This is a genomic window from Shimia thalassica (assembly GCF_001458215.1).
Classification (GTDB): domain Bacteria; phylum Pseudomonadota; class Alphaproteobacteria; order Rhodobacterales; family Rhodobacteraceae; genus Shimia; species Shimia thalassica.
Window position 1 is genome coordinate 625,737 of the sequence record NZ_CYTW01000002.1, and the last position, 43,647, is coordinate 669,383.

The 43,647-nt window shown below is 55.6% G+C and carries 43 protein-coding genes (1 of these 43 cut by a window edge); 14 read left to right on the forward strand and 29 right to left on the reverse strand.

All coding sequences use genetic code 11. The annotated features are described in order from the left end of the window. The 5 genes from PH7735_RS12935 to PH7735_RS12955 all read right to left on the reverse strand — a co-directional run. Positions 1 to 253, reverse strand: the start of a protein-coding gene (locus PH7735_RS12935; RefSeq protein ID WP_058311778.1) for an amidohydrolase. The gene continues 899 nt to the left of window position 1, outside the view; only the first 253 of its 1,152 coding nucleotides appear in the window; its start codon is at positions 251 to 253; its stop codon lies off the left edge, out of view. Positions 254 to 411: 158 nt separating this feature from the next. Then, entirely contained in the window at positions 412 to 1,050 is a 639-nt protein-coding gene (locus PH7735_RS12940) for a MarC family protein (RefSeq protein ID WP_058311779.1), read from the reverse strand. Positions 1,051 to 1,155: 105 nt separating this feature from the next. Beyond that, complete coding sequence (locus PH7735_RS12945) at positions 1,156 to 1,821, reverse strand: nucleoside triphosphate hydrolase (RefSeq protein ID WP_058311780.1); 666 nt, start codon at positions 1,819 to 1,821, stop codon at positions 1,156 to 1,158. A gap of 225 nt (positions 1,822 to 2,046) precedes the next feature. Then, a complete protein-coding gene (locus tag PH7735_RS12950) occupies positions 2,047 to 3,549 on the reverse strand; it encodes a DUF1254 domain-containing protein (RefSeq protein WP_058311870.1) in 1,503 nt (500 codons plus the stop codon). 27 nt (positions 3,550 to 3,576) lie between these two features. Then, entirely contained in the window at positions 3,577 to 5,103 is a 1,527-nt protein-coding gene (locus PH7735_RS12955) for a DUF1214 domain-containing protein (protein ID WP_145865327.1), read from the reverse strand. A 186-nt stretch (positions 5,104 to 5,289) separates the two neighbouring features. On the opposite strand from PH7735_RS12955, the gene PH7735_RS12960 reads away from it, so the two are divergent. Beyond that, the gene (locus PH7735_RS12960; RefSeq protein ID WP_145865328.1) at positions 5,290 to 6,297 is read left to right on the forward strand and encodes an AraC family transcriptional regulator; all 1,008 of its coding nucleotides are present in this window, start codon (positions 5,290 to 5,292) and stop codon (positions 6,295 to 6,297) included. 72 nt (positions 6,298 to 6,369) lie between these two features. On the opposite strand, the gene PH7735_RS12965 is transcribed toward PH7735_RS12960, so the two are convergent. After that, positions 6,370 to 7,515: an acyl-CoA dehydrogenase family protein gene (locus tag PH7735_RS12965; protein WP_058311782.1), complete on the reverse strand. Its 1,146-nt coding sequence runs from the start codon at positions 7,513 to 7,515 to the stop codon at positions 6,370 to 6,372. A gap of 86 nt (positions 7,516 to 7,601) precedes the next feature. On the opposite strand from PH7735_RS12965, the gene PH7735_RS12970 reads away from it, so the two are divergent. Then, complete coding sequence (locus tag PH7735_RS12970; RefSeq protein WP_058311783.1) at positions 7,602 to 8,645, forward strand: AraC family transcriptional regulator; 1,044 nt, start codon at positions 7,602 to 7,604, stop codon at positions 8,643 to 8,645. 335 nt (positions 8,646 to 8,980) lie between these two features. Here PH7735_RS12970 and PH7735_RS12975 read toward each other — a convergent pair whose 3' ends face one another. Together PH7735_RS12975 and PH7735_RS12980 are read right to left on the reverse strand one after the other, a co-directional pair. Further along, positions 8,981 to 9,232: a DUF6552 family protein gene (locus PH7735_RS12975; protein WP_058311784.1), complete on the reverse strand. Its 252-nt coding sequence runs from the start codon at positions 9,230 to 9,232 to the stop codon at positions 8,981 to 8,983. Then, complete coding sequence (locus tag PH7735_RS12980; RefSeq protein WP_058311785.1) at positions 9,222 to 9,926, reverse strand: SDR family oxidoreductase; 705 nt, start codon at positions 9,924 to 9,926, stop codon at positions 9,222 to 9,224. The genes PH7735_RS12975 and PH7735_RS12980 overlap by 11 nt, the downstream gene beginning before the upstream one ends. 97 nt (positions 9,927 to 10,023) lie before the next feature. Between PH7735_RS12980 and PH7735_RS12985 the strand changes: the two genes are divergently transcribed. Continuing rightward, positions 10,024 to 10,896 (forward strand): LysR substrate-binding domain-containing protein, encoded by an 873-nt coding sequence (locus PH7735_RS12985; RefSeq protein ID WP_058311786.1) that lies wholly within the window; start codon positions 10,024 to 10,026, stop codon positions 10,894 to 10,896. 51 nt (positions 10,897 to 10,947) lie between these two features. Here the strand turns inward: PH7735_RS12985 and PH7735_RS12990 are convergent, their stop codons facing one another. Continuing rightward, positions 10,948 to 11,394 (reverse strand): helix-turn-helix domain-containing protein, encoded by a 447-nt coding sequence (locus PH7735_RS12990; RefSeq protein ID WP_058311787.1) that lies wholly within the window; start codon positions 11,392 to 11,394, stop codon positions 10,948 to 10,950. A gap of 153 nt (positions 11,395 to 11,547) precedes the next feature. Between PH7735_RS12990 and PH7735_RS12995 the strand changes: the two genes are divergently transcribed. Both PH7735_RS12995 and PH7735_RS13000 read left to right on the forward strand, forming a co-directional pair. After that, positions 11,548 to 12,228, forward strand: a complete 681-nt coding sequence (locus tag PH7735_RS12995) for a YqiJ family protein (RefSeq protein WP_058311788.1) — start codon at positions 11,548 to 11,550, stop codon at positions 12,226 to 12,228. Between the two features lie 49 nt (positions 12,229 to 12,277). After that, positions 12,278 to 13,954 carry a flotillin domain-containing protein gene (locus PH7735_RS13000; protein WP_058311789.1) on the forward strand — a complete coding sequence of 559 codons (1,677 nt, stop codon included), beginning with the start codon at positions 12,278 to 12,280 and terminating at the stop codon, positions 13,952 to 13,954. 159 nt (positions 13,955 to 14,113) lie between these two features. Here the strand turns inward: PH7735_RS13000 and PH7735_RS13005 are convergent, their stop codons facing one another. Continuing rightward, complete coding sequence (locus tag PH7735_RS13005; protein WP_058311790.1) at positions 14,114 to 15,097, reverse strand: AraC family transcriptional regulator; 984 nt, start codon at positions 15,095 to 15,097, stop codon at positions 14,114 to 14,116. Positions 15,098 to 15,246: 149 nt separating this feature from the next. Between PH7735_RS13005 and PH7735_RS13010 the strand changes: the two genes are divergently transcribed. Together PH7735_RS13010 and PH7735_RS13015 are read left to right on the forward strand one after the other, a co-directional pair. Further along, positions 15,247 to 16,074: an NAD(P)H-binding protein gene (locus tag PH7735_RS13010; RefSeq protein WP_058311791.1), complete on the forward strand. Its 828-nt coding sequence runs from the start codon at positions 15,247 to 15,249 to the stop codon at positions 16,072 to 16,074. Positions 16,075 to 16,102: 28 nt separating this feature from the next. Then, a complete protein-coding gene (locus PH7735_RS13015) occupies positions 16,103 to 16,516 on the forward strand; it encodes a DUF4345 domain-containing protein (protein ID WP_058311792.1) in 414 nt (137 codons plus the stop codon). 89 nt (positions 16,517 to 16,605) lie between these two features. On the opposite strand, the gene PH7735_RS13020 is transcribed toward PH7735_RS13015, so the two are convergent. Then, entirely contained in the window at positions 16,606 to 18,639 is a 2,034-nt protein-coding gene (locus PH7735_RS13020) for an NADH:flavin oxidoreductase (RefSeq protein WP_058311793.1), read from the reverse strand. Between the two features lie 272 nt (positions 18,640 to 18,911). Here PH7735_RS13020 and PH7735_RS13025 point away from each other — a divergent pair, with 272 nt between their 5' ends. Next, positions 18,912 to 19,847, forward strand: a complete 936-nt coding sequence (locus PH7735_RS13025) for a homocysteine S-methyltransferase family protein (protein ID WP_058311794.1) — start codon at positions 18,912 to 18,914, stop codon at positions 19,845 to 19,847. A gap of 124 nt (positions 19,848 to 19,971) precedes the next feature. On the opposite strand, the gene PH7735_RS21235 is transcribed toward PH7735_RS13025, so the two are convergent. From PH7735_RS21235 to PH7735_RS13050, 5 genes are all read right to left on the reverse strand, one after another. Beyond that, positions 19,972 to 20,175 (reverse strand): hypothetical protein, encoded by a 204-nt coding sequence (locus PH7735_RS21235; RefSeq protein WP_058311795.1) that lies wholly within the window; start codon positions 20,173 to 20,175, stop codon positions 19,972 to 19,974. A 148-nt stretch (positions 20,176 to 20,323) separates the two neighbouring features. Continuing rightward, the gene (locus PH7735_RS13035) at positions 20,324 to 21,838 is read right to left on the reverse strand and encodes a sulfatase-like hydrolase/transferase (RefSeq protein WP_058311796.1); all 1,515 of its coding nucleotides are present in this window, start codon (positions 21,836 to 21,838) and stop codon (positions 20,324 to 20,326) included. Then, entirely contained in the window at positions 21,835 to 23,433 is a 1,599-nt protein-coding gene (locus PH7735_RS13040) for a tripartite tricarboxylate transporter permease (protein ID WP_058311797.1), read from the reverse strand. The genes PH7735_RS13035 and PH7735_RS13040 overlap by 4 nt, the downstream gene beginning before the upstream one ends. Continuing rightward, positions 23,433 to 23,975, reverse strand: coding sequence for a hypothetical protein (locus tag PH7735_RS13045; RefSeq protein WP_058311798.1), 543 nt, complete (start codon positions 23,973 to 23,975; stop codon positions 23,433 to 23,435). The genes PH7735_RS13040 and PH7735_RS13045 overlap by 1 nt, the downstream gene beginning before the upstream one ends. A gap of 69 nt (positions 23,976 to 24,044) precedes the next feature. Continuing rightward, positions 24,045 to 24,992 carry a Bug family tripartite tricarboxylate transporter substrate binding protein gene (locus PH7735_RS13050; protein ID WP_158503225.1) on the reverse strand — a complete coding sequence of 316 codons (948 nt, stop codon included), beginning with the start codon at positions 24,990 to 24,992 and terminating at the stop codon, positions 24,045 to 24,047. Positions 24,993 to 25,117: 125 nt separating this feature from the next. Between PH7735_RS13050 and PH7735_RS13055 the strand changes: the two genes are divergently transcribed. The 5 genes from PH7735_RS13055 to PH7735_RS13075 all read left to right on the forward strand — a co-directional run bounded on the left by PH7735_RS13055 (position 25,118) and on the right by PH7735_RS13075 (position 30,570). Continuing rightward, entirely contained in the window at positions 25,118 to 25,606 is a 489-nt protein-coding gene (locus PH7735_RS13055) for a MarR family winged helix-turn-helix transcriptional regulator (RefSeq protein WP_058311800.1), read from the forward strand. Positions 25,607 to 25,609: 3 nt separating this feature from the next. Continuing rightward, a complete protein-coding gene (locus PH7735_RS13060; RefSeq protein WP_058311801.1) occupies positions 25,610 to 27,055 on the forward strand; it encodes a sulfatase family protein in 1,446 nt (481 codons plus the stop codon). Between the two features lie 35 nt (positions 27,056 to 27,090). Further along, entirely contained in the window at positions 27,091 to 28,476 is a 1,386-nt protein-coding gene (locus PH7735_RS13065; protein WP_058311802.1) for an FAD-binding oxidoreductase, read from the forward strand. 63 nt (positions 28,477 to 28,539) lie between these two features. Further along, positions 28,540 to 29,613, forward strand: a complete 1,074-nt coding sequence (locus PH7735_RS13070) for an AbrB family transcriptional regulator (RefSeq protein WP_058311803.1) — start codon at positions 28,540 to 28,542, stop codon at positions 29,611 to 29,613. Positions 29,614 to 29,622: 9 nt separating this feature from the next. Continuing rightward, positions 29,623 to 30,570: a formylglycine-generating enzyme family protein gene (locus PH7735_RS13075; RefSeq protein WP_058311804.1), complete on the forward strand. Its 948-nt coding sequence runs from the start codon at positions 29,623 to 29,625 to the stop codon at positions 30,568 to 30,570. Positions 30,571 to 30,600: 30 nt separating this feature from the next. Here PH7735_RS13075 and PH7735_RS13080 read toward each other — a convergent pair whose 3' ends face one another. The 13 genes from PH7735_RS13080 to PH7735_RS13135 form a co-directional block, all read right to left on the reverse strand. Further along, positions 30,601 to 31,266, reverse strand: coding sequence for a GntR family transcriptional regulator (locus PH7735_RS13080; RefSeq protein ID WP_158503227.1), 666 nt, complete (start codon positions 31,264 to 31,266; stop codon positions 30,601 to 30,603). 22 nt (positions 31,267 to 31,288) lie between these two features. Continuing rightward, the gene (locus PH7735_RS13085) at positions 31,289 to 32,392 is read right to left on the reverse strand and encodes a glycine cleavage T C-terminal barrel domain-containing protein (RefSeq protein ID WP_058311806.1); all 1,104 of its coding nucleotides are present in this window, start codon (positions 32,390 to 32,392) and stop codon (positions 31,289 to 31,291) included. An 85-nt stretch (positions 32,393 to 32,477) separates the two neighbouring features. Next, a complete protein-coding gene (locus PH7735_RS13090) occupies positions 32,478 to 33,551 on the reverse strand; it encodes a Rieske 2Fe-2S domain-containing protein (protein ID WP_058311807.1) in 1,074 nt (357 codons plus the stop codon). Beyond that, the gene (gene panB, locus PH7735_RS13095; protein ID WP_058311808.1) at positions 33,548 to 34,402 is read right to left on the reverse strand and encodes a 3-methyl-2-oxobutanoate hydroxymethyltransferase; all 855 of its coding nucleotides are present in this window, start codon (positions 34,400 to 34,402) and stop codon (positions 33,548 to 33,550) included. The genes PH7735_RS13090 and panB overlap by 4 nt, the downstream gene beginning before the upstream one ends. A 473-nt stretch (positions 34,403 to 34,875) precedes the next feature. Next, entirely contained in the window at positions 34,876 to 36,408 is a 1,533-nt protein-coding gene (locus PH7735_RS13100; protein WP_058311809.1) for an FAD-binding domain-containing protein, read from the reverse strand. A gap of 10 nt (positions 36,409 to 36,418) precedes the next feature. Then, positions 36,419 to 36,643, reverse strand: a complete 225-nt coding sequence (locus PH7735_RS13105; protein WP_058311810.1) for a DUF2805 domain-containing protein — start codon at positions 36,641 to 36,643, stop codon at positions 36,419 to 36,421. Then, the gene (locus PH7735_RS13110; protein ID WP_058311811.1) at positions 36,627 to 37,880 is read right to left on the reverse strand and encodes an FAD-binding domain-containing protein; all 1,254 of its coding nucleotides are present in this window, start codon (positions 37,878 to 37,880) and stop codon (positions 36,627 to 36,629) included. The genes PH7735_RS13105 and PH7735_RS13110 overlap by 17 nt, the downstream gene beginning before the upstream one ends. Then, positions 37,877 to 38,080, reverse strand: coding sequence for a DUF2256 domain-containing protein (locus PH7735_RS20335; protein WP_370737387.1), 204 nt, complete (start codon positions 38,078 to 38,080; stop codon positions 37,877 to 37,879). Before PH7735_RS20335 ends, PH7735_RS13110 begins: the two co-directional genes overlap by 4 nt. After that, complete coding sequence (locus PH7735_RS13115) at positions 38,031 to 39,563, reverse strand: cryptochrome/photolyase family protein (protein ID WP_058311812.1); 1,533 nt, start codon at positions 39,561 to 39,563, stop codon at positions 38,031 to 38,033. Before PH7735_RS13115 ends, PH7735_RS20335 begins: the two co-directional genes overlap by 50 nt. 14 nt (positions 39,564 to 39,577) lie before the next feature. After that, the gene (locus PH7735_RS13120) at positions 39,578 to 40,090 is read right to left on the reverse strand and encodes an aggregation factor core (protein ID WP_145865329.1); all 513 of its coding nucleotides are present in this window, start codon (positions 40,088 to 40,090) and stop codon (positions 39,578 to 39,580) included. Between the two features lie 287 nt (positions 40,091 to 40,377). After that, on the reverse strand, positions 40,378 to 41,049 hold the full coding sequence (locus PH7735_RS13125) for a hypothetical protein (RefSeq protein WP_058311813.1): 672 nt from the start codon (positions 41,047 to 41,049) through the stop codon (positions 40,378 to 40,380). Then, positions 41,050 to 42,450, reverse strand: coding sequence for a selenium-binding protein SBP56-related protein (locus PH7735_RS13130; protein ID WP_058311814.1), 1,401 nt, complete (start codon positions 42,448 to 42,450; stop codon positions 41,050 to 41,052). A gap of 80 nt (positions 42,451 to 42,530) precedes the next feature. Continuing rightward, entirely contained in the window at positions 42,531 to 43,289 is a 759-nt protein-coding gene (locus tag PH7735_RS13135) for an IclR family transcriptional regulator (RefSeq protein WP_082645236.1), read from the reverse strand. Between the two features lie 90 nt (positions 43,290 to 43,379). On the opposite strand from PH7735_RS13135, the gene PH7735_RS13140 reads away from it, so the two are divergent. Further along, positions 43,380 to 43,647: alcohol dehydrogenase catalytic domain-containing protein (locus tag PH7735_RS13140; protein ID WP_158503229.1), on the forward strand; the 268-nt coding region annotated here is incomplete at its 3' end.

Sequence of the window (43,647 nt, forward strand, 5' to 3'; positions counted from 1 at the left end):
TGTCATTGAGTTCCTCAATCGGAAGCGCATCAAGCTCGGCCCGAAAAAGAACCGTCGGGCCGTCAAAGCCGCTCTCAAAAACAGCGGCTACACCATGCCCCCCGAGGCCCGTCACAATACGGGTTGGTGATAGTGCCGTTAGGGCAGACGCAATTTTTCTGGCAGTTTCAACTTCTTCGCCGGACACTTCCGGATACTGGTGAAGTTCGCGGCGAAACTCGGTTAATTCTTTTAGGTCAGAGTTCGTTAGCATTGCACACCTGTTTAAAAGCCGTTTCCACTAGGGCCGCATTCTGCATCAGTTCATAGATTACTCACTGAGCACCGTGGAGCGCGGTAGTGGTCGTTTCATCGTCACTTGAGCCGCGATTTAGCGCGGGAGCAAGGGGCAAACTGCATCTTTTGGTGTTGCTAAAGCGATCCGGTGCCTATGATTTCCAGCATGGCAGACAGCACAGCGTCTGCTGCCACGGATGCAAGAACCATCCCCATAACACGGCTGATGATCGCCGCGCCCGAATTGCCAATCACACGGATGATCGGGCCTGCCGACAACATGCACACATAGGCCACAAGCAAAACACCGATCATGACGGCGCCTGTAATGGCCTGATCTGCGATGGCGGTGCTGTTGTTGTCTGTCAGCATGACAATCGCGAGCATTGCGCCCGGAGACGCAAGGGATGGCACCGCAAGCGGGAAAATCGCGGGCGAGGGGCGTTCTGTCTCTTTCAGATTTTCATCAGGTGCCACAGACCGCTGATCCGTTTCCTGTTTGGGCTCTCCGAAAATCATGGTGAGCGCAAAAAGGAACAGGACAATTCCGCCTGCCACCTGAAAGGACAAAAGGCTGATGCCAAGCGCGTCGATCAGAAGTTGCCCCAAGACGAGGAAGAAAAACAAAACGCCTGCGCTGACCACGGTTGCAAGCAAAGCCGCAGAACGCCGCGCTCTGGCCTCCATGCCTGCGGTGACCGCAATAAACACAGGAATTGTTCCTATCGGGTCGATGACAACCCAAAGCGTGACAAAGCGTTCTAAAAGATCCATCTGCAATCTTGATCACGCCACAGGGTGATTTGCACCCACTTCTTTTGTTCAGATCGCCACGAGAACGGTTTTTTTCGGTTTTGTCGCCTTCGTAACCAGCGGACCCTAGAGTGGCTTATCAAGATCTGCCTGCTGTAAAACCAGATCAGCTTTTATACTAGTGCCCAGTATGAGTTCTGCATTAGGTAAATCGTTGCCGTTTGCGCGTGCTAAGGCATCGGTTGCACTTAGACCGTGATCGATCCAGCGTTGCAACAGTCTGGCGCGCAGCACGTCAGATGAAGGGGACACAAAGACACTGGCACAGAAGACCTTGTTCAGCGATGCCCAGGGGCGGGTGTTAAGCAAAAGATAGTTGCCCTCGACAACAACGATGGGCGTTTGGGGATGAACCGAAATTGCGCCTGCGACAGACAAATCCATCTTGCGGTCAAATCGTGGAAAGAACACTTCTCGGGACGTATCGTGAAGGCAGCGAACCGCATCGCAAAAGCCATAGGCATCAAAGGTTTCCGGTGCGCCTTTTCGCGACAAAAGCCCCCTTGATCTGAGCACCTCATTGTCGAGATGATAGCCGTCCATAGGAACCAGCGCCGCAGCGGGTATTGAACCCTGATGGTCGTTGTTCAGACTATCGACAACCGCCTCGGCCAAGGTGGATTTTCCCGACGCTGGCGGACCGGCAATACCGATCACCGTCCTGCCTTTTGCAGGGGCTTTTTCACGTGCAAGCGCGCAAACCTTTTGAACGTCATCGTGAAACGAAGTCATGGGGCAAAACCGCTACCATGCGGGTGTTTGACAGCTGCTTGATCCATGTGAATGCTCTTCCTTTCCGGTCCGTCCCGGTTGACATGGCAACGCGCTCCCCAACACCCTTTGCAGGGATGGCGTTACTGTGCGGAAAAATCAAACGGGTTCAAAGCAAATCTCGGATCACAAGGCAAAATCGGCTGTGGCGCCCTCGTTGGTCCGGACCATAGAGAGCGCCGGTTCTTATTCTACCAACTCAAAATCACCGGGTTTCCAGGTTTTGTCGAACCACGGCTCAAGAGGGCCATAAAGGCGCATCATCACATTGAAGCTTTTGCCCGGCATGGTTTGTGCCCAGTTGTTTTCCCAGCCTTCAGGCGCTTTGGGGCCGACATAGATGGTATAGCTGCCATCTTCGTTGGCCTTGATGCCGGGCCGGTTCGAGTCGATGCCACCAGACTTTTGATCGGTTTCCAGAATGGATCTTGTCTGGCCGCTATAAAGCATAAAGGACCAAAAGTTTTTGGCCGGAACCGGTGCGGGCAGTGTGACCTTGTAGGTTTTCGATCCGTCCAGATAAACGCCAGCCTTGTCTCGTGCGGTCATCGCATAGACCGAGCCTGATCCAACGGGGGGCGATGTCATGGCCGGTGTGATGCCTGTCGCCATGTAAAAGAAATAGGTTCTGTCATCCAGAATGCGGGCGCCGTCTTGGAGGAATTCATAGCTTTGACGCTGGAAGGGCGAGTTCCACTGGCGGTCGTCATAAAAATACACCCCTTTGTCACGCGCGGCATATGTAATGGCCCGCGCGGTTGCGTTTGCGATGGCGGCCGCTTCGACCATGATCCCTTGCATACGGGCATCAGGTTCAAACGGCGCACCCTTTTTCAAACCGATAGAGGCAAATGTGCCCAGTATTTCCGGCGCAAACGCGCCCTTGGGGTTGTTATCCAGAGCAACGTGAATCTCTTCAAAGAAGTCTTCGTTGTTGGCGTGGACGGTATTGTACTGTTTGCCCGAAACATTGACGAAGTTCTCGGCCGGTGGATTGTCCGATTGGGCAAGCGGATATACGTTCAGCCCTGATTTGATCTCGGAAACCGGACCGGATGTGTCCCCGTCTGGATCGGGTGATCTTCTGAGCAAAAGCCAATGCTCGTATGTTTTGGTGCGCAACTCGAAATACCCGTCAGGTACGGGCGTTTCATCGTCATTGTGCATCAAGAGATATTTGCCGCCTTTGCCTTTGTCGGCCCCCAAGGCACCGATATCGGCGACATAGTCAAAAGCCGCATCGTCAATGAGACCCAGAAGACCGGCAGGCACCTGAATGACAACGGGACCTTCGGAAATGTCCACGTTGGCGCCGATATATATCGTTGTTGTGTTGGGGGTCAGCCAGATAGAGCGCGCATCCATCAAGGTTTCGGTTATGACTATATCGTTCGGCTTTGCCCCTATATCTTCATAGCCCTGAAACATGCCGCGCAAGGAGGCTATTTTCATCCCGTCCAGAAACGCGGTGGTTGCCCGCATCAGGTCAAGATTGTCGAACACCTTGTCGACCGTTTCGGGGGACGGCATGCCATCAAAGAAGTCGAGCCGACCCAATGTGTCGGTTTCTACAACATCGGGCGTGATCACATTTGCGGGCACGTCGGCGGCATATTCCTGCGCCAGAGCCGCACCCGTCGCGAGTGTCAGTGCCAACGCTGTGCTGGCCAAAAATGTCGTGCGTTTCATGAGCTGAATTCCTGTGCTGCGTCGCATTCAATTGATTTTTTCCAAGTCACCCAACATCCAGCCGCTTTTCAGCCAGCCGTCTTTCGGGCCATACAGACGGAACAACAAGAAGTAGCTCTCTGTTGTCGGAATCCAGTTTTTCTCCATGCCTTCAGGGGCTTCAGGTCCAAAGTAGATGTCATAGGAGCCATCGTCATTGATGTGCATGGTGTCGGCGTCCCGAGAAGACAGGCCCACCCGTTCGACGTCTCGGATAAAGCTTTTGGTTTCCATCGAATAGACGATGACAGACCAGAAATCCTTGGCAGGCGTATCTGCCGGCACGTTCAGCTTGTAGGATGCGTTGTGGTCGAACATGTCACCGTTGCTGTCCCGCAGACCCGTCAAATAGAACGTCCCCCCGCCAAGGAATTTGGGCAGATAGGTGATCCAGAAATAGCTGCCGCCGGCGCGGTCATCCACCAGAACCTCGGTCTCAGTTTCATAAGGAAAACCAGCTTCTGGCTGGCCCTCGGCAAAGTCCCAGACAAGCCACTGGTTCTTGAGTTTTCCCGCGTCATCAACCCACAAGGGGACCGTCGCGAGGCCGGGTTCCACAAAATACCGCTGCATGGCTGCATAGGCCAGAACCAGCCCCTCGTTCATGGCCTTCAACTGGCGCTCGGTGGGTTCAAACGGTTTGCCCTTTTCAATCCCGAGGTCCTTGAGGAAATTGACCATCACCTTGTCCTGCGGGCGCACGGGATTGTTCTGAACGTAATCGTTCAAATCCTCAAAATAGGTGTGGTTGTAATAGGGAAGCGAATCATAGGGCACGTCTGATGCTTCGTGATAGGTGTTCGGCGGCGGATTTTCGGCCTCGGACAGATAGTAAATCTTGATCGTCTGGGCATAGTCCGCGGCATCTGCATCCGTCGCACCATTGTACAAGCGGGGCCGGAACGAGAACCCGTATTCGTAGGTGTCCGTTTCAAACGGGAAATATCCTGCGCTGGTCAAGTCCTCAAGTGAGAGGTCGCCATCATAGCCGGGCGGCAGCATCACGTATTTGCCGCCTTTGCCCTTGTCATGCCCATCGGGGCCGACATCGGCAATCGGCGCGTCCCATGCATTCACGATTGTTCCGAAATAGCTGACTTTGTCCGTTGCGGCCGGAACCTCGATCACAAGCGCGCCAGGTTTCGAGGTCATGGAGGCCCAGGAATAGGCCGTCACATCGTTGGCTGTCAGAAATCCGTGTTTAGAATCAAAGGGTTTGTTGAGATAGATAACGTCGTTGTAATCCCCGCCCAAATCCCGCCGGATCCCTTTGAGAAAGTCGACCATGCCTGCGGCCGGCATGCCCCAGATCGCCGTCTGCGTCGCACGTTGCACCATCATTTGGTATTCGATGTCTTCGACAGCGGCAGACCTTGCCAGAATGTCGCCTGTATCGTTGAAGGTCTGGGCCAGTGTCATAGGCGCAAAGACAGAAAGGGCCGTGGCCAGTGCCATCGCCGAAACGGATCGCATGCGAGGGGTGGGTTTCGATGTCTGTGTGAACGAACGTGTCATGTGCCTCTCCCTGAGCAGGTATTGGATCAGCCAAGCCCGTTAAAATGCGGAATGCACGCGAGAGCAAAACGGCATCTCGGGGAAACGAAACTCAAACTGACCAGATATTCAGCAGGGATAATGACACAAACATGATTGTCAGAAATATCATTACACGACACACTGAAAAAAAAGGGGAGCGTTCAGGTGTCCATTTCACCGGCAATGATAACCGCCAAAGCACTCGGGGCGATGCCCGGCTTTGCCCTTGAAGAGATGGGAGAGCGCAGGACGCTTCGGCTGTTGTCCGATGTGGGATTGGCCGAACAGTTTGTCGAAGATCGCCAAGGCTACATTCCAGAGCATGCTCTGTGCGAGTTTGTCAGCGGTATCAGCCAGGCGTTGGGAGAAGACAGGCTTGGCCTTTTATTCGCGCCATATCTGACGGTCGAAGACTATGGGGCGTGGGGGCAGTATGTTTTGTCGGCTCCCAATCTGGGGATTGCCCTCTTGCGCGCCCAACAGGAAATGAGTCTGCATTCAAATACGGATCGCGTTGAATTTGTGACCTGCAACAACATGGTGTCATACGCGTATAAATTCGGGCACAAGCATCACGCGTGCTATCCCGATTTGGCCTATAGTGCGGTTGCCGCGATGCTCAGCATTCCCAAGGCCTATCTGGGGCAGGGCTGGTCACCGACGAAAATCGAATTTGATTTCCCGTCCGACCATGACAGTTCGCTGGCCGAAGAAACCTTTGGCTGTCCGGTTCAGTTCAACAGGCCCGCATTGCGTCTGGTTTTCCCGAGCGCGGTTCTTGGGGTGCCGCGCGTGTCACCGTCGTTGACGCCAGAGACAACGCGGGGCGATATCGTGCGAGAAAGGGCGCCGCCGCCCAAGACGATGCTGCATTCCATTTGTGCGGTCGTTGATATGCAGGTTGCAGACCGCAATGTCTCGCTCGAGCGGTTGGCCCAAGCGATGAACATCGGTCCCCGCAGTATCCAGCGCAAGCTGTCGACAAGCGGGACCAGTTTTCGCGAGGTGTTGATGACGGCAAGGATGAAACGCGCCTGCGAGTTGCTGGCGTTGCAAGACAGCACGGTTGCAGGGGTTGCCGAAACTCTTGGATATAACGAGCCCGGAAACTTTACCCGCGCGTTCACCACGTATTTTGGCAAATCGCCAAGCCACTACCTTGGGCAGGTGTGAAGGGGCGCTGGATACACCACCAACGGAAGATGGCGATAGCTGTGACACTATCGCCAGTCTTGTCAGCTTGGATCAGCTCGCCGCGTCAGCGATGATATTACGCGCAATGACAAGCCGTTGGATTTCGCTTGTGCCTTCGTAGATCTGGCAAATGCGTGCATCACGATAGATCCGTTCTACGGGGTGGTCGTTCAAATAACCGTAACCACCCAAAATCTGGATCGCCTGAGAGCAAACTTTCTCGACCAACTCGGATGTGATCAGTTTGGCCATGGACGCTTCGCGCAAGCAGGGCTGGCCTGCGTCTTTCAGTGCGGCGGCGTGAAACACCATCTGGCGACCCGCTTCGATCTGGGTGTCCATATCGGCCAGTTTGAAAGAAATGCCCTGTTGTTCGACAATCGATTTGCCAAAGGCCTGACGGTCGACGGCATAATCACGGGCATATTCAAAGGCACTGCGCGCCATGCCAACGGCCTGAGCCGCGATACCGATACGGCCGCTTTCAAGATTGGCCAAGGCGATTTTATAGCCCTGACCTTCTTCGCCCAACAGGTTTTCCGCTGGAACACGCATGTTTTCAAACGCGATTTGGCACGTATCCGACGAGTGGATACCCAGCTTCTTTTCGACCCGCACGACTTCGTATCCTGGCGTGCTGGTTTCAACGATAAAGGCGCTGATGCCGCGTTTTCCGGCGTCTTTGTCCGTTACCGCAAAGATGATCAGAAGCTGACCGTTCTTGCCCGATGTGATGAACTGTTTTGCGCCGTTGATCACATAGTGATCGCCGTCCCGCACTGCGGTGGTCCGCAGGTTTGAAGCGTCGGAACCGGCTTGGGGTTCGGTCAGGGCAAAGCCGCCGATCCATTCGCCACTGGCCAGTTTGGGCAGGTATTTCTGTTTCTGTGCCTCGGTGCCATAGTCGCGGATCGGGCCACAGCCAACCGAACTGTGTACCGACATGATGGTCGAACACGCGCCGTCGCCTGCTGCGATCTCTTCAATCGCGCTGGCATAGCTGACGAAATCGGCGTCAAAGCCGCCATAGGCCTCGGGAACCTGCATGCCAAGAAATCCCAATTCGCCCATCTGGGCCAGTTCTTCTTTGGGGAAGCGGGCCTGTTGGTCACGCTTTTCGGCACCGGGCCAAAGTTCGGATTTGGCAAATTGACGGGCCATGTCGCGGATGGCGGATTGGGTTTCGTCCAGAATCATGGGGGTTCCTTCAATTCAAAGCAGGGATTGCAGATGCAAGTAGTTAGCAGTTGTCTTCATCTCTATCAGTGTCATATGGTTTTTGAATGCTGACACCAAAAGACAGTATTTACAGACGCCGCCCCGTCGCGCCAACCTTTGTGCAAGAGGCGCTGGATTGCTGCCGTGCGGCCGGTGTTGATCCTGCCGATGTCCTGCGCGCCGCACAAGTGGCACCGGATCGTCTTGATGACCTTGATACACACGAATTTGGCCGGGTGTGGCTTGAGCTTTCGTTCCACATGAGGGACGAGTTTTTTGGTCTGGGCGCGCGGCCCATGCGTCCGGGCAGCACTACGTTGTTGGGGCATGCGATACGGGGCGCCAAAACGCTTGATGTGGCCCTGAAGCGCAGTTTGCGGTTTCTCAACGTGGTGCTGGATGATCCTTATGGCACGGTAAGTGTTGAAGGGCGCAGCTGTATTATCACGCTGCATGAAACCGCCTCGTCGGGCAGCGCCTTTAAATACAGGGCGTTTTTCCTCATTCTGCATGGCTTTAACTGTTGGGCCGCGCGCGAGAGAATACCGATAAAGGCGGTGGATTTTCCTTGTAAGGAACCGCAGGCCCAAAGTGACTATGGCGATTTCTTTGGCGTGCCCGTGTCGTTTGATGCGCCAGCCGCGCGGCTGGTTTTTGATCGCAAATACCTCTCGCGGAAAACCCAGCGCAGCGAGAAAGACCTCAGGGACTTTCTGCGCAGCTTGCCAGAGGCATTTTTGCGGGGATATCGCGAAACAGACGGGTTGAAACACGAGATCATCACCAAATGTCTCAACGGTCCCCCGGAAGACTGGCCCGGTGCGACAGAGGTCGCGGAACGGTTGGGCATGTCAAGGTCGTCGCTGCATCGTTTGCTGAAAGAAGCAGGTCACAGCCTTACCGAACTCAAGGACGAACAAAGGCGCAATCGTGCAACGGCCTTGTTGTCGCGCACAGATATGACGATTTCAGATATTTCGGCAGAGGTCGGCTATGCCGAAGAGGGCGCCTTTTATCGCGCGTTCCATCGTTGGTATGCAACAACCCCCAACCGGTTGCGGGAGGCACCAGAAAGCTTCTCGGTGACTGCCCCCAAGTCGGGTGCGTGATATCTATCGGCCTTAAGGCGGGGCTGGCCACGGGAAAGGGCAGCCCGAGAGCGACGCAGTCCGAGTGGCAGCGCCGATGATGGCGTCAAAGGCCGAACAGGCTTTGGGCTTGCTGCGCGTTTGGAAAAGCATCCTAACGATCCCGACGTTTGGGGGATGTTGATACGGTCGTGTTCTACGTTGGGGGACCGTTAAGCGGTGCAGGTTGCCTTGGAACATGTGCAGAGACCTTAAAAGGGGACCAGCGACTCCTTGCAACGTTTCTTGCCAGTGGGGGTAATCAGCCTCTGACTGAGCATGGCGCCGCACCATGAAACAGGGTGAGGCGCCGTTTTTTAGGAACTGCTCATGCCGGCGATCATCGCGCCAAGCGCAACCAGATGAACCAGCATCAGGGCCTTGTCGTTCCATAACGCGCCCACGGCAAACCAGCCCAGAACACCGAACAGGAACAAATACAGGTTCCAGGGTGTCCAGCCGAAACCTGTCGCCGTGTAGCCCATTATCTGGATCGCGGACGCCCCCCATTTGATCGTAAAAACCAGCCGGTCGCGGGGGATGACTTGAAGCGTCGCGTCAGACGGCACGTGTCAGCCCGCCATCAATGCGAATGTTCTGGCCTGTCATGTATCCGCCGTTCTCTGATGCGAGTAGGGATATCAGGGACGACACTTCATCCGCACGCCCATAACGACCCATCGGAATGCGGGCTTTGCGGTCTTCGGTTTCTGGAAGGCTATCGATGAAACCCGGCAAAACATTGTTCATCCGGATGTTGTCTGCCGCGTATTTGTCTGAATACAGTTTTGTGAACGCCGCAAGACCCGCGCGAAACACGCCAGACGTCGGGAAAAGGGGATCGGGTTCAAACGCGGCAAACGTCGAGATGTTGATAATGGCACCGCCGCCTTGGGCCTGCATCAGCGGCGTCACAAGCCGCGTCGGGCGGATCACGTTCATGAGGTAAACTTCCATCCCTTGGTGCCAGTCATCATCATCGATATCCAGAACCGGTCCCTTTGGGCCATGCCCCGCGGAATTTATCAAAACATCCACGCGGCCCCAACGATCCTGTGCCCCTTGAACCAGTGCAGACAGGTCCGCGGCATTCAGGTTCGATCCGGTCACGCCAAATCCGCCCAGTTCCGCGCCAAGAGCCTCGCCCTTGCCAGAGGATGACAGGATACCAACCTTGAAGCCATCGGCCGCAAGACGGCGCGCGGCGTCCGCTCCCATGCCGCTTCCGCCTGCTGTAATGAGTGCTACTTTTTCTACTGACATCTGCGTCTCCAATTCTGATTGGGTTCAATGTATCAGCTATTAATTGATGCCGCGCTTGAGTATTGATGTTTTCTGACAGTAGAAATACTATCGACAAATGACTGATCTGCCTTCTCTGAATTCTCTGCGAGCGTTTGATGTTGCCGGACGGCGTCTCAGCTTTCGCGCGGCGGCAGACGAACTGGGCGTCACGCAAGGCGCCGTAGCCCAGCACGTGCGCCAGCTTGAAGCTGATCTTGGTATCGTCCTGTTTGACAGGGTGCCAAAGGGGCTTGCGCTGACCTCGATCGGTCGCAGTTATCATGACAGGGTCGCGCGCGCGTTTTCGGATTTGCGCAGTGCGACGGCCCAGATCAAACCAGAACCGGGGAAGGTCACCATCAGTGTCACACCGACATTTGCGTCGAAATGGCTGATCCCGAACCTGCCCGATTTTTCGGACAAACATCCGGACATTGATTTGCGCATTCTGGCCACCGAAAAGGTGTCGAGCTTCCACAGTGACGGGATCGATCTTGCCATTCGACAGGGCAACCCGCCGTTTGGTGCGGCATTGAACGCAACGCTTTTGTTTGCGCAGGATGTGATCGCTGTCTCGGCACCAACGTTGGTTGAACACGCGGCTGTGCCCGTCGATGCGACCACCCTTGCGCAACTGCCCAAGATACATGACACGCATGATCTGTGGCCAAGGGTGTTGGCCGATCTGGATGTGGTTGATCAAAGCAAACGGGGCTTGCGACTGAGCCAGACCGCTTTGGCGGTAGATGCGGCGGTCTCGGGGCAGGGCGTTGCCTTGGTCAGCCGCTTTCTCGTGTCGGCAGACATTGCGGCGGCCAACCTCTTGGATTTGGGGTTGGATTTCCAAGTGGACTCGCTGGATTTCTATCTTCTGACCCTACGCAAGAGGGCGCCCAATCCGGCAATTGGAACGGTTGTGGATTGGTTGACGTCACAAGCTTCCGAGTAAGGTCAGTATTGGTTTTGCATAGCTTTGGCCGGACTTGTTCAGGAGTATCCCCTAGGTGGGGTCCCAGAAATGTGGCGGCATATCTTGAAGTTGCTGAGCAACCATGTCGTCGATCCAGTCTTGCTGCTCATCCTGCGACCACCTGCTAAATTCGGGTTCTTCCAGCGAAAGGACTTTGGCGCGCCGCAAGGCCTGTTGGTACTTTAGTTGATCTATCGGAGCATCCGGGACGATCGCATAGACAAATTTCCCGCCCATCGCTGCGGCAATGCTCTCCATCTGTTTTAGCGAAACAGCGCCTTCTTTTTCACTGCGCTCTGCCTGATAGATTGCGTTCCGGCTGACCCCTTTGCGCAGCGCGACATCTTCTGCAGACATGCCCAAAGCCAAGCGCATTGTCGCAATCCATCCTTTTTCAGGAGAGGGGGTTTCGGTGAATTGTGCCGCCGCCCGATCCAAGATGCGCGCCAACCGTCTGCGTTGCAAAAAATCCGGCATGGCGTCCTCTGTTTAGATGTCACGGTTTGTATGGCCTTAACTTAGGGGCATCTTGTTAAAAAATCAATTTATTACGCATCTTTTACAAAGAATTGCATATATATACCTAACAATTTTCGGTATTGCGCCTATATGTAATTTGGAAGGAGTAACATGATTAGTATATTTTTGACACCTGAGGCATTGCCGTTTTCTGTTGCCCTTGCTGTGGTCGCTGGCCTGTTCATCCTGGAAATTATCGGTGCTCTTCTTGGCGCGACAATTCTGGGAATTGGCAGTGATGGCCCGGATATTGACGTCGATGCGGATTTTGATCTTTCTGCGGATCTCGATCTGGATGCCGTGGATCTTGACACGGATCTGGATACGGCGGAAATCGGTGCCGCGCCTTCGGGTCTGCTTGGCTGGCTTGGCGCACGAGATGTGCCGTTTCTGATCTGGCTGGTGTCATTCCTGACCATGTTCGGCCTTTCTGGCTTGGTGATCCAGTCAGTAGCAAACAGTGTTTTTGGCAGTTCTTTTGCCGTATGGATTGCTGTTGCAATCGCGATGGTTCCCGCCATTGCCTCCACGCGGTTCATTGCAAATCATGTTGCGCTGATCATGCCGAAAACCGAAACAAGCGCCATGCGCACACGCTTTCTGGCCGGACATCGTGGCACGATCACACAAGGCACAGCCACGCGCGGTAAGCCTGCCGAGGCCAAAATCAAAGACCGGCACGGCAACTTTCACTATTTGCGCGTTGAACCGCTGGAAGATGACGGCGTCTTTCCAAAAGGCAGTGATGTGACCGTTATTCGCAAACGTGGCGACAGGTTTTTTGTCATCTAAGGCACTGCATTCCTTCATTAAATCTCTGAAGTAAAAATAGGAGCCCCTCATGGAGCTAACTCTCATTCTTGTCATTGCGGCGACTATTGTCGGTCTGCTGATCTTTATCGGCCTGATTATGTCGCGCCTTTATAAACGTGCGACACGCGAAACCAGTCTGGTGAAAACCGGATCTGGCGGCAAAAAGGTCATCATGGACGGGGGGACAATTGTCGTGCCCTTCCTGCATGAAATTTCTAAGGTCAATATGAAGACCCTGCGTCTGGAAGTGTCCCGTGTGAACGATCAATCGCTGATCACGAAAGACCGTATGCGCGTCGATGTGGGTGTGGAATTCTATGTCTCGGTGAATGCGACTGAAGACGGCATTTCCCGCGCGGCTCAAACCCTTGGTGACCGGACATTCCACGTAGAACAGTTGCGTGAAATGATTGAAGGTAAGTTGATCGATGGTTTGCGTGCCGTTGCGGCCCAGATGACCATGGATGACCTGCATGAAAACCGCGCGAGCTTTGTTCAGGAAGTGCAGAACGCGATTTCCGAGGATCTCTTGAAAAACGGTCTGGAACTTGAGGCTGTGTCGCTAACCGCGCTGGACCAGACACCGTTCGAACAATTGGATGAAAACAACGCGTTCAACGCGGTGGGTATGCAAAAGCTTGCGGCCGTTATCGCCACGTCTCGCAAACAGCGTGCCGAAATCACAGCCGAGGCCGACGTGTCCGTCGCGCGATCTGAAATGGAAGCCGAAAAGCTTAAATACCAGATTGATCGCGAGCAAAAAGAAGCGTCGATCACACAGGTTCGCGAAATTCAAACCCTGCAAGCGACGCAGGAAGCCGAAATCGCCAGAAATCAGGAAGCCTCTGATCAGGCTAAAGAGCAGGCACGCATTGAACGTGAACGGGCCGTGCGCGCGTCCGAGATCGAGCGGGAGCGGGCCATTCGGGAAGCCGAGATCGCAAAAGAACGCGAGCTGGAAGTGGCAGACCAAGACCGCCAGATTATCGTGGCGCGAAAATCAGAAGAGGAAAGCCAGGCTCGCGCCTCTGCGGACAAAGCCCGCGCAGAAGCCAAGAAGGCGTCGGAAGCGATTGAAACAGCCCGCGCCGTGGCAGAGGCCGAGCGTCAAAAGCAGATTGCCCTGATTGAAGCCCAGAAAGAAGCCGAACGCATGGCAACGGGAGTACGATTGGCAGCAGAGGCCGAAAAAGACGCCGCAAGCGACCGGGCCGCTGCCAAGCTGGAAGAAGCACAAGCCGATGCCAATGCGATTATGGTACGTGCAGAAGCCAAAAAGACCGATTTGCTGGCAACCGCCGAGGGCCAAACCGCGATCGCAAACTCCGAGAACGAGTTGAGTGCCGAAATCATCGCCATGAAGGTGCGACTGGCCAGTCTCGAGGCGATGCCTGCGATTATCGCCGAGATGGTCAAGCCTGCTGAAAAGATCGACTCTATCAAGATCCATCAGGTTACGGGGATGGGTGGTGGCTCTTCTGCCGGTCCCGCTTCAGAAGGTAACGGGACACCCGTAAATCAGGCGCTGGATTCTGTTCTTGGCATGGCGTTGCAGATGCCCGCGATGCAAGCTCTTGGCAAAGAGCTTGGCATCAGCCTTGAAAACGGCATGGCGGGTGTGGCCCATGGGGCCTTGGATGTCACAGACGCTGTGAATGAAAACGCGACAAACGATGATGCGACGCCGGTAGGCGCAGCCTCCTAAATTTCGCACGGAGATGGCCGGCTTGGGGTTCCAGGTTGGCCATCACCTTATCTGCTCTGCCTCTGATGCGCATTTTGTCATCAGGCAAGTCCGGACACTGCCTCTCCATAAGACCGAAAAGACCAACAGGCGTTGCCGCCCACGGCATTGGTGACGGGGTTATGTTGCCATGTCGTATGATGCTTTGCGCGCCTGTCCGGGGGGAATGCCGAAGACGCGTTTGAAGGCGCGGTTAAAGGCCGGTTCGGATTGATAACCAAGGTCGGCTGCGATGCTGGCAATGGGCGTGGTTGTTTCGCGTAATGAGCGCCGAGCAAGGTTCATACGCCATTCCGCGAGATACTGCATTGCTGGCGTGCCAACGAGGTTTGTAAACCTTGCGGAAAACGCCGAACGGGACATGCCAGCCACCTGTGCAAGCGCGTCTACCGACCAATCCGCAGCGGGATCGCGATGGATGGTGACAATGGCCCGCCCGATTTGTGGATCACGTGCAGCCTTGAGCCAACCCCGATCCGCGTCAGGGGAGCGGATCAGCCACCGACGAATGGCTTCGATCACCACAACATCTGCCAGCCGTGTGATGACCGTTTCACCGCCCGGGCGCAGCTCGCGCGCTTCGCGTGCGATAAACTGCAGTGTACCCTGCAGCCAGCTTCCGGCGTCCTCTTCCCACGGGTCGATTTTGAGCACATCCGGCAATAACGCCATAAGCATCGGGCTTGACGCGTGATCCAGCCGGGCAAGGCCGTACATCATGCTGCAGGCCTCACCACCTCCGCCAAATTCCACGGTTTCATAAAGCTCTGTCACCTTGCGAATGGGCAGGTCCTCAAGCGCCCTCAATTTGGCGTTTGGGTCGCTGTAAAGGCTGATCGGGGCGCCGTTTGTCATCAACACAAGATCCCCCTTGCGCACCTCGAAGGGGGCGTCCTCTCCGACCTTCAACCAGGCCTGCCCACCAATGACGACGGCAAAACTCATGACTTCGGGAAATCCGGGGATCGCAATGCCCCACGGCGCGGTCAGGCGCGACTGGCAATAGAATGTGCCGGTGAGCTTTAGCAGGTGAAGGATCTCGCCCAGCGGATCACCAATGGGCTGAGCAATGAGAGACGGGTCGGGTACATGGGGCTGTGTCATGGGGGAATTGTGACGCAATGAATGCCACGCGTCCAGAGATGCTGGACGATCAGATAATAACTCGGGACGAGCGGGAATGGTTCATCCAGTTTGTTGCGACAATATTGGGTCATCGAATGAATAACGGATCACTTTTAAGGAGACCTCAAATGACCATCCAACCTATCCTCGTTCTCGGTGCCACTGGCAAAACGGGTTCCCGCATCGCTCAACGCCTTGAAGACAAAGGCCTGCCTGTGCGCCGTGGATCACGCGGAGCTGCAATCCCGTTTGATTGGAATACCCCTGACACCTGGGGCGCCGTACTGGCGGGCGTCTCGTCGGTCTATATCTCTTACTATCCTGATATCGCCGTGCCGGGGGGCGTTGAAGCCGTTTCCGCGTTCACCGAACAGGCCCGCGCTGCAGGTGTTGGTAAGATCGTTCTACTCACCGGTCGCGGAGAGTATCATGCGCAGCGCGCCGAAGAGGTTGTCCGCAATTCCGGTTTGCCGTTCACCATCGTTCGTGCAGCATGGTTCGCGCAAAACTTCTCGGAAGGTGCCCTGCATGACCCTGTAATGGCAGGCGTTTTGCCCATGCCAGGGGGGGACGTGCAAGAACCCATCGTGGATGTCGACGATATCGCCGATGTGGCGGTGGCAGCCTTGGCAGACGCGGGGCATGACGGTGAAACGTACGAGGTGACAGGGCCGCGTCTTTTGACATTCGCTCAGATGGCCGACGTCTTGTCCGCCGCAACTGGGCGTCAGATCACCCATGTGCCGATTTCTTTTGAAGATTTCCATGCGGCACTTCTCGCGGGGCAGGGCGAGATGATCGCCGATGTTCTCACCGCGATTGCTCGCGAAACACTGGATGGGCGTAATGCGATGCTTGCGGATGGCGTCCAGCGGGCACTTGGCCGCGCGCCGCGCGATTTTGCAACCTTTGCAGACGCCGCCGTCCGTTCTGGTAATTGGGCCGTTGCAGCCTAACAGGTTTTACAATCGAAAGGAGGTCCAAATGAACCATTTTCAAAAGCTCACGCTTGGCGCATCAGGCCTGATCGCCCTTGGCATCGGCATGGCCATCACATTTGTACCCATCGGGTTCTATGCGGGCAGCGGTATCGCTCTTGACACCGATCCCGCCTTGTTAAGCGAGCTTCGCGCACCCGGTGCCAATCTTGCGGCCCTCGGTGCGGTGATCTTTGCCGGTGCGCTGCGATCCGGATTGGCGCGCCAGTCCGCTGCCCTTGGGGCGCTGGTCTTTCTGGCCTTTGCCTTTGGTCGCCTTGTCAGCATTGTTTTTGATGGATGGCCGGGGGAAAGCATCCTCGTGGCGCTTGGTGTCGAGGTGGCTCTTGGGGGGCTGTGTCTTCTGGTACTCCGACCACACAAAAGTGCCTCTGCCAAAACAACTTCTGTCATGCCGTAGATGGGGCATCACACTTCGGACAAAGCGGGGAGGCATCGTAGTGGTGCCTCTCCCTTTTTACGTATCGTAAAGGGCGCTGTTATCGCGCGTCAAATATCCTTGCAAATCCTCAGGGCATCAAAAAGGGCGGCATGAATGTTGCGCCCTGCGATCGCATCCCCCAGTCGGGCAAGCATAAATTTGCCCTCGGGGTGCGTATTCTGGAACGGGTTCAATCCGGCAACCATCGCGTCTTGATCCACTTGCCCCGAATTGAGGGACGCTGGTTTCAGATCGTGGAAAAGTGCGTCCATAGGGGTGATGCCATGTTCAACGACGACATGATCAACAATGTGATGGCTGGTTTCACCAGTCAGGACATGGCGCAGCGAGACCTCTTTGCGATTGCCCGAGCGTGCCACACCAACAAGATCCTGAAAACACTCAAAAGACACACCCTGTTTGGCAAGGTCGCGTAACACCACCGCCGAATTTGTCGGGCCAAGGTCATGCGCGGTTGCGCGATCCGGTGACACATGCCTGACGCGACAGCCTATTCGCGCCAGAACGTCCGCACAAACCAATGCAGGGTGATCTCCGACCTCGTCGAACAACAGAACATTACCTGTCACACGCGCTTCGCCAGACAGCACCTCCCAGCTGGATTTTATCATGTCGGCGCCGTCCATCTCGGGTGAGTCCGGCCAGCCACCTGTCGCAATGATCACGACGTCCGGATGTTCCTCCAGCACTTCGTCGCTCTCGGCGTAGGTGTTCAGGTGCAGATCAACGCCAAGTGTTGTCACCTCGGTGATCAACCAATCCGCAACGCCCCAGATCTGTCGGCGGATCATACCGGCGCTGGCCAGTTTGAGCTGCCCGCCCAACCGGTCACTCGCTTCAAACAGCACGACTTTGTGTCCCCGCAGCGCGGAAATGCGCGCCGCTTCCAGACCGGCGGGACCGCCCCCCACGATAACAACCTTTTTCTCGACCTCGGCCCGTGTAATCACATGAGGCATCGTCGCTTCACGTCCCGTGGCTGGATTGTGCCCGCAAACCGCGGCTTTGCCTTGGTTCACGCGATCCACGCAATAGCCAAGACCCACGCAAGGGCGAATGCGGGTCTCGTCTCCGCGTTGCAGTTTTTGAACCAGATGCGGGTCGGCCATTTGGGCACGTGTCATTCCGATCAAATCAACATGCCCCTCGGAAACGGCGTGGCGTGCCGTCGCGATATCGGCCACCCCACCGGCGTGCAAGATCGGCAGATCGACAGCCTTGCGGATGCGCCCTGCCACGGTCAAATGAGGGGCAGAGGGCATGCCCATTGGTGGGATCCATCCGGCCAGACCCAGATCATCGTAAGGCGCGCCGGCGAGAATATTCAGAAAGTCCACTGCGCCCGTTTCGGAAATCTTCTGCGCGATTTCAACGCATTCATCCGCAGTCAGCCCACCTTTGGTCAGCTCGTCACCGGTGAGCCTCATCCCCATAACAAAGTCCGGGCCGACGGCCTCTCTCACAGAGTGAACCACCTGCATCGTCAACCGCAACCTGTTGTCCAGCGTTCCGCCGTAATCGTCATCTCGCGTGTTGATCAGAGGCGACAGGAATTGCCCCAATAGGTGTGAGTGGGACAGAAGCTCAATGCCATCAAAGCCGCCTTTTTGACAGCGTCTGGCGGCATCTGCGAACTGGGCTATGACGCGGTTGATATCCTCGATTTCCATGGTTTTGGGAAAGGACCGATGCGCCCTTTCGCGGGTGCCCGACGGCCCCGCAACAGGAAGCCAGTGCCCGTCATCCCAAGCGGTCCTGCGGCCCATATGGGTAATTTGGCACATTACGGCGGCGCCATGTGACCGCACGCCATCGGTCAGCTTTTTGAACCACGGAATGATGCTGTCATCCCCGGCATACAGTTGTCCAAAAACCGAGGGGCTGTCTGGTGCGATGTTCGTAGATCCCCCGATGATGGTCAGACCAATGCCACCTTTCGCCTTTTCCTCGTGATACAAACGGTACCGGTCACGCGGATGCCCGTCTTCCTCGTAAGAGGGGGCGTGTGCCGTGCTTATTATGCGATTGCGCAGTGTCAGGTGGCGCAATTGGAACGGTTCAAGCAGCGGATCTGTCTTCATGTGTGTCTCGGATTTAACGTAAATGCATAAAACAATTCACCCTTTCGGTTTCAAACTTCACGGGCCTGCATCTTTCCGCCTTGAAACAGGAGTTTTGCGACAAGGTCGTTTTTCTAACATCTGAACTATCGAAAAAGAGATGGGGTGCACATTCTCGCGACAATGAGGCGCTTGCACGAATGGCGTTGGTTTGGCGAGGCTTATCGCTCTTCAGTGACGCAAAGCCTTCCTCATGCTAGGGTGCAAAATACTGCACTGAGGAGGATTTCCCTATGGCCTTGTATCGCGCCACCTTTCCGACTGCACATACCGATCTGTTTCTGGCCTATGTCGGTATGAAAACCGACCTGATGTTCAATCGTGGTGTCGACCTGCCGGGATTTGCGTCCTTTCCGCTTTTGAAAACGCTAATGGGCCGCACGCTTTTGGAAAGTTATCTGAAAGACATGATCACCCTTGGCAAAGCAGAGGGTGCGGGCGTGATCCTTGAAAGCCCGACGTGGGTTGCGAACCGGGACAGGGGCGCGGCCCTTGGATATACGCCCGTCGATTTAAAGCGATTTAATCAACAGGCCATCGCTATGATGGTGGAAGCGCGGGCAAAATACGGTGATGCGCCAACAGTGATCAGCGCAAACCTCGGGCCGCGCGATGATGCCTATGCCCCTTCGGCACAAATGGATGCGGACAAGGCGCAAGCCTATCACGCGGAACAAATGTCGTTTCTGCCCGAGACAGAAGTGGACGTCATCGGCGCATATACCTTGGCCTATCCAACTGAGGCAATCGGCATCGTCCGGGCCGCGCATCAGTACGACCTGCCGGTTGTGATCTCTTTCACGGTGGAAACAGATGGCCGGCTGCCCACCGGCACCTCGTTGGGAGAAGCCATTCAGGAGGTGGACGCCGCAACCGGGGGATACGCCGCCTACTTTATGATAAACTGTGCGCACCCAGAGCATTTTGCTGCTGCGCTGGTTGATGCCCCCTGGATGCAACGTGTCAGAGGTATTGTCGCAAACGCTTCAAGATGCAGCCACGCCGAACTCGACGAAGCAGAAGACCTTGATGACGGCGACCCGCATGAGCTGGCAGAACAACTGTTCGACATTCGGCAACGTTTCCCAAATATTTTTGTCTTGGGAGGATGCTGTGGCACGGATATGCGCCATATGCACCAGATCGCGAAAGCGCATCGCCCCGCCTAAGCCTGTATTCGAGCCGGTCGCCGGAGGTTGTTGAGCCGCAACAGTTTTTAACGTCAGGTGTGACAGGCAAAGTTGGGCGGAAACCGGAACTTCGCTGCGAGTGCAAGTCGGGCTAAAGCCATTATCAGAAGCAGACATCCACGTTCTGCTGTTTACAGGTCATGTGTAAACTCCTGCCATTGGCGACCTTGATTTCAACCGAGGCCTTCTGGATGCCCCCGCAGCCGACTGGCGCAAAGGCGACAGGCATCCGGACCGCTTCATCGGGCATCGTTGTGCGGGTATTGATGCTGCTAACACCGAAGCCTACGGCTTGACGGATTTTCACCTTTTTGAAAACAATTTGGGTTACTGTGGAACATCAAATCCGTGTGGGATTCACTTTCCGCAAAGTCATAGAACATCTTGGGCACGCGCTGTTTGACGAGCCGGCGAAAATCCTTGGCGCATGCGGTCGTCGGCATGCTGGGACCTCCTTAAGCCATTCCCACCGGCACCTGATTGGGCCGCATATCGTTCGGGCGCGACATCAGGATTTCGCTCAGGTCAGCCTTCATCGAGGCATAGTCGGGGTCGTCGAACACATTACAAAGCTCATGTGGGTCATTTTCCAGATCATACATTTCTCCGGCGCCTGACTGCAGATCAATGGTCAGTTTAGCCGTCTTGCTGCGCACCGTGCGCAAGGACAATCCGACGCCCACGCGACCGGGCAGAAGTTCCCATTCGCTCATGGCGGCATCACGCGTACCGTCGCCTGAGATGACCTCGCGCATGGACTGGCCGTGAATGTCCATCAGGCTGTCTGCCCCGGCCCAATCCATGAAGGTCGCCCCCAGATCGAGGGTCGAAAGCGGCTCAAAGCTGACTTTGCCAGCGGGCACATCGGGCCCTTTCACGATGGCGCGGACATTCAAAAGGCCCTCGAACGGCATCGGCCCCTTCAGAACCAGGCCGTGATCGCCCAGCCAGTCACCGTGGTCGGCTGTGTAAACGATATAGGTGTTGTCGGCCAAACCCTGCGCTTCGAGTTCGGTGATGATGCGCCCGACTGAATGGTCGATCAAAGACAACTGACCATAAGTATTTGCAATCACTTCGCGCAATTGATCGTCCGGAATTTCCGGGTATCGAGAATAGCTTGTGCGGATCTCGGCGCCCTTGCCTTCGATCTTGGTCTCGACCGCCGCCTTGTGCCACCACGGCCGGCCCTCAAAGTCGCGGGTTCTGTGCTCCGGCAGGTCCACGTCTTCAGGCCGGTGCAGCGACGCCCACGGTTCGGGGCAGTCAAACGGGTGATGCGGATCGGGGAATGAGACCCACATGCAGAACGGGTCTTCGTGTTCCTGCTTGAGGAAGTCTATCGCCCTGTCGGCGATCCAGGTCGAGTTGTGGTAAGCCACTGGCAGTTTTGACGACCAGACTTGCGGCGCATCCTTGTGCTCGTGATGGCTCTCCCACAAGAGTTTGTTTTTCTGCTCGCCCCGGCCGTCAGCGTAGTACCATTCTTCATAGGCCAGCCCGGCGGGTGGCTTCTCGGGGTGCCACCAGTTGTGGCCAATGTGGACAAGCTCGGCATGATCGAACCCCATGTAAGGCCCGCGCCACCCTTCCGGCACCTTGGCTGATCCGGGAATGGACTCGACCGTGTCGCTGTCGCCAAAGGTGTGATAGGTCGCGAAATGCGCCTTGCCGATCTTGGCCGTGCGATAGCCCGCCGCAGAGAGCGAGGCCGCAAAGCCTTTCTCGCCCAGCTCGGGATCCAGATCGATGCCGTTGTCATGCACGCCATGGGTCCGTGGCAACAGGCCTGTCAGGATCGAGGCCCGCGCGGGCTGGCAGACCACACAAGGCGTCACAACCGTTTCAAGGCTGGTGCCTTCGGCGGCCAGCATGTCCAGATGTGGGGTGTAGACATTGCGCCCGCGAAACCCATAGCAATCGCCGCGCTGTTGGTCGGACGTGATGAACAGAATGTTTGGGCGTGTCATGTGTTGTCTGCCTTTGGCTTGCGGAGAGAAAGAAAAATCACGGCGATGGCACACAGGATGAATGTGGCCGCGATCGGGCTTTTGAGAAGGAACCAGGGATCACCACCGGTTGCGGAAAATGCCTGTCTTGCGGTGTCTTCGATACGCCCGCCGAGGACAAACCCGATGACGAACGGGAGAGGAGAGATTCCGAAGCGCATCATGAAGTAGCCCAGAATACCAAACCCGAAGGCAAACCAGATCGCGCTCATCGAGGTTTCCTGAACATAGAGGGATGCAAGCGTCAGCAGCAGGACAACGGGCAAGAGATACTGTTTCGGGATACGGACGAGAGCACCCAGTGAGCGCATGAAGAGCCCACCGACGGTCCAATTGAGAAGATTGGCCAGAATCATGGTCGTGAAAAGCCCAAAGGCAATCACGAGTTCAGGGTTCAGGTCGGATGAAAACTTGAAAACAGCTGGTCCCGGATTGAAGCCGCCGATGGATTCCGCTGCGAGGATCAGGAAAACGGCAGCCGTGTTGCCGGGAATGCCAAGCGACAGAACCGGAATGAGGTTGGCGCCGGACACAGAGGAATTAGCGGCTTCTGTTGCGGCAATACCTTCGGGCGCCCCCTGTCCGAATTCTGGATCTTCGGGTCTTTTCTTTTTGGTGTGAATGCGTTTGCCGGTCGCGTATCCGATTGTCGCGGCAAGAGTTGACCCGACACCAGGAAGTGCCCCGATGGTGGTGCCGATGATGGCTGACCTGCCGATATACGGGAAAATGCGTCGGATATCGGACCAGTGAAGGCGCTGGTCCCCTTCGTCCTGCGCGATTTCGATCTCGCCTGTTCGGCGGGTCTGGCTCCATAGGTTTTCCAACTCACCAAAGATGGCCCCGATCACGAGCACGCCAATGACTGCGGCGGTGATTGGTATCCCGTCGGACAACGCGTCGCTGCCAAAACTGAGGCGCGGATAGAAGTCTTCTCCTGTCCCGATATAGACAGCCAGCAACCCAAGGCCGCAGCTAAGCAGGCCCTTTGCGGCGGACCCACTGACAACAGCAGCAATAAAACTGAGAGACAGGATCAAAAGGGCCGTCTTTTCAGGAAGGTCCAGATAGGATTCGACCAGAATTGCCAGAAATGGTGCGCAGACAATCAGAACGATGTCCGAGAACGTGTCCCCAGTGACAGACGAGAAATGTGAAACCTTGAGCGCTTTGCGGGCCTTACCCGCTTGCGCCATCGGATAGCCGTCCAGCGTGGTCATATAGGCGTCGGGCGTACCGGGGGTGTTGAACAGGATCGCCGGAACTGCACCACCGACAGTGGACCCTTTCATGACACCGATCAGGAAGCCCATCACCGGCAACAGCGCGTCTGAATTGAAGCCGAAAATCGAGATGAGGATGGGTAGAGAAATCGCCATTGCAATCACCCCGCCCAATCCGGGCGTGGCGCCAACAACGATGCCAAGGACCAGACCGAAGGCGACCATCATCACGGTGATCGAGACCGAAACACCAAGGAGAGAGAATGCCTCTGGCCCCTGAAAAACCGCGAGTATGCCAAGCCAGATATAATCAAGAGTGCCCAGATCGGTCATCAGACATCCCCATTCGGTGGTAGCAACACGTCGTCAAATGGCAGATCATACAGCGCGATGATGACAACCACCGCCACGAGCGCGATCCACAAAGCACGCCAGGTCACGCGCTGTTCGACAAAGGACACGATGCAGAAAACCATCGTGCCGCCCCCAATGACAAACCCGATGTATTTCCAGGGCGCGGTGTCACGCAACAGCCTGTATTCATCCGCACCAAACAAGCTGGCCGCAATCGGCCCGGTCCAGCGCATCAATAAAATGCCAACGATTCCGAAGATCGAGATCGCTCCGATAAAGGCCAGATTGTAACGTGTCGGGTGCAGGTCAAGCGTTTGGCGTTCAAACAAGAGCATGACACCTGCAATCAGGATGAAACCCGCAGCCAATGTCGGTGCAAGACTGTCGCCAGCGATATAGCGGCCGCGTTTGCGCTCAACCAACCACGTCTCGGTGTCGAGCGGTATCCAGATGAAGGCAAGGATCAAAGCGAATGCAATGCATCCCACACCCAGTGCCGTGCTGGCAGAGAGCTTACGCATGTCGGTCTCGCTGGCTGGTAGAAGATCGCGGGCGGCGGCGACCGCCGCCCAACTTGTATGCGCGTCGCTTTAGTCAGCGGCGGCGGCAATCAAAGCGCCCGAGGAGTCAAAGTCCTGCTGAAGCGCGGCATCCAGAGCGTCACCCGAGATAACAACGGGGCCTCCAAAGCCTTTGGTGATGAACGCGTTGGCCTTGCCACCTTCGGTGTTCACAACCTTTGCAATTGCAGCTGCGATCGCCTCACGCGCTGCAGGGTCCATGTTCGGCGGACCTGCAAACAGGAATGCTGTTTCATTGACATAGTCGACGCCAAATTCAGACAACATGGGCGCATCAGGTGAGTTCTTGAGCGGTTCACTGCGTGCAGAGGCCAGTTCGACCATATCGCCTGCAGCAACCGCCTTGGCCTGGATACCGGCGCCAAAACCGACATCCATGTCACCCGCGTTCAGGCCGTTCATAACAGCCTTGCCGCCCTTGACGGAAATAATGTTGAAATCAACGCCATTTTCCTTGCCCGCGATATAGGCCAGATCGCCCAGCATACCGGTCATCACGCCAAAGCGGATATCTTCTCCGGCTTTGGCGGCCTCGATGACATCGCCAAAGGTTTTCCATCCTTTAGACGCCAGTGCAACGATGGCCATCTGCGTACCGGCCGTGGTCGTGATTGCGGTCACGTCGGTGGGTTTGCCCGCTTTGGCCGCGGCCATGTTATAACCGAGTGTCTCGGTTACGATCATGCCGATGACGGTTCCGTCGGTGGCGCCGTCCTTGAGCGCATTGACCGCGTTCAGCCCGCCCTTGCCTGTGACTTGCTCGGGAATGATTTTCCATCCGTGAAGTGCTTCGAGCTCTTCGGCGATCAGGCGGGCCTGCGTGTCTGCACCGCCACCTGCAGCGAAAGCAATGACCATTTTGATAGGACCTGGCGGTGTCCAGTCTGCAGCAATGGCCGCTGTAGACGTGCTTAACGCAGTAGCTGTGACTGCTGCGAATTTGAGTAACTTCTTCATGCTTTCCTCCCTGAAGCGCAAATCTGTTGGCATCACTTCTCGATTGAAAAGGTGGAAAAGTCAACAATCAAGTTGACATTTCCACTAAATTGACAAATTGTCCCTAAGACGGAGGACGCCAAAGAATGACAAATTCGCGAGACAATGCGATCGATTTGGGATTGCTTCTGCCCTTTCAGATTTCTCAGCTAAACTCTGCGCTGAACGCGCAAGCGAAGGTTATCATCACGCGCTATGGTGATCTGAATCTTGCGCAATGGCGGATCGTCCGAGTGATTGCCCTTGGGATCGAAAACACGACGACACCAGTGCGCAAAGCCACGGGGATCGACAAAAGCCAATTCAGCAAGATGCTGAGCACCCTCGAGAAAAAGGGCTATGTGGTGCTGCATCCAAATGAAGAAGATAAGCGGCAACATGTTATTGAATTAACAGAAAAAGCACGCATCGCGCATGAACGGCTTGGTCCGGTGCTGGACGAACGCCAGCGGCATCTGGTGGCGGCGCTGACCGAAGAAGAGCTGGCGGTCATCTACAAGGCGATCAAGGTCATGGCGGACGCCGCGCAAAAGACCGATTTCAACATCCCGATTTCCGAAATGGAAGAAGAGTAAGCCATGAAATCCACCCCCAACCTTCTGGTCATCCTGTCCGACCAACATCAGGCGCGGGCCATGTCCTGTGCAAACCATCCGGTGGTACAGACACCGCACCTGGATGAACTGGCCGCACGTGGCACACGTTTTACCAACGCCTATACGCCCTCTCCGATCTGTGTTCCTGCCCGCGCGGCCTTTGCGACCGGTCGGCAAGTGCACGAGATCCGCAACTGGGACAACGCAATGCCTTACAAGGGAATGCCGCGTGGCTGGGGGCATGCGTTGCAGGACAAAGGGGTGCGCGTCGAATCTATCGGCAAGCTGCATTACCGCCATGAAGAGGACGATTCGGGTTTCGACACGCAGCATATTCCGATGCATGTCGCGGATGGCGTGGGTATGGTCTGGGGCTCGATCCGCCGCGAAGACGAGAGGGTCTATAACAAACATGTGCGCATGATGGGCGACACGATCGGACCGGGCGAAAGCAGCTATACAAAATACGATCGCAGCGTCACGGACATGACTTGCGACTGGCTGTCCAAAACACAAGACAGCGTTGCGCCCTGGTGTCTCTATGTCGGGCTGGTTGCGCCGCACCACCCGTTGATCTCGCCTCAGGAATTCTATGACCTCTATCCATTGGACAAGCTTCCGCCAGATAAGCTGCGGCTCAAGGGCGGTTACGCGCGCCACCCGTGGCAGGACAAGATGGCGGCTGCGATGGTCGCGGAGGACGGCTGGAAGGACGAGGAAGAGAGGCGCGTTGCGATTGCCTCGTATTACGGGCTGACCAGCTATATGGACCACAATGTCGGGCGGATCGTCGCCGCGCTGAAGGCAAGCGGGCAGTTCGACAATACCACGATCATCTATTCCAGCGATCACGGCGAAAGCCTTGGGGTGCGCGATCTCTGGGGCAAGATGAACATGTATGAGGAATCCGCCGCGATCCCGTTGATCGTTGCCCCTGCGCCCGATCTAGGGGCCGATCCCCGACCTACCAGTCACACGACCACAAGCCTTTTGGACATCTCCGAAACCATCATCGACCACTTTGATGCCGAACTTCCGGGCGAACGCCCCGGGAAATCGCTCTATGATATTGCCGCGTCTGAAGACGACACCGAACGCGCCGTGTTCAGCGAATACCACGCGATTGGCGCGGTCTCTGGCGAATTCATGCTGCGCAAGGGCGATCTGAAACTGATCGAATATGTTGGCTTCGGGCCTGAGCTGTTCAATCTGACCGAAGACCCCGAAGAGCTGACCAATCAGGCGCAAAACCCGGCTTATGCAGATGATCTTGCCCGAATGCAGGCGGAGCTTCGCAAGATCTGTGACCCGGACACCGTCAATACGGAAGCCTTCGAAGATCAGGACGCGATGATCGAAGCCTATGGCGGAAAAGAGGCTGCGTCGAAACTGGGTGCGCCCTCGGCAACACCGCCGCCCGCCACCTGAACGGCGTCTATAAAAATTCAACACGAGGATCTGCCATGACGCAGGACACTATTTCTTTGGCTTTGGCTGAGTTGCGCGACCTTCTGGGTGACCGTTTGTCCACGGGTCAATCCGTGCGCGAAATCCATGGTCGTGACGAAGCCTATTCCACACCCGCCTTACCCGACGGCGTGGCCTTTCCGGAAAGCACGGCCGAGGTGTCGGCGATCATGAAGATTTGCTCGGCACATAAAATACCCGTTGTTCCCTTTGGAATCGGTACGTCGCTGGAGGGCCACGTGATCCCGATCCATGGCGGGATCAGCATCGATACCAGCCGGATGAACAAGGTTCTGGAAATCCACGAAAGCGATTTGGACGCGGTTGTGCAACCCGGTGTCACACGGACGCAGTTGAACGACAACCTGCGCGCGACGGGCTTGATGTTCACGGTCGATCCGGGCGCGGACGCCACGCTGGGCGGCATGGCCTCGACCCGCGCATCGGGGACCAATACCGTGCGTTATGGCACCATGCGTGAAAACGTTCTGGCGCTTGAGGTTGTGCTGCCGGATGGCAGAGTGATCAACACAGGGTCGCGCGCGCGGAAATCCTCGGCCGGATATGACCTGACCCATCTGTTCGTGGGGTCCGAGGGCACCTTGGGCATCATCACCGAACTGACCGTGCGCCTGTTCGGGCGGCCGGATACCGAGCTTTCGGCCACCTGTGCCTTTGAAACCATTGATGATGCCGTGAACACGGTGATCATGGCCATTCAAATGGGGCTGCCCATGGCCCGGATCGAGCTTTTGGACGACGTGCAGATGAAGGGCATGAATATCTTCAACCCTGATCTGAACCTTCCCGAAAAACCGCATCTTTTCCTCGAATTTCACGGGTCCGAGGCGGGTGTCAAAGAACAGGTGGACCTGTTCGAAAGCGTCGCGGAAGAATTCGGAGTGTCCGGCTTTGGCTGGGCGACGAAACTGGAAGATCGCGAGCGACTTTGGCAGGCACGTCACAACGCCTATTACGCGGGCAAGTCGCTGCGCAAAGGCTGCGAAGGCGTTGTCACAGATTGCTGCGTTCCCATTTCAGCGCTGGCAGATTGTATTGCGCGCACCAAAGAGCTGATCGCCGACTCCGGCCTGATCGCCCCGATCGTGGGGCATGTTGGTGACGGAAACTACCACCTCTTGATCCTGATCGACCCTGGCAATGCCGACGAAATGGCCCGTGCCAAGCAACTGGCCTCCGATGTGAATCGGGCGGCGCTTTCCTTTGGAGGCACGGTGACGGGCGAACACGGCGTCGGAACCGGCAAGAAGAAATACATGGCGGAAGAACACGGAGAAGCTTACCAGTTGATGGCCCAGCTGAAGCAGTCCATTGATCCGCTGAACATCATGAACCCCGGGAAGCTGGTATCGGTGAACTGACCGGAAACCCCATGAAATGCTGCGACACGCCGAGTTACTCTGCCAAACAGAACCGCTATCCGCATGACAGACCTCAGATCCAAAGCTCTGCAATTGACACTGGTCCTCGCAACAGCGTTGGCGGGGGCTTTTGCGGCGCTTGCGATGGGGTGGCCCATTCCCTTCCTTCTTGGAAGCCTGGTGGCCACTGCGGTCCTTGCGCTGACATTCGCCGCGCGCACAGGGCGCCCGGTTTTCTTCCCCACGCTCTTGCGGCAGGTGTTCATTGCCGTGATCGGTACGATGATTGGCACGACCTTCACGCCCGAAGTGTTGTCCTTGGCGCCAACCCTTGCCGTCACACTGTGTGCGATGATGGGTTTTGTCGTTCTGGCGCAGGCGTCGAACTATGTCATTTTTCACTATCTGGGCGGCTATGACCGGCCAACCTCGTTCTATGCTGCCATGCCGGGCGGGTTGATCGAAGCCGTGGAAATGGGGACGAAAGCGGGCGGAGATGTCGAGACCCTGAGCATCCAGCATTTCGTGCGTATCGTACTGGTGATCCTGATTGTTCCCCTGCTTTTTCTGGTGGTGACCGGAGAAGCGGTGGGCAGCGCCGCGAGCCAGACACTCGAAAAGGGTGCATCCGACTGGCGGGATTGGCTGATGGTGGCTTTGATCGCCCCCGTTGGCCTTTGGATCGGCAAAGCCTCGCGATTGCCAGCAGCCCCGCTTCTTGGTCCTTTGGTTTTAACGGCGATCCTGCAATCTTCGGGGGTCATCGATCTGGGCGGGCCTCCGGCACTTCTCAACCTGGCCCAGCTGATCGTCGGTGCGAGCCTCGGCGCGCAGTTTGCCAAGACCACCCCGCGACGCTTGCTGTGGGCTCTCGCGCTGGGGTTTGTATCGGTCATGGTGACGCTTGCCATTGCGTCGGGCTTTGCATTGATGCTGGGACAGTTCATTTCAGTGTCTTTCCAGACATTGCTGATCAGCTTTGCTCCCGGCGGGGTCACCGAGATGAGCCTGATCGCGCTAAGCCTCGGGGTCAGTCCGGTTCTTGTCTCGACCCATCACCTGTTTCGCATATTATTCACCGTGGGTCTGGCCGGTTTGCTGTTCAAGCGGCTTGGAAATGGCTCGCCAGAAACCTAAGTTTACTCCATGCAACCAGACACGAAAAAAGGCAGCTGCTGTAGCCCCTCACGAAGTGCGGGGGCCGACACGCCCCTTGCCGCGCCCATCGCCACCGGTGGAAAACGCATACCGGACGATGCCGTGCACATTCCGGGCGGCAGGTCGTTCACTGGCACCAGCCGCCCCGAGATCCCGGATGACGGCGAAGACCCGGTGCGGAACACCCGCGTGAAACCCTTTCGCATCGGGGCAACCACGGTCACGAACGCGCAATTCGCCGCGTTCATCAGCGAGACCGGCTATGTCACCGAAGCCGAACGCTTTGGCTGGTCCTTCGTCTTCTGGATGCAGGTGCCGGAAGGGCTTGGTCCGACATTGGGCGTCAAGGACGTCGAATGGTGGCGGCGCGTGGATGGCGCCAACTGGCGTGACATCAACGGACCGGGCACCATGGATGCCGTCTGGAAGCCAGACCATCCCGTCGTTCAAATGTCTTGGAACGATGCGCAGGCCTATGCCAAATGGGCAGGAGGCCGCCTTCCGACCGAGGCCGAGTGGGAACATGCCGCTCGCGGTGGGTTGGGTGACGTACGTTTTCCCTGGGGTGACCGCGAACCCGATGATGCCGATTTCCAACCCTGCAATATCTGGCAGGGTGATTTCCCCAAAACCAACAGCGCGAAAGACGGTTTCGTCACCACTGCCCCAGCCAGACACTATGAGCCGAATGGCTATGGCTTGTACAATGTCGTGGGCAATGTCTGGGAATGGACGGCCGACGCCTATCGCATCAAGTCCTTGAAGAAACACGTGCGCCAGCGGCTTGCGACGATGAAAGGTTATAAACTGTCCAAAGGCGGATCGTTTCTGTGTCACGTATCATATTGCTACCGCTACAGGATCGCCGCACGGTCCGGCACTTCGCCGGACAGCACGACCACTCACCAAGGTTTTCGTGTGGTATGGCCCGAGTAAGCCAGGTCATGCGGCAAAGGGCGATGCCGCTCAGGTTGGCAAATTCAGGTTGTTGATGTGCTCGGACAGGCGCGCCAGCAAAAGCGGTTTGTCACGGTGCGTCAAGGCCTCGATCATGCCCTCGTGTTGTTCGACCAACAGTTGCAGGCTGGTGAACTCGATGTCGTAGGCGCGGGCCAGCTGGAAATGCATATGGTCGAAAGACAGGTTCCGGTATTGCTCGACAATGAAATCGTTGCGGGCCAGCCCGACGAGGATCATGTGGAACTCGCCATTCAGGCGCCCCCAGTCGACTTTGGCTTTTTCATTTTCGCTGCTGGCGATCTTGCGCATCCTGTCATTGAGGCGGCGCAGGGCCTTGATGTCGGCATCGGTCACATTGTCAAAACCGAGATCCACCGCTGCCAGCTCGAACATTTCGCGGAACTGCACGAACTGGGCAAATTCCCGGGTCGTCGGTTTGTCGGCGACAAAGTAGCCCCGGTTCGGCTCGACCCGCACAAGACGCGAGGCCAGCAGGCGGGCCAGGGCCTCGCGTACGGGGATCAGGCTGACCCCATGGGCATCGGCGATCTTTTTCACACCGATATGGGCGCCCGGAGCATAGTCGCCTGCCAGAATGTCGTCGCGGATGATCACCACCAGCCGGTCAACCAGACTTCCCGGATCGGTAAGTTTCCCTCGGGTTCGGGGCACGCCTTGTCCTCGTTGCTGCTTCTCACACAAATGGCAGATCGCAGATCGTGCCGGGCACCGGCTCGCCGTTTCTGACCACCTCGACCTTATCTCCGATCTGCACGCTGCGCGAGACCAGAACGAAGCCGATGACCGCATGCAATTGCGGCGACCAGCCGCCGTTGGTCATGCTGCCGACCTTCTTGCCGTCCACCAGCACGTCACACCAGGTCGCGTGGCCGGTTTGCGTGGACCAGTCATCCAGTTTGACACCCAATTGATGGCGCGCGGGGCCGTCTGCATGAATGCGACGCAGGGCCTTGATGCCGATGACATCATCTTCCAGATCCAGATCGACATATTTGTCCAGTCGCACCTCGAACGGGTTGGTCATGTCATCGGTGTCGCCGCCATATGACAGCAATCCACTCTCGATCCGCTCGATCGGATTGGGGTTGCCCGGCCCGATGCCCCACGGCTGCCCGGCCTCGCGGATGATGTTCCACAGATCAACACCCCGCCGGCCGTCCGTCAGATAAAGTTCGAAACCACCCTGCTTGGAAAACCCCGAACGCGCGATCTTGACCGGAATACCGTCAATTTGTGCATCGGCGAACCAGAAGAACTTGATCGTCCTCACCCAATCTCCAAAGATCGAGGCCACAACATCTTCGGCCTTGGGGCCCTGTACCGCAAGCGGCGAAACATCCGGTTCGCTGACCTTCACGTTCAGCCCGCGTTCGGCAGCAATGCCACGCGCCCACATCAGCATGTTGTTGTCGGCAATCGACAGCCAGAACAGATCGTCCGCGATTTTCAGAACCACCGGATCGTTGATCAGCACGCCCCGGTGGTCGCACATGGGCACGTATTTGCCCTGTCCCGGAAAACAGCCCGAAAGGTCACGCACGGACAGGATCTGCGCCAGACGTGCAGCGTCCGGTCCTTCAATCTGAACCTGTCTCTGCACCGCGACGTCCCACATGCTGACGCCATGCATGAGCCGGTCGTACTCGGCCATGGGGTCGCCATAGGACACCGGCATCAGCATCCGGTTATAGGGGGAAAAGGCGGTGACACCCTCGTTCAGTGTCGCCTCGTAGAACGGCGATGTGCGCAGACGGGTATTGGGTCCAATCTCTGCCATTTGGAAAGACCTTGCTTGAGGGGACACGCCCCTTGGGGTTGAGGGGGGGGGGAAGGGGCCGCCAAAGCGCCCCCGCCATGAAGGATCAAGCGCTGCGTTCCGCGTCCAGCTTGCGTTTCAGGATCTGGCGCACACGCACGCCTGCGCCATCTGCGCCAAGGTTGATTTCGGGGAACTCCAACCCCCGGGGATCCTGCGAGACCAGCGCCTGGATCTTCTGTAACAGATCCTTGTCCTCGTTGAAGGCACCAAGAATGTTGGCCTTGGTCTGCTCCAGCACCTCGTCGCTCACATCCGGCACGTCAAACGCGGCAGCGAAGAAGTAATGTGTCTCGCCCCGCTTGCCCGGTGTCACGATATGTGCGCCGCGCACGAGGTAATCCGCGCGTTCGCCCGGTACCGCGTCGATGTCATGCACGTTCCAGTCCGAGAAGGACACGGCCAGCGATGGCATCCGCCCTTCCTGTTCGCGTTTGACGATCTTGCCATCGGGAAACCCGAAACCGGCACAGAACAGCGGTGACAGGGGCGAGGGCTCGAAATCCTGCCGATAGACGATGGTTTCGCCTTCCATGGACACTTCAGCCGGGTTTTCCCAATCCCCCTGTTTGAAGGTCTTGGCATGCAGAAAGGCGATATGGGTCAGGTCCAGAACGTTTTCGCGGATCAGAACCCAGTTGGCATCGACCTCCATATAGGCCGTGACGACCGACCAGTCCGGGTTGGTCTGATAGCCCATGTCCACCGGATCATGGTCGATCTTGTCCGGATCGCCCATCCAGATCCACAGGAAACGGCCCGCTTCGCGCATCGGATAGCTTTGCACGCGCGCTGTTTTCGGGATCATCTTCTGGGTCGGCACGCGTGTGCATACCCCGTCCGCGCCGAACTCCATGCCGTGATAGGGGCACACCAGCTGATCGTCGATCACACGGCCTTCGGACAGCGGGGCCCAGCGATGCGGGCAGCGATTGTCAAGCGCCACCGGCGTGCCATCTGCCTTGCGATACATCACCACCGGTTTTTCCAGAAGCCAGCGGGCCAGAGGCTTGTCCGTCACCTCGTCCACATGGGCCGCACACCACCACATGTTGCGCGGATAATTGTCATCGAGCATCCCGTTCGGGATCAGTTGAGCGCCCTTGGTCAGTTCGTTCATTCTCTCTCCTCCCTGAGAATGTCGGCAAGCCGTTGTGCCTCGTCCGGTTTCATCTGATAGGAATGGTCTTCGTCCGGAAACGCGCCGGTTCGGACATCGTCGGCATAGTCCGAAAACGCCTGTACCGCGACATCGGCCATGTTGGCATAGCGTTTGGCAAACTTGGGCTTGAACGTGTCAAATGCGCCCAGAAGATCATAGCCGTTCAGCATCTGTGCCGTGCCTGCGGCCCCGGCGCCGATGGAAAAGGTAAAGATGTCTACCGCCTCGTCCACGGCCTTGCTGACCTCGTAGGGCATCGCCTCGATCTCAAGCCCGATGGCGCCGGCCTCTTCGATTGCGCGGGCATTGTCGATGATTTCCAATGCGGCTTCGGCGGTGCGCCCCTGCATCTTGAAGCCTCCGAACTTGTGCACGTAATGGGGCAGCAGGCCGACATGGCTCATCACCGGCACACCGGCGTCGGCCACGGCCTTGATGATATCGAATTTCTCGCGCCCACCCTGTAGTTTCACCGCATCGCAGCCGCTTTCCTTCATCAGGCGCACCGCGTTTGTCACGGCCATGTCAGGCGTCGCATATGAGCCGTAAGGCATGGATACGAAACACATGGTGTTGGGCGCCCCGCGCCGCACGGCCCTTGTGTGGGCAATCATGTGATCCACGGTCATCGCCAACGTGTTTTCATGGCCATAAAGGGTCATCCCCAGACTATCGCCCACACCGACAATATCGACGCCCGCGCGCTCGGCCCAAGCGGCAGTCAGAACTTCTCCGACAGCCACCATCACGAGCCGCTCTCCGGTGCGTTTCTTTTCGGCAAGGTCAGGAATGGTTAGTTTCGCGCGCATGAGGTCCTCCCAGAATCACCGATATATTATATATAATATTTAATTCTGGAAGTATTTTCCTGTCCGTCGATCAGATGCTTCGCTTGGAACGGACAGTTTCGATAAGACAGGTTTGCGCCAACACTATTCGAATAGGCGGGGCCGAGCTTACCAGTGTTTTACACCAGCGCAGTGGTTGTCCCCTTTGCTACGCGACGTCGCAGCATGTCAGAAATGAAAAAACGGCAGCATTGGGCCGTTGGTGCCGATCGACATAACCGGCGGGATGCAGACGTTCGCCGCATTGGCGAAGCCTTCAGAAGGGCGATGCAAAAGCGGACATTGTCATTGCAATGGTCAATTTAACTTAGCCATTTGAGATGCCCGTCCTTCTGGGACGTGCAGAGACCCGATGCCGCCATGGTCGCTTCGAGCGAAAGCCAAACATAAGTTGCGGCTCTGTGAAATAATCTGATCCGCGCGCTGAGCAACGTTTAAAACAATGATAACTGCCTTGTGTCGTCATTTTTCTTGCGCGCTCCCTGCATGGAAGAACGATTTCGGCTTCCTAGTTTTTGGTAAACTGCGTTGGCGGATGCTCGAAAATTGCGTCCATTGCGCACTTCTGAAATTCGTTTTTTAGCGACTCTCGCTGCAACTTCATGATCAACAATACGTTCAGGGTAATCGCGCCCTACCTTAAAATCGAGATTTTCAATCAATGTGCGCTCCCAAGTCCATGGCGTGTGGATGAATTCGCTTGGCACGGCTTTGAGTTCGGGAACCCATTTTCGGATAAACGCGCCTGAAGGGTCATGCTCTTTCGATTGTTTGACAGGGTTGTACACACGCATTGCGTTGATACCGGTCACACCAGATTGCATTTGAAGCTGGCTGTAGTGAATTCCGGGTTCATAGTCGGTAAATATCTTCGCTAAATGATGCCCTGTCATGCGCCAATCGAGCCATAACTGATAGCTTGCAAAGCTCACCAACATCGCACGCATTCGAAAGGTGATCCATCCTTCGCTTACAAGGTTGCGCATGCACGCATCGATGAATGGGTATCCGGTTTGTCCGGTTGCCCACGCTTCAAAATACGCTTCGTTGTGCTCGTTCTCGCGTAGACCTTCGAAGGCTGGGTGCATACATTTTGTTTCAATCTCTGGCTGGTCTTCGATTTTCTGAACGAAATGACATCTCCAAGCCAGACGCGAACCAAAAGCGCTCAAGTTACGGCCAAAGTTCTTTTTTTCTAACGGTGACAACTGAGCGCGGCGTTTCGCAAGCGATTGCACGACTTCGCGTACAGACAAAGATCCCCAAGCAAGATGCGCTGAGAGCCGCGAGCAGTTGATTTCAGACGCGCCTGGGGCAGAGATATGGGACAGGTATCGTTGTGAACGCAGCATTAGGAAACTGCGTAGATCTTCAACTGCCGCCTCTCTCCCACCCTTTTGGACCCTCCCGACAAGGGGCGCGCCAAATAATGGACACTCCTTTTCAGGTAAAGCATCCGTGTTTATCGGCGCCGATATAAGCCCTTTGACCTTTGGCAGTAGATCTTCGGCCATGCGGGTGTTTCTGATCCTCGACCAATCATCGCGGCTACGCAATCGACGTACAACGCCGTTGGATGGAAATTCATGCAGCGTGATTTTTCGATCTGCACAAAGCCGTGACACGGAAAGATCACGTGCATACGTCCATTCGTTTCCCGTTTCTTCATGGGCAAAGATATCAGTGATACCATGTGTGCGCTGCAGGCTGTCGATGACCTCAACCGCGTCGCCTACCTTTATGATAAGCGGTTGCCCAAGGTCAGTCAGACGTTTGTTCAGGTCAACGAGGCAGTCGTGGATGAAGTGCCAGTGACGTCGTGATGCGAAGGGTTGTTGCCAGTATTCGGGTTCGACGATGTAAAGAGGGATTACAGTGCGATCTAAGTGTGATGCCGCCAACAACGGCGCGTGATCTCGGACGCGCAGATCTCGTTTGAACCAAACAATGCAGGGAGGTTGTGACATCAAGGAGAGCCTACTTATACGCTTGTCTGCGATCCCCAAAGGACCGAACGCGCCTGCGCCATGCTTTGTAGCTTCCGCTTTTCAACTCACGTCGCATCAGAGTTTTCACTTGGCTGTCGCTGATTCCGTATTCGGCTTGGATGTCGGAGAAGCTTGTGTGGTCTGACAGCGCCATTTCAATCACTCCGCTGATGAGATCTGGGGACAGTTCGGTGAAGTTAGAATGTTTGGGCATCGGAGACTCCAAGGTCTGACAAAATGGACGGGATCATTTTCTTAAGCTTAAAGAAGCCCTTCGTCGCATGGGGCCACGTGATCGTATCATAGGGGCGCTGTTGCTGGTGGAGGGTAATACCCTCCTGTGCCAAAACATTTTGCAGGTTTGCCAGTTTTGTTGCGCTGGGTCCAACTGGCGCAAATGCCGTTAAAACCTGAGACGTGCCAGCCTGCTCTGCGGCTGTGATAACCGTGGACGTCCAATCGTTTGTAACGGTAGCATTCTCCTGCCCGCCAAGCCGTAACACCGCATCTGCCACGGCACCTTTTTTGAAGGTGGCGGACTTTGCGCTTTGATCCGCTTCGCGCGGGGATACCAACCCGACAACATCTTTCGGCGTTCCAGATATGAAGGTTTCTGGCTGGCAATCTTCCTCTGTTATCAAAAATAGGAAATCTTTTTGAATAGGTGATTGCGATGGCACGAACGGAACGAAAGGATGGATATCGTTCTCAATCAACGGCTCTGCAGTTTGGGCCAACTGGCCGATTGGTTCAAAAGTACCTCGCGTGTATTTGGCTATGTTGGATGGTCGCGCCAGATATGTCTTTCCTTTGGTGTGAAGCCCACCGACCCAGCGCCAGCTCAGCGTATTTGACGCCGGATCGCCGTCAATCAAATGTGTCAGGAAAAAATGCGCGCCCAGTTCCCACGGCAGACGCAACGTGAAAATCCAGATCGAAGCAAACCACATGCGCGCGTGATTGTGTAGATATCCGGTTTCTTTCAACTCATGACACCAATGGTCAAAGCAAGTAATTCCCGTGCGACCGCCAATGGCGCTTTGGTAATCCGTGTTGTGATGCACGTTGCGTTCTAATCCATTCTGCGCTGTCCGAAGGCCACTTTGGTACCCCGTCCAAACGCTAGGATGTTGTTGCATCCAGCCTTTGAAATATCCGCGCCAGAAGACCTCTTGGATGAATTTCATTGCAGCATTGGGGCTGTGCCGCGCAAGCGTATGCGCCAGCACCTCTTCTTCGGTTATCAGGCGATGCCGTATCCACGGTGATAAAGCAGAGACCGTGCTACGCTCGGTCGGACCAAGGTCATAGTTTCGGCTTGCTGTGTAATGGGCCGATGTGCGCGATGCGAAGTCATCTAACCGCGCGAGACCGGCCTGTCTTGTCGGTTCAAATGCAACGGTCTCTGGATGGCCGAGGAGATCGGCATACACGTCTTCTGTTGTCGTCATTTTGAACCATCCTTGATGATTTGCGCATGGATCGAGCCCCGAGTCCAGCGGCAGCGCTCAGAGCAATATTTGACCTCGTCCCAGACCTTTGCCCATTTCTTTCGCCACGCGAATGGCCGCCCGCAGGTTACGCAGGTTTTCTGCGGCAGGTCAGACTTTTTCATTGGCTTGCAACGCATTGAAAAACCGCCCGCTGTCATCTTGTATCGCCTGGCGTTTTTCGTCGTTCATCCGATCAAGGCTCTTATACATAAAGCCCATGCGCGGATTCCCACGCAGTTTAACATCATTGCGCGCCACGAAGTCCCAATAAAGGTAATTGAACGGGCACGCCTTTGGCCCATTCTTGACTGTTGGTTTGTATGTGCACGACCCACAATAGTTGGACATTTTGTTGATGTAGCTGCCGCTGGCTGCATACGGTTTCGAGGCAAGCAGTCCCCCGTCGGCAAACAGGATCATGCCCAAAACACTTGGCAGCTCAACCCATTCATAGGCATCCGCATAAACCAGCAGATACCATTCGTTGACCTCATCGGGATCCAACCCCACCAAGAGCGCGAAATTCCCCAGCACCATGAGGCGTTGAATATGATGTGCATAAGCATTCTGTTTCGTTTCCGTGATGCACTGCCGCATGCAGTTCATCATCGTGTCGCCGGTCCAATAGAATTCTGGAAGCGCGCGTTCTGCTTCAAGGAAGTTCGCGGCTTTGTAGTCCGGCATTTTCAGCCAGTAAATACCGCGAACATATTCACGCCAGCCAAGGATCTGGCGAATGAAGCCTTCGACCGCGTTTAGAGGGGCGGTCCCATCATGATAGGCCGCCTCGGCGCGCGAAATACATTCCAGCGGGTTCAAAAGACCGCAGTTCAGGTAAAGCGCAATATGGCTGTGATACATCCACGGTTCGCCTTCGATCATTACGTCTTGATAGTCACCGAACAAGCGCAAACGTCGGGCGATAAATTCATCAAGAGCCGCTAAAGCTTGATCGCGGGTTACAGCGAAATGAAAGGGAAACAGATCACCGAAATGGTCCGGAAAATAAGTTTCGACAAGGGCAATGACATCTTGTGTGATCCCGTCCGGATCAGACTTGTATGTCTCTGGAATATCCATGCCATTCGTCGGCGGTTTCCTGTTCTCTGCATCGTAATTCCATTGGCCGCCAATCGGTTCCTCAGCATCCATCAAGATTGAGTATTTGCGCCGCATTTCGCGGTAAAAGTATTCCATCCGCAATTGTTTGCGACCAACGGCCCAACGGACGAAATCGTCTGTCGAACACAAGAACCGATCGTCTTCGCGCATCACAACAGGCACAGAAAGATCATCAGCCAGAACATCAAATTCGCTTTGCAATCGATGCTCACCGGGTCTTGCAAGGACCAACTCATCACATTGATGAAGGTTGATGGCCTTTTTGATTTCACCTAGCAGCGACCCGCTGTTGTTCGGATCGTCATAGGTCACATAGCGCACCTGCAGCCCTCGATCCCTAAGCTCACGCGCGAAATGACGCATCGCGCTGAACACAAATGCGATCTTCTTTTTGTGGTACTTCACATAGGTTGCTTCTTGCCGAACCTCGCACATTAAGATCAAATCATCGCTTGCGACATCTGACAGGCTTGACGTCGACAGACTAAGCTGATCACCGAGGATAAGACGAAGTTTCATCTACTGATGGACCGCTATGCGTCGCAGCTTGGCGTGAATATCAGTACCTGCGCCTCGGTATCCATCGCCGCAGAATAGGTGCCTCCGGCTGCATACAACGAAACCGTCGTTCCGCTGATTTCGCTATCGGCGACCGTGATCGCACGAGTGCCAATTGTATCGTCAACATCGATTGTGAAGGCGATTGTCTTACTCACACCGAGGCCGAACATGTCAAACACTGCGCGCTGATCACCATCTTTGACCGAGGGCTGTGCCATCAAATATTCCGCGACTGATGTAACTTCGAAAGGCTGAAAGACCTTAACGCCCGGACCTTCGTTCGTGACATCAAATATCAAACCTGCACTCGAATTGACAAAATCAATCGCAAATTGCCCTGCGCCCAACGCGCAATAGCCAACGTTTGTTATTACGAAACGATCTTTCGGCGCACCTTCGATAAACTCGACTTGCAAATCTGCTGTTGCAGAGCCTGCAAGCGCCACAGTCGTAATGATGCTGAGCGGTAAGGTGAACTTCTTCATGTTTGGTCTCCAAAAAAAACGTTTGGAGTGTTACGCTTCAAGGATCGCCATGGATCAATAAGACAGAATTTGAAAGCTACTTAAATTTTGACACTCTTCCTACTAACTTGGCGACGTTGGCTTCTAAAAATGTAGCAATGTCTGGTTTGAGCCATGATTTTGGAAGCGACTTTGTTCGCTTCTTCAAACCAGACCTTAGCCGCGGGAGGCCTTGAGGTCCACTGAGCGGGACGAAGGACTATACACATAAACGCATTCAAGGAGTGTCTTGAGCATCGCCACTGAAGTCAGTGGCCCAGATAGACGGAATATATTCCAAAAGCGCCAACGCCGATGAGACTTAATGCCCAAACAAGATCCAGATTAAACCAGGTTTTTGAAAGGAATTTCAATCCCAACCATTGGTATATGATCGTGGCAATGACCCCACCCGCCAAGGTCATAGACAACGTGTGAACCGCCGCCACGGTAAACGCAATCATCAGGTTGCTACCCATCAAAGTTTGCGCTGCAACATGGCCTGTTTCGCTAGTACCGACGGCGCAGATACCCAAAAAGATCGGGACAAGCATCAATCCAGCCCCATGTGCAAGGGCTGCAAGGAAAGACCAGAGTGCCAAACGCGCGGGATGCACACGGGCAAGAATCTTCGGATGCTGCCGATTGATCAGCAGGTAGATCCCCATTGCGATTACGATTAAGCCCGCCGCGACACGGATCTGCACCTGCCAATCGACAAGAAACACCATCAATGAAAATGGCAACAGGATTGCTGTCATCGATAAGAAATGCCCGAGCGCCAGCAGGGCAAGAGCCTTTGGCAATGCGGAATGTTTGCGTTCCATCAAAGCCGCAGAAACGGCCAGCGGCCAACCCATGCCGGGGTTGATACCATGGTAGACGCCCGAAAAAATGACGGCCCACCATAGGGCCGCCACTGAGATTGCCTCTGCTTCCATCTAGACGGACGGGTAACAGAAGCTGTCGGTCGAACAATCACCACCTTCAAGGCGAATTTGGTGAGACCGATAACCTTTCGGGAAATCAACATAGAAGTCGGGATCAAGTTCCAGACCTCCGTTTTCGCCGACTCGTGCCATAACCATCTGGCCGCCTTCGTCATCTGGGTAGAACTGGTCATCCCATGTCGAATACAGCGAATTGGTCCAATAGACGCGTTTGCCGTCACGGCTGATTTCGACCATCTGAGGCCCATACGCAAAGGGTTTGCCGTTTGGATGCGCTGCGCCTTTGGCAATGCCTCCTACCTCGACTTTACCGGTCAGAACGGGGTTCATCGGGTCAGATACATCATATTGATGCATCTCTCCTTGCCCCCAGCATGCCACATAAAGGTATTTGTCATCAAGGCTGAGGTCGATGTCCGTCACAAGTGGGGGCACAGCCTCAAATCCTTGAAGAAGCGGCGGAAGGTTCTCGGCCTTCTCGGGACGCGGGTCGATGGTAATGGTCTTTTTCGCCTGCCATTTGCCGTCATCATCACGCCACCATGTAAAGATAGCGCCTTGCAAATTGGTTGTATCAACCACAACGCCGCAGAACCCGTAAGATTTGGTCGGATCGTGGGCGGGACGGATCTCTAGTGCCATCTGGTGGTTTTCACCAAGGTCGATGGTCTGGATGTTTTTGCGCCCACGCAGATTCCAAAAGTGGATCGAGTGGCCATATTTGTTGGACAAAAGATCCTCTGGCACGATGCCGTTTTCAAACTGGGGTGGTAGGCCCCATTCTGAGCTGACCATGTAATCCTGAGGCAAGTTCCACCAGAAATCATAGTGTTTGTCCTGTGGTCCTCGATCCATCTCATAGCGGCCAATCACCTCGAAGCTTTCGCAATCCATAATGAAAATGCCGGGAGGTCCGTCGGTCCCATCCGGTCCACCACCGCCAAGGGTTGAGACATAGATACCCTCTGGGCCACAATGAATTGTATGCGGACGCGAATAGCCGGTTTTCTCGAAAATCTCCTCTGGTTCGATAATCTTGTGGATTTTCGCCTCAAGTGGTTCTTTCGCATCGATCACATAAATCCGGCTTGAGCGGATACCCGGAACGATCAGGTATCGACGTTCCAAAAAGGCGTGGCCGGTCAGGGGTGACAGCGAAGACGAGCATGCATTCCAACCGAAATGGTGGAATTCATCACCTTTGTTGGGCACAATAACTGTGTGCACAATCTCACCATACGTGTCTGATTTCTGATTAAGATCTACGACGGCGATGCCGTCTGACTCAGAGCCATCAGGGCTGAGCATGACCGTAAAGGCATAATTCTCAACGGGTGCTTGCATGGCGAGCTTAGGCGACGCGTGAAACGTCGGATCAGGTCTCAAATTCATTATGTTCTCCTCCCAGAGTGATTGCCCCGAAATTCCTGAGGCTTTTTCAAGCCGGATCACCGGCCCGGTACTTCAGTTGATTAAACCTCCGCTACATTGCAGAGCTGAATTGCTCCGCTGATTTTCTCTGCCAAATCGATAAGTTTGACGCCAATATCCTCCCGATATTGGGCTTCAAACCGCCTGATTGGCCCGACTGCACCGACGCTGAACGTTGCGCCGATGTTTCCGATCGTGATGGGGGCGGCAACACTTGCGACCCCCATATCGATTTCCTGATCGCACTCGGCGTATCCCCGCGCTGCGATGTCTTTGAACTCTGCCCGCAGGACTTCAGGTGTGGTTTTGGTATGTTCGGTATATGCCTTGAGCGTCTCTTGCAGGATTGTCTCTTGAAACTCGCCTTCCGTGAAAGCGGCAATTGCTTTGGAGCAGGAACAGGCGTGCATTGGCCGAACACCAAGGCCGGGATGTATGAACGCTCGCGCCGGATCGTCTGGCGTTTCAACGTGGATAATCTCGACCTTTCGATTGCGAAAACGCGCCAGAAATACGGTTTCGTTGAAATTGATCGCTGCGGTTTTCAAAAGTGGCGCGGCCGCCTTGCGTACATCCACATCTGCTTTGCCAAGAAGCGCGATCCGTATCAGCCGTTCTCCGATGACCACCTTGCCGTCCGCATCAGACTGTTCCAGCAGGCGCTGTTCCTGCAATGTCTGGACAAGACGATAGCAGGACGCCTTGGGCAAACCTGTTGCCTTTTGCAGCTCTGCCACCGTGATGGGGCGGCCAGCAATGGCAACCAGTTCGAGAAGGGCAATCATCCGTTCAAGATGCAAGTTGACGAATCCTCTCAAAAAACGAGACTGTGTCCCAAAATATGATAATAGAATGTTTCTTAATCAAGAAAAATCCGTGGGAGGATCAAAATGCGCACCAAAGCCGCCGTCGCCTTAGAAGCAGGCAAGCCCCTTGAAATCATGGAAGTGAACCTTGAAGGCCCGAAAAAAGGCGAGGTTCTAGTCGAAATCAAGGCCACGGGCCTGTGTCACACGGATGAGTTCACCCGCTCGGGCGCAGATCCTGAAGGGCTTTTTCCCTCGATCCTTGGTCATGAAGGCGCTGGTATCGTTATGGAAGTGGGCGAAGGCGTCACGACGCTGAAACCCGGCGACCATGTCATTCCGCTTTACACCC

Bases quoted from the DNA above. Each gene is read 5' to 3' on its own strand.
- PH7735_RS13110 (WP_058311811.1), bottom strand. From the start codon at position 37,880: ATGACGACAACAGAAGACGTGTATGCCGATCTCCTCGGCCATCCAGAG.
- PH7735_RS12945 (WP_058311780.1), bottom strand. From the start codon at position 1,821: ATGACTTCGTTTCACGATGACGTTCAAAAGGTTTGCGCGCTTGCACGT.
- PH7735_RS20335 (WP_370737387.1), bottom strand. From the start codon at position 38,080: ATGACAGCGGGCGGTTTTTCAATGCGTTGCAAGCCAATGAAAAAGTCT.
- PH7735_RS12990 (WP_058311787.1), bottom strand. From the start codon at position 11,394: ATGCCGGATTTTTTGCAACGCAGACGGTTGGCGCGCATCTTGGATCGG.
- PH7735_RS13000 (WP_058311789.1), top strand. From the start codon at position 12,278: ATGGAGCTAACTCTCATTCTTGTCATTGCGGCGACTATTGTCGGTCTG.
- PH7735_RS12980 (WP_058311785.1), bottom strand. From the start codon at position 9,926: ATGTCAGTAGAAAAAGTAGCACTCATTACAGCAGGCGGAAGCGGCATG.
- PH7735_RS13010 (WP_058311791.1), top strand. From the start codon at position 15,247: ATGACCATCCAACCTATCCTCGTTCTCGGTGCCACTGGCAAAACGGGT.
- PH7735_RS13130 (WP_058311814.1), bottom strand. From the start codon at position 42,450: ATGAATTTGAGACCTGATCCGACGTTTCACGCGTCGCCTAAGCTCGCC.
- PH7735_RS13060 (WP_058311801.1), top strand. From the start codon at position 25,610: ATGAAATCCACCCCCAACCTTCTGGTCATCCTGTCCGACCAACATCAG.
- PH7735_RS12950 (WP_058311870.1), bottom strand. From the start codon at position 3,549: ATGAAACGCACGACATTTTTGGCCAGCACAGCGTTGGCACTGACACTC.
- PH7735_RS13120 (WP_145865329.1), bottom strand. From the start codon at position 40,090: ATGAAGAAGTTCACCTTACCGCTCAGCATCATTACGACTGTGGCGCTT.
- PH7735_RS13075 (WP_058311804.1), top strand. From the start codon at position 29,623: ATGCAACCAGACACGAAAAAAGGCAGCTGCTGTAGCCCCTCACGAAGT.
- PH7735_RS13070 (WP_058311803.1), top strand. From the start codon at position 28,540: ATGACAGACCTCAGATCCAAAGCTCTGCAATTGACACTGGTCCTCGCA.
- PH7735_RS13085 (WP_058311806.1), bottom strand. From the start codon at position 32,392: ATGGCAGAGATTGGACCCAATACCCGTCTGCGCACATCGCCGTTCTAC.
- PH7735_RS13045 (WP_058311798.1), bottom strand. From the start codon at position 23,975: ATGCGTAAGCTCTCTGCCAGCACGGCACTGGGTGTGGGATGCATTGCA.
- panB (WP_058311808.1), bottom strand. From the start codon at position 34,402: ATGCGCGCGAAACTAACCATTCCTGACCTTGCCGAAAAGAAACGCACC.
- PH7735_RS13020 (WP_058311793.1), bottom strand. From the start codon at position 18,639: ATGAAGACAGATCCGCTGCTTGAACCGTTCCAATTGCGCCACCTGACA.
- PH7735_RS12965 (WP_058311782.1), bottom strand. From the start codon at position 7,515: ATGATTCTGGACGAAACCCAATCCGCCATCCGCGACATGGCCCGTCAA.
- PH7735_RS13105 (WP_058311810.1), bottom strand. From the start codon at position 36,643: ATGCCCAAACATTCTAACTTCACCGAACTGTCCCCAGATCTCATCAGC.
- PH7735_RS13115 (WP_058311812.1), bottom strand. From the start codon at position 39,563: ATGAAACTTCGTCTTATCCTCGGTGATCAGCTTAGTCTGTCGACGTCA.
- PH7735_RS13125 (WP_058311813.1), bottom strand. From the start codon at position 41,049: ATGGAAGCAGAGGCAATCTCAGTGGCGGCCCTATGGTGGGCCGTCATT.
- PH7735_RS13005 (WP_058311790.1), bottom strand. From the start codon at position 15,097: ATGACACAGCCCCATGTACCCGACCCGTCTCTCATTGCTCAGCCCATT.
- PH7735_RS13100 (WP_058311809.1), bottom strand. From the start codon at position 36,408: ATGTCACAACCTCCCTGCATTGTTTGGTTCAAACGAGATCTGCGCGTC.
- PH7735_RS13040 (WP_058311797.1), bottom strand. From the start codon at position 23,433: ATGACCGATCTGGGCACTCTTGATTATATCTGGCTTGGCATACTCGCG.
- PH7735_RS13055 (WP_058311800.1), top strand. From the start codon at position 25,118: ATGACAAATTCGCGAGACAATGCGATCGATTTGGGATTGCTTCTGCCC.
- PH7735_RS12940 (WP_058311779.1), bottom strand. From the start codon at position 1,050: ATGGATCTTTTAGAACGCTTTGTCACGCTTTGGGTTGTCATCGACCCG.
- PH7735_RS13025 (WP_058311794.1), top strand. From the start codon at position 18,912: ATGGCCTTGTATCGCGCCACCTTTCCGACTGCACATACCGATCTGTTT.
- PH7735_RS12995 (WP_058311788.1), top strand. From the start codon at position 11,548: ATGATTAGTATATTTTTGACACCTGAGGCATTGCCGTTTTCTGTTGCC.
- PH7735_RS13035 (WP_058311796.1), bottom strand. From the start codon at position 21,838: ATGACACGCCCAAACATTCTGTTCATCACGTCCGACCAACAGCGCGGC.
- PH7735_RS13090 (WP_058311807.1), bottom strand. From the start codon at position 33,551: ATGAACGAACTGACCAAGGGCGCTCAACTGATCCCGAACGGGATGCTC.
- PH7735_RS13050 (WP_158503225.1), bottom strand. From the start codon at position 24,992: ATGAAGAAGTTACTCAAATTCGCAGCAGTCACAGCTACTGCGTTAAGC.
- PH7735_RS13015 (WP_058311792.1), top strand. From the start codon at position 16,103: ATGAACCATTTTCAAAAGCTCACGCTTGGCGCATCAGGCCTGATCGCC.
- PH7735_RS13065 (WP_058311802.1), top strand. From the start codon at position 27,091: ATGACGCAGGACACTATTTCTTTGGCTTTGGCTGAGTTGCGCGACCTT.
- PH7735_RS12985 (WP_058311786.1), top strand. From the start codon at position 10,024: ATGACTGATCTGCCTTCTCTGAATTCTCTGCGAGCGTTTGATGTTGCC.
- PH7735_RS12970 (WP_058311783.1), top strand. From the start codon at position 7,602: ATGCTGACACCAAAAGACAGTATTTACAGACGCCGCCCCGTCGCGCCA.
- PH7735_RS12955 (WP_145865327.1), bottom strand. From the start codon at position 5,103: ATGACACGTTCGTTCACACAGACATCGAAACCCACCCCTCGCATGCGA.